The sequence below is a fragment of the Mesorhizobium sp. M1307 genome, assembly GCF_040318155.1.
In the GTDB taxonomy this organism is placed as follows: domain Bacteria; phylum Pseudomonadota; class Alphaproteobacteria; order Rhizobiales; family Rhizobiaceae; genus Mesorhizobium.
Map to the genome: position 1 here is coordinate 1 of NZ_JAMYLR010000050.1, position 41242 is coordinate 41242.

Consider the following 41242-nt stretch of genomic DNA (forward strand, 5'->3'; position numbering starts at 1 on the left):
CCTCGTCGAGAGATAGCATGGAGCACTGTTCGCGATGTCCTCGCACACCTGTTCGCGATGTCTCCGGTCCAAACAGGGGGGAGATCTGCCACGTCACGGCACCAGATCGATTTCCTCGGTCTCGCCGCCACTGCAGGTGTAGCAGCAATCGTCGCACTTTTCCGTATTGCCGGGGCCGACGCCCCAATAGGTATTCTCGTCGCCATCGACCCAGGCGCCGTAGCAGATCGATTCGCCGTCACTGCAGGACAGCGGGATTGCCTTGGTCTCGCCGTCGTTGAGATAGTAATCCTGATTGTTGCCCGGCCAGACATGATCGCGGTCCTGGCTGTAGAGCTCGACGCGCATGGCGTTCGGATGGCTGTTCTTGATCTCGAAGGTGACATCGCCGGCATGCGCGACGGGCGCAAACAGCGTGACAATGAACAGCGACGCGGCAGCGCGGCGCACGAAAGCGTAGGACGACATGATGATTTCCCCCCGGAACGACACGGCCTGTCTGGCGCGCGGGAGAGCATGGCATGGCGGCGGGATGGGTGGAAGGGGGTGCGCCATTTGCACATCGCGAAAGGCGCAGCGTTGCCAAGGAAGACCCCTCTCCGGTTTGCTTCGCAAACCACCTCTCCCCACTTCGTGGGGCGAGGAAATGCCAATCGCCGAAGCCTCACAAGACCTGGGTTCCTCGCCCCCACAAAGTGGGGGAGCCGCGAAGCGGCCGGAGAGGGGGCGGTCCGACTCGCCTCACCGGCCAGGCTTCAGCAGTGACCAGATCCAGCCGATGAATGTAAGCACCAGGAAGGGATATCCGGCAGCGGGCAGCGGCGCCGAGGTCGGCAGCAAAGGCGCACCCCACAGGATCAGGCCGGCCGACACGACGAACAGCACAGCCGCCACGACAGCGGTAAGCCGCATCCACACCGCGAAGGTTTTCGGCGCGCTGACCATGACCAGCGCCGCCGCCCAAAGCGAGATACCGCCGACATAGGAGGCTACGCTGGCCTCAAGCCCGGCCGCATTGCCGGCGAGCAGCAGGCTCTCGCCGGCGAGAAAGGTCAGAAATCCGGCGGCCACGCAGTCATTGCCCAGCCGCTGATACTTCATCGTCAGCAGCGCCGTCGCCACCACGAGCGCCACGCCGTCGATCGTCCAGAGCGTTTCGCGAAGGGGCGCGCTCTCGGCGAAGGTGCCGGCGAGGCCAAAGGCGCCGCCGATGGCGAGGCCTATCGCGGCGACGGTGTCCAAAGTGGAACGCATTTGAGATTTCTCCCTTGGCCGAAGATAGCTCGGCGCGGGATGAGCGCAAAGCGTGAGCGTGCCGTGCCCGAATGACTTTATTTGGGCATTACTCAACGATTAAATATCAGCTAATTGAAGAATCTCGCAAACTGCGCTTAGCTGGATTGATTCGTGGCAACCTTTGACAATTCTCCGATGGCGCGCAAGTCAGACCTGCTTGACTGGGTTATAGAAGCTCTAACGGGCCTCGGCGGCAGCAGTAAGATTGTGCCTATTTGCCGGTTTATCTGGGAACATCACGGCTCCGAATTAAGAGATTCGGGCGATCTCTTTTTTGTATGGCAATACGAAATGAGGTGGGCGGCCACAGTCTTGAGACGAGATGGAAAACTTGCGCCCGTCTCAAAATGCCCAAGAGGCATATGGCAGCTAGCCAAGCAAAGAGAGGAATGATCGTGGCGGAGGCATCGTTTGAAATCAGTCGCTTCTCCAACCGCAAGAGCACAATGGGCCAGTATGAGAGGCAACTGCAGCGCCTGCGGGCAGCAGGTAAGGAGGTGCTTGCCGTTGAGTCAGCGGTGAGGGATGCGCTTCGCAACCTCCAGAAACTGCAGGGGCGTTCTTTTGTAATCTACGGAGAGCCTCAGAGCGGAAAGACAGAAATGATGATCTGCCTTACTGCTAAGCTTCTCGATGAAAGGTTCGATTTCATAGTCCATCTTTTGAACGACAGCGTCGATCTCCTGGGCCAAAACCTGGGACGCTTTAAGGCCTCGGGGCTTGCACCAGCCGCTCGAAATTTCAGCGAAATCGTTGATCCGGCCGTGGTGCTAAAGGGTCAAAGTCATGTGATATTTTGCAAGAAAAACGGAGCCGACCTTCGCAAACTCCTGGAAAAGATTGGGAAGGTCAAAGGGATTGTCGTAATTGACGATGAAGCGGACTTTGCCTCTCCAAACGCAAAGATAAATAAGGGCGAGAAAACAAAGATAAATAAACTAATTAGCGATCTGATCGGTTCAGATGGTTACTACATAGGCGTGACTGCTACTCCAGCTCGACTGGATCTTAATAATACATTCGACAACGATAGCAACCTCTGGGTGGATTTTCCTCCACATAGAAAATATACTGGACAAGATATTTTCTTTCCGTTAGACGGTGGGGTTAGGTACTTCCAAACTCTGCTGCCTGATTCAGGGAGCGACCCGCGTCATGCCCGGAAAGCATTGTTCGGTTTTCTGGTAAACGTGGCATATCTTAACTTATATGTTAATGCTCCACTTGAAAAAAATTACTCAATACTTATTCACACGAGCGGGAAAAAGGCTGACCACAAAACGGACTGGGCCAATGCTCATGGCGCCCTAACAGCGCTGATCCAGCGCTCATCGGCCGATTTTGAAAAGTATACCAGACAAATCTGGACCCTTAGCAGAGATCGCTTTCCTGATGCAGATAGTGACATCATCACAAGTTATGTGTTGGAAAACATAACCAGGCACTCTATAGTTGTTCTCAATAGCGAGCGAGATTGGAAGGATAATTCATCTGCGGCGACAAGCCCAACTAGCCTGTTTACGATAATAATAGGTGGAAACATTGTCTCGCGCGGAGTGACCCTTGACAATCTGCTTTCAATGTATTTTACGAGAGACGTCCAGCACAAGATTCAGCAAGACACCTATATCCAGCGCGCCCGGATGTTCGGGAGCCGTGGAGAATATCTGAATTTCTTCGAGTTGACTATTCCCCAAGGATTGTACCTCGACTGGCACCGATGTTTTGTTTTTCACAGATTGGCGCTAGCAGCGATCAAGGAAGGCTTAGGCTCACTCGTCTGGTTGGGTGACACGCGTATTCAGGCTGTGTCGAGCGCCAGCATCGATCGCTCCACGGTCGATCTCGATCGTGGCGAGATGTCGTTCAGCTTGTTTCCCTTTTCTGACCAGATCGCTCAGGTAATTAATGGAAGCGGCTCGGTATTCGAGCTAATCGAACAGCTGGCAGCGGCACTGGGCCCGACCGCATTTCCGGAGTATCTCCTCCGGTACATCCGTGGGACGTCGTCGGGAATGAAGACTGCAATTGCGATTCACGACCCGATTCCGATCGCCGGGTATTCCGACGGCTCAGATATCGACAAGGATCAGATCCTTCGTAAGCGGGGATTTATCGGCAAGTCACAAATTGGAAAGGCTACTTCAGCGGTTCACCACCTCTTTGTACTCTACAATGGAAAAGGAAATGCCCGCCTAGTTTACAAGTTTATCGGCTCAATTCAATTCATAAAGAACAATGCTTCCCATGATACCGGAATATAAGTTTTATCATGGAGCCGTTTTGGCTGAAATAGTGCACCAATGCACAGTTCCGATCCAGATTGATGAACTCCACGAGGAAGGCCGTCTGTCGTCTTACATTTTGGAGTCTCGAATTGGAATGCAGATAAAGCATTCAACCCAACGACTACACCCTTGGAGCTTCACCTTTACGAAACGCAACGTCCAAGAATTAGTCGACCTGCGTGCAATTTTTTCGAAGGTGTATGTGGTTCTGGTTTGCCGCACAGACGGTATGCTTTGTATCGATTTGCCTGAATTTATTCAATTACTCGCGGTGGGAGACAGCGAGCAAGCCTGGCTTAGGGTCGATCGCCGGAAGGGAAAGTGGTACGAGGTCAATGGCAGCAAAACACAGGGACCGCGCAAGTACCCGAAGGGCATCGATGCCTTAATGGACGCCCTTGGATTTCAGGGCGCTGTCGAACGACCAGCTAAGGCATTGCAAACGTGAGAACTGTCTCGGTTCGCATTCGCTTTGCCAGCTGCTCGCTGGTCATGGGCAGATAACGGCTTTGATTTGGTAGCGGTCTCTCTGACCGAGCAACCAGTTTCAACCCGGCTTGGCTAGCCGCTGAAACAACGGCTTCTGAGTTTCTGACGAAAACCCCTCGTAGGCACGAATCTCCGACCACAAAGATTGCGCGCCCTCCTGCTCTGAGAACACGAGCAATCTCTTCGACTACGCCAAGGATGTCTACCACGTAACGATCTACCATGCTCAGGAACCTTTTGGGCAAACTGGCTAGATCACCCATACTCTCCTTAACTGCCAAGTGGCGATTCAAGTATAAATCGGTCCCCAGCTGCCGTTCGGTGCCAATACTATCCGACCTAATTGTTCGGAGGTCCGCAAGTTTATGGCCCAGCCAAACGAGCGACAATCTATGCCCTCGCATATAATCTATAGCATTGAGGTACGGCGGTGATGTTAGAACGGCGTCTATGCTACCGTCAGCGATCGATTCCATTGATCGCGCATCGCCAAGTGTTACAACAGCCCCACCAATTGGTGGTGATTGAGCGAGACGCTTTCTAAGGATTCCCATCGAACGCTCAAAGGCTTGCCGAACGTCAAAATCATTTGTCTGCGCCACCTTGTGGGGCCGACTATGCGAAACATCTCTCGCCAAGGAAGCTCCCCGCTCCTTGGTGATGATGATTCGACTGAGAGCAAGTCGCGCCAAATCTAGCGCCGGCAGCTGGTCCGGATGAGCAGCCGCTGCATATTGACTTAGCGCATAAGAAATTCGCCGAAGGCCACCCTGCTGCGGTTCTGCGAACCAGAAGTCAACAAACGCCGATGTCTCCTTGTCACTGTCGATCCATGGTATCGATGCAGTTTCTGCAGGGAGCGCATCAATGCCCTCCAGCAACTCAGAGGACGTGCGTTTGACAATTTCGTCGTCTATTGGATTTGTCCAGACACGCCCCATAAGAACTGCCAGCGGATCCAGATCAAACCCAATAGCATGATGGCCCAGGGTGGTTGCCTGCCGAAGCACGGTTCCCGAACCCGACATTGGGTCGAGTACAACGCTTTTGGACGCAAGTTCGGCCAATTTTTCTAGGGCAAACTCAGGCGACATACGAGCTGGAAACGGATGTATCGTCAGCATGCAGAGCGCCTATTTATGAGGAATCAGTAATTATACTATCTAAGAAACAAATGAGAAAGTCACCGCGAGGGACTTTCTAATGACGCGGACTGCTTACGAACAAGGGGGCAGCCTCCCTCAATCGCCCATCTTCAGCGCCTGGATAAACGCCTCCTGCGGGATATCCACCTTGCCGAACTGCCGCATCCGCTTCTTGCCCTCTTTCTGCTTGTCGAGCAGCTTGCGTTTGCGTGAGACGTCGCCGCCGTAGCATTTGGCGGTGACGTCCTTGCGCAGCGCCGAGATGGTCTCGCGGGCGATGACCTTGCCGCCGATCGCCGCCTGGATCGGGATCTTGAACAGATGATGCGGGATCAGTTCCTTCAGCTTCTCGCACATCTGGCGGCCGCGCTTTTCCGCCGCCGTGCGGTGGACCAGCATCGACAGCGCATCGACCGGCTCTTCGTTGACCAGGATCGACATCTTGACCAGGTCGCCTTCCTTGTAGTCGGTCAAATGATAGTCGAACGAGGCGTAGCCCTTGGAGATCGACTTCAGCCGGTCGTAGAAGTCGAAGACGACCTCGTTGAGCGGCAGATCGTAGATCAGCATGGCGCGTTTGCCGACATAGGAGAGGTCGGCCTGAATGCCGCGCCGGTCCTGGCAGAGCTTCAGGATGCCGCCGAGATAGTCGTCGGGGGTGAGGATGGTGGCGCGGATCCACGGCTCCTCGATGGCCGCAATCTTGACCACGTCGGGCATGTCGGCCGGGTTGTGCAGTTCCTTGACCGTGCCGTCGTTCAACAGCAGGCGGTAGACGACGCTGGGCGCGGTGGCGATGAGGTCGAGATTGAACTCGCGCTCCAGCCGCTCCTGGATGATTTCGAGATGCAGCAGGCCAAGGAAGCCGCAGCGATAGCCGAAGCCGAGTGCGGCGCTGGTTTCCATTTCAAAAGAGAAGGAGGCGTCGTTGAGGCGCAGCTTGCCGACAGCGGCGCGCAGATCCTCGAAATCGGCGGCGTCGACCGGGAACAGGCCGCAGAACACCACCGGCTGTGCCGGCTTGAAGCCGGGCAGGGCTTGCGCCGTCGGCCGCTTGTCCTCGGTGATGGTGTCGCCGACGCGAGTGTCGGCAACCTCCTTGATCGAGCCGGTGAAGAAACCGAACTCGCCGGGGCCGAGCTCGTCGACATTGATGCGGGCGGGCGTAAAGACGCCGGTGCGCTCGACCAGGTACCTGGCGCCGGTGCCCATCATGCGGATGGTCTGGCCCTTTTTCAAGACGCCGTCGATGATGCGGACCAGCACGATGACGCCGAGATAGGCGTCGTACCAGCTGTCGACCAGCATCGCCTTCAGCGGGGCCGTGACGTCGCCCTCGCGCGGTGGCGGCAGATCGTTGACGATCGCTTCCAGCACGTCGGGAATGCCGAGCCCGGTCTTGGCCGAGATCAGCACGGCGTTGGAGGCATCGATGCCGATCACCTCCTCGACCTGCTCGCGGATGCGCTCGGGCTCGGCGGCGGGCAGGTCGACCTTGTTCAGCACCACGACGATCTCGTGGTTGTTGTCGATGGCCTGGTAGACATTGGCCAGCGTCTGCGCCTCGACGCCCTGCGAGGCGTCGACGACCAGCAGCGAACCTTCGCAGGCGGCGAGCGAGCGCGACACTTCATAGGCGAAGTCGACATGGCCGGGCGTGTCGATCAGGTTGAGGATATAGTCCTGTCCATTGTTGGCGCGGTATTTCAGCCGCACCGTCTGCGCCTTGATGGTGATGCCGCGCTCGCGCTCGATGTCCATCGAGTCCAGCACCTGCTCCTTCATGTCGCGCAGCTCCAGCCCGCCGGTCGACTGGATCAGCCGGTCGGCAAGCGTGGATTTGCCATGGTCGATATGGGCAACGATGGAGAAGTTGCGGATGTTCTTGATCGGCGTGGTCATGCGGCGCGCTTTAGCAGGGGCACGGTACATCGGCAAGCGGCGGGACGCGGGTGCGGCGGCGGGGCGGCAAAGTCGTTAAACTTTGATCCATGAGATTAGAGCATAGTTTGCGCCCGGCGTGGTAGCCCACCGGTCTATCGCCGTTTCGGGGGGATCGGAATGCCGCCGTCAGCACGCAAATTTCTCAGATCGGTGAGCGGCTCGTTCGCGCCATTGCTCGCCATCTTGCTTATCCCGATGGTTGCCGCATTGGGTTTTTCCATCGACTATACCTCCGCGGTTTCAACCAGGGCATCGATGCAGAACGCCCTCGATGCAGCGTCGCTGTCGATCACGACGCTTGCGACGACCACGACGTTGGCGGACCGCCAGGTAAGCCTGCAGGACTCATATCTGGCCAATGGCGGGCAAGGCACGGCCAAGCTCGACAGCTTCGTCGTCGCCACCGACGGCGCCGCCAGCATCAAGGCTTCGGCCGGCTTTGCCATGCCGACGAATTTCATGCAGATCGCCAGGATCAACACGGTGCAGGTCGGCGTTGCGTCGGCAGTGACAAAGCGGCCGGCATTGGTGCAAGCCACGTTCAAGGTGACCAAGATCTCGGGCTGGTGGGGCAAGACAATGACGCTCTACGGCACCAAATTCGGGGACACGGTGGCCAACAAGCTGATGAAGATCACCTACACATACAACGGTTATGGCGATCCGAAAGGCTATGGCACGGCGACCGTCTCCACGATCAACGGAGCGACGATCACTATGGTCCAGCAGCAGGTGTGTACGACCACCACGGTGCTCAGCTTCTACGGCTTGCCTAGCACCACGATCGTACAGACCGACTCATACGGCAGGAAATACGCGACCACCTGTCTCAACACAATGTATCCCGCGACCGGTGCCGGCGCGGTGATCGACGTCAGCCAGATGGACCAGCTATATCTGCAGATGGATGTCCCGTCAGGCAATCCAACGGTGCTCAAGTCGAACGATCCGGCAACATCGAACCGCCTCTACGCGAACGGCGTCGAGATCGCCAGTGGCCAAACGGTCGATATCTTCACGCTGGTGCCGTGCGGCCAGACCAGCACACAAGCGTGGGAAGACGGGGGATCGTCGGTGCCGACATCTCCGACCATCACCGATTCCAACGCAGACTTTTTCTACACAGTAACCGGCAAATGCGCCTTCAATCAGCGGGCATCCGAAACGCTGTTGACACAATAGGCGGCCGCAGCTGAGTGCGAGGGCATATCGGCCCGCTTAGGCTGCAGTCCATCACACCGCCGCCCCGGTCACACCGGGTGGCGTGTTGGTTGCGAGCGACCGTCTTCCCTTCGCCCCCTGTGGGAGAGCTGCGAACGATCACGAAGCGGTGATGCTGTAACGAACCGTGTGTCGGCGGCGAAGTGTGGACATGGAACCGCACAGGAGAACAGCGATGACCGGATCGGAACGAAGCACAGCCCTGATGGGGCTCGCCGCGGCACTGTTTTCCGCGACTGTGCTGTCGGCAACCAGCGCGGCCGCCGGCCAGACGATGACCGTCGTCGAGCTGTTCACCAGCCAGGGCTGCTCGTCCTGTCCGCCGGCCAACGCCAATCTGATCAAGGTCAAGGACCGGCCCGGCGTGCTGGCGCTGTCCTTCAACGTCACCTACTGGGACTATCTCGGCTGGAAGGACACATTCGGCAAAGAAGAATTCACGCAGCGCCAGGTCCGCTATGAACCGTCGCTCGGCCGTTCCGGCCCGTTCACGCCGCAAGTGGTGGTCAACGGCAGGGCCGATGCCGTCGGCGCCAGGCCGGGCGAGATCGAGCAGCTGATTTCGAGCGGCGGCCACGATGACGGACCTTCGTTGTCGCTCGCCGGCGGGAAGGTCAGCATCGGCGCCGGTCCGGTGCCCGGCGGCAGGGCCGACGTCTGGCTGGTGCGTTATGGCAAGGGCGTCGTCGAGGTGCCGGTGGCGCGCGGCGAAAACACCGGCCGCACGCTGCCGCACGCCAATGTCGTGCATTCGCTGACCAGGCTGGGCAGTTGGACCGGCGACGCCACCGCACTGCCGCTGCCGGCGGCGACGGGCGGCCTCAGCACAGCGGTGCTGGTGCAGGTGCCGGGCGGCGGGCCGATCCTTGCTGCCGCTACGAACTAGAAACCCTGCCGAAATTTTCACAACGCGCAGCGGCGTCGCCGCATGCAGTCAACCTGCCAAACCCAAGGAGATCATCATGACCAATCGTTTGACCAATCGCCCGACCCTGGCGGCACTCGCCTTCGCACTTTGCTCGACGGCGCTGTTCGCAGGAGGCACGGCGCGGGCCGAAGATGCGATGAAGCCGGCGATGGCGACAAACGTCATGAAGCCGGCAACGGATGCCATGAAGCCGGCCGGCGCCATGGCGGCTGACGCGATGGCCACGACTGCGATGAGGGCGGGCGATCCGATGAAGGCCGACTGCATGAACAAGGCCGATGCCGAGACGGACGCCATGAAGAAGGCAGAGGCGACCAAGGCCTGCGATGCCATGGCTCCGGCCAAATAGGCGATGCGCACAGCAATGTGAGAGCCCGGCGGACCTATCCGTCGTATAATCCACCACCATCATGGGAGATCAGACATGACCGGAGCCCTGAAACGATCGTCGATTTTCGCAAAGGCAGCGCTTGCCGCGCTCATCCTCACGGCCGCCGCGGCCGTGTTCTGGCAGACGCCGGCAGTCTCGGCCGAAGACGCGGTGGTGATCCCGCCGCCGGCAATGGACGAGAAGGCCACCGCCGGCACCGAAAAGGCGGTCTTTGCCGGCGGCTGCTTCTGGGGCGTGCAAGGCGTGTTCCAGCACGTCAAGGGCGTCACCAGCGCCGTTTCCGGCTATGCCGGCGGCGACAAGGACACGGCCGTCTATGAAATGGTCGGCACCAGCCGGACGGGCCATGCCGAATCCGTCGAGATCACCTACGAGCCGTCCGAGGTGACCTACGGCCAGCTGCTGCAGGTGTATTTCTCGGTGGCGCACAACCCGACGCAACTGAACTACCAGGGTCCGGACAGCGGCACCCAGTACCGTTCGACGATCTTTGCCGAAAACGACGCACAGAAAAAGATCGCCGAAAGCTACATCGCCCAGCTCGACAAGGCCAAGGTGTTTCCCAAGCCGATCGTGACGACGCTGGAGACCGGCAAGACCTTCTATCCGGCCGAGGACTATCACCAGGACTTTCTGACGCTCAACCCGACCTATCCCTATATCGTCTACAACGATCTGCCCAAGGTCGAGAACCTGAAGCGGCTGTTCCCCAACCTCTACCGCGAAAAGCCGGTACTGGTGCTGGCCGCCAGCAAGAGCTGAGTTTTGCGGCGGGGCTTGCTGATCTCCCCCCTTGAGGGGGAGATGGCCGGCAGGCCAGAGGGGGTCGGTTCGGTTGGCGCGACGCGGTCCGGCATATCGAGGAAGACGAAGCTGGCACTCCACGCGCGGCGACCCCCTCTGTCGCTTTCAGCGACATCTCCCCCTCAAGGGGGGAGATCAGCAGTTTCCGCGCTTCGCACTACTCCCCCTTTTTCCAGGGCAGGCTCCAGCGCACCTTCTCCAGCGTCGCCTTTGCCTCGGCCGAGTCCGGATCGGGCTCTGTCTCGCGATAATGCGCCGAGCCCTCAGGCGGGTAGGCAAGTGTGTTGTTGAGGGCGAATTTGTCGATCTGGCTGAAGTCGGGGAAAGGCAGGTTTTCCGTCTCGCGCCAAGCGCTGACCCTTTTCTCCGCGGCGATGCGTTTTTCGTCGTCGACCGGAAGGTCGGTGGCTCTGTATTCCAGTGACGAAGGGAAGGCGAACTGCGCGCCGGCATCATCCATGATGTTGATCATGGACAACAGGATGTCCTCGCGGATGGCTTGAAAATCGGCCACGTCGGCGGTTTTGATATAAGTGAACACGTCGATATCGAGCGAATAGGCGCCGAAGCCGGCAAAGCGCACGCGGCACGGCTCATCGATGACGCGCGGATGGGCAATCAGCAGCTTGCGCAGCTCGGCCAGGACGTAACGTAGCTGATCGGGCGTCGTTTCGTAGCGCAGCTGCAGCGTCGTCGCGAACCGGGTGCGGTCGCGATGCGCGTAGTTCTCGATCTGCATGCCGGCGAAATCCGAGTTCGGCACCGAGATGATCGTGCGGTCGAGCGACCGAATGCGGGTGGAGCGCATGCCGATATGCTCGATCGTGCCGGACTGGTCGCCGAACTTGCAGAAGTCGCCGACGCTGACCGGCCGATCGGCATAGAGCGTCAGGCCGGAGAGGAAGTTCTGCAGCGTCGGCTGCGCGGCCAGCGCCACCGCCAGACCGCCGATGCCGAGACCGGCAATGACGCCTTCGTAGGGGATGGCGAGCACTTCGGCCAGCAGCAGGAAGGCGACGACCAGCACGGCGACGCGCGCCACGCCGGTGGACAGCGAAATCAGCGTGTCGTGATAGCCGGGCACCTGCCACAGTCCACGGTAATGGTCGGCGACCTTGCCGATCAGGTGCCAGACCACCGGCACGGCGCCAATCACGACCAGGCTCCAGGCGATTGCCTTGACCGGGGCGGCGACCACTTGCGGCAGACCGAGCGGGCGCAGCGTCAACAGCAGGAAGAAGCCAAGCACGATCGAGCGCACCGCCCATTCGACAATGCGGAAGAAGGCCGGGCTGTCCGTCCTTCGCACAAACAAGGAAATCAGCGCATTGGCGATGAAGCCGAAGACGATGCCGGCCAGCGCGGCAAGGCCGAGCATCGACCATTGCCAGCGCTCCATCGGGCCGGCGCGGGTGAGCAGGCCGGGGCTGATCTCGCGGGCGAGGCCACGGGCGATGAAGAACGGGTCGGTGCTGGCGAAGGCGGCGAATTCCGGCGCCACCGGCACGTCTTCGACATCGGCGTAGAGCGCGCGGATGTGGGCGAGCGTCTCGGGCGTGAACTGCCAGATCTTGCCCTTCTCAGTCTCGACCGGGCCGATGACGATGTTGCCGGCGGGATGCTCGAAATAGACGAAGGCGGTGTTGCTCTTCGGATCGTCGGGAATCTCCTGCCAATAGACGTAGCCGATGCGGTCGATGACCTTTTTGAGATAGCGCTCGAGCAGGAACGCCTCGTCGCCACGCACCGCCTGACTGTAGTTGCGCAGGTCGAGCGCCGCCTGGGCCGGGTCGCCGGCTTCGGTGAGGCCGCTCAACAGTACCTTGAACGTGTCGCGCGGCGAGGCGAGCCTGCTCGGATCGTCGACCATGTCGACGGCTTCGCCACGCGCTTCCTGGAATTCGGCGAGCTTGGCCTGGAGCTGGGCAAGTGGCGGCCCGACGATGAACCAGTCGCCATTCTTGCGACGAAAATTGACGTCGAAGGAGATCCTGGTGCCGTATTGCGGCAGCGTCGCCGTCACCTCGTCTCCGGAAATCGCATCATGCGGCAGGCTCCACAGACGGAACGTCGCGTTGTCGATGACGGTGAACAGAAGCTTGGTGTAATCGGGCATGTTGAGGCCGCCGCGGTCGGCCTCGGTGACGTCGACGAGACCCGCTGCCAGACCGGCAAGACCCATGCCGCCGCCGGTGGCGCGCGGCACGTTGTCGGCGCCGCTCTCGTTCATCGTCTGCAGGAACGAGCGCATGGTGCTCATCGGGCTCGACTGGTCGACGCGGACGTCCTCGACGGCGCTGACGCGCACGCCTGTCCACCATTCGGCGGTGGCGGCATCGAAGCGGCCCATGAAGCTGCCGCCGTCGGGCGATTGGACGAAGGTGAAGGCGCCCTGGCGGTCGCCTTCGAACCAGTGGCCGACAAGCTTGTCGCCTTCGGCCTTGGCCTCGATACGGCCGTTATAAAGCGGGTACACGCCCTTTACATCACTGCCCGTCTGCTCGAACTTGATCTGGGCGCCGCCGCCGCGCCACTTCGTGTCCCACACGCCCGTCCAGTTGGCCGCGTCCTGGGCATGCGCCTGCGGCATGGCCGGCAGCAGGCCGGCAAGCGCGAGTGCGCCGATCAGCGCGACCGTCCGGATCAGCAAAAGCAGCAGCCGATCCTCTCCTGCCGCAGAAAAGGGGTTCATTCTATTGCCCTTCTTCTTGCCGGCGATTCTGCTGGGCCGGCCAGAGAAGGTTATTCCGCTTGAAGATGAATATTCTGTTTCAGGCTGCGACGGCGATGCCGGTCAGTCATAGGTCAGATCCGTCGCCTTGCCGGCGAACACCCGGTAGGCAAAGAACGAATAGAAGATGATGATCGGCAGCACGACGACCGTCCCGACCAGGATGACGGCCAGGCTTTCGGGTGCCGAAGCAGCCTGCCAGATGGTCAGCCGGTCGGGCACCACGAAGGGGTAGAACGACCAGGCGAGGCCGGCAAAGCCGAGCGTGAAGATCGCGGCCAATGTCAGGAACGGGAGCAGCGCGTGGCGGTCGCCGGGTTTCGGCAGATGGAAGGTCTGGCGCCACAGCCACAGGAACAGCACTGCCGACAGGATCGGCAGCGGCGACAAATAGAGCATGGCCGGCCAGACGAACCATTTGTCGAAGATGCGCGCGCTGGCAAAGGGCGTGGCCAGCGATACCGCGACCATGCCGAGCGCGGTCAGCACCAGCGCCGTCCGCAGCCACAGCACCGCCTTCTTCTGCAGATCGCCTTCGGTCTTATAGATGACCCAGGCCGCGCCCATCGCCGCGTAGGCCGCGGCAAGGCAGAGCGCCACCAGCGCGCCGAAAGCGACGCCGCCGGGGCCGACGTCGAGGCCGAGCACATAGACGCCGAGCATATAACCTTGCGCCAGCGACGCGACGACCGAGCCGAGGAAAAAGATGCGGTTCCAGCGGTGCTTCCTGCCGGCCGGCACCTTGGCGCGGAAATCGAAGGCGACGCCGCGCAGGATCAAGCCGACCAGCAGCACGAAGACCGGAATGTAGAGCGCCGTCAGAATGGTGCCATGCGCCAATGGGAAGGCGACCAGCAGCAGGCCGACCGCCAGCACCAGCCAGGTCTCGTTGGCGTCCCAGAACGGGCCGATGGCGGCGATCATCGTATCCTGCTCGGTGTCTTCGGCTGCGGCGAACAGGATGCCGATGCCGAGATCGAAGCCGTCGAGGATGACGTAGATCAGGATAGCGAGGCCCATCAGGCCGGCGAAGATCAGAGGCAGCAGGGTCGGCCAGTCGAAGCTCATGATGTTTCTCCCGGTTGCGCAACCGGCTGCGACAGCGGCCTGTTCATGACGCCCGGCAGCGGCGAGGTGTCACCATCCTTCGCCGCCTTCAATGCCAGATGCACCAACACGCCGAGATAGGCGATCAAGAGCAGCACATAGAGGATGAGATAGACCGCTAGCGACAGCGCGACATGGCTGCCGGCGACCGGCCCGACAGCATCGGCGGTACGCAGCACGCCGGTGACCAGCCAGGGCTGGCGGCCGATCTCGGTGGTGTACCAGCCGGCCAGCGTCGCCAGCCAGCCGGACAGCGCCATCGGCACCATGACAAGCGCCAGCGGCTTGGGCAGGCCGTGGCGGCGCTTGAGGAAGAAGGCCGCCGACCAGGAGACGGCGAGCATCAGGAGGCCGGTGCCGACCATGATGCGAAAGCCCCAGAACACCGGAAATACCGGGGGATGGTTGCCGGCATAATCGTTCAGCCCCGGTACGATGCCGCCGGCGCTGTGCCTGAGGATGAGGCTGGCGCCATCGGGAATGGTGAGCTCGAACCTGTTCTCCTTGGCCGCTTCATCGGGAAGCGCAAACAGCACCAGCGGCACGTTGGGACCGGTGTTCCAGTTGGCTTCCATGGCGGCGATCTTCTGCGGCTGGTGTTCCAGCGTGTTGAGGCCGTGCTGGTCGCCGGCAAAGATCTGGATGGGAATCAGGATAGCGGCGGTGAAGACGCCGGTGCGCAAGGCCTTCCACATCGATTCCGAGCGATCGCCGTAGAGATAGCGCAGCGCCGACAGGCCGGCGATCAGGAACGAGACGGTCAGCCCCGAAGCAAGCAGCATATGGACGAGCCGGTAGGGCATGGACGGATTGAAGACAACGGCCCACCAGTCGGTGGCATGCGCAACACCATCGCGCATCTCGAAACCGGCCGGTGTCTGCATCCACGAATTGAGCGCGATGATCCAGAAGGCGGACAAGGTGGTGCCGCCGGCCACCAGCACCGTCGCCAGTGTATGGACACGGTTCGAGACGCGGCGGAAGCCGAACAGCATGATGCCGAGGAACGCCGCCTCGAGGAAGAAGGCGGTCAGGATTTCGTAGGCCAGCAGCGGGCCGGCAATGTTGCCGACCGTCTCCATATAGCCCGGCCAGTTGGTGCCGAACTGAAAACTCATGGTGACGCCGGAAACTACGCCCATGGCGAAGGACAGCGCGAATACCTTAACCCAGGTGAAATAAGCGCGCATCCAGGCGGAATCGTTTGTCGCGTTGTAGCGGAGCTTGAAGAACAGCAGCACCCAGCCGAGCGCGATGGTGATCGCCGGGAACAGGATGTGGAACGAGATGTTCGCGCCGAACTGTATGCGCGACAGGATGAGCGGGTCCATGGCGGCTCCGGCTGCTGCTTGTTTGTTGAAGGATAGGCTTGATGCACCGGACGGTCAAAGCGGCGTCCCGCCGCGAGGCGGAACGCCGCAGTGCGGTTAATCTGCTGTTGCGTGGAATTTGGCTGGACGACCGGGCAGGTGTTGCCTATTCCGGCGAACCTCGATGTCCAGAACTGTCAGAAGCGCCATTGACATCCGGATTTGCGAACCGACATTCAGCGGATTAAACCAACAACTCTGTTTCAAGCAGTCGTTTTCAGCCATGCAGCCTATCATCTCGATTTCCGGGGTCTCCAAGACCTACGCCACCGGCTTCAAGGCGCTGAAGGAGATCAATCTCGACATCGTGCGCGGCGAGATCTTTGCGCTGCTCGGGCCGAATGGCGCCGGCAAGACAACGCTGATCTCGATCGTCTGCGGCATCGTCAACCGCTCGTCGGGTTCCGTCACCGTCGACGGCCATGACATCAACCGCGACTACCGCGCCGCGCGCAGTCTGATCGGGCTGGTGCCGCAGGAACTGACCATCGACGCCTTCGAGAGCGTGTGGGCGACGGTTAACTACAGCCGCGGCCTGTTCGGCAAGCCGGCCGACAGGGCGTTCGTCGAAAAGGTGCTGCGCGACCTGTCGCTCTGGGACAAGAAGGACGCCAAGGCGATCACGCTGTCCGGCGGCATGAAGCGCCGGCTGATGATTGCCAAGGCGCTGTCGCACGAGCCGCGCATCCTGTTCCTCGACGAACCGACGGCAGGCGTCGATGTCGAGCTGCGCCAGGACATGTGGGCGATGGTGCGCCGGCTGCGCGAAGACGGCGTCACCATCATCCTGACCACGCATTACATCGAAGAAGCCGAGGCGATGGCCGACCGCGTCGGCGTCATCAACCGCGGCGAGATCGTACTGGTGGAGGACAAGGCCGAGCTGATGCGCAAGCTTGGCCGCAAACGGCTTGTGCTGGAACTGCGCAGTCCCCTGGCCACCGTTCCCGATGCTTTTTCGCACTACGCGCTGGAGCTTTCGCCGGATGGCGGACAGCTGACCTATACTTATGACAACCAGAGCGAACGGCCGGGCGTCGCCTCGCTGATCCGCGAGCTCGAGGCGGCCGGCATCCAGTTCCGCGACATCGATACCGAAAACAGCTCGCTCGAGGAGATCTTCGTCAATCTGGTGAGGAAACCGGCATGAACCCGCGCGCGGCCATGAATCTTCATGCGGTATGGGCGATCTATCGGGTGGAGATGGCGCGCGCCCTTCGCACTGTGCTGCAGAGCATCGTTTCGCCGGTCATTTCGACGTCGCTCTATTTCGTCGTCTTCGGTTCGGCCATCGGTTCGCGCATCACCGAGATCGACGGCATCAGCTACGGCGCCTTCATCGTACCGGGGCTGATCATGCTGTCGCTGCTGACGCAATCGATCTCCAACGCCTCTTTCGCCATCTATTTTCCGAAATTCGTCGGCTCGATCTACGAATTGCTGTCCGCGCCGGTGTCCTATCTGGAGATCGTCATCGCCTATGTCGGGGGCGCGGCGACAAAGTCGATCGTGCTTGGCCTGATCATCCTGGCGACGGCCTCGCTGTTCGTGCCGCTGACGATCGAGCATCCGTTCTGGATGCTCGCCTTCCTGGTGCTGACGGCGGTGACCTTCAGCCTGTTCGGCTTTATCATCGGCATCTGGGCGAAGAGCTTCGAGCAGCTGCAGCTGGTGCCGCTGCTGATCATCACGCCGCTGACCTTCCTCGGCGGCAGCTTCTATTCGATCAACATGCTGCCCGGCATCTGGCGCACGGTGACGCTGTTCAACCCGGTGGTCTACCTGGTCAGTGGGTTCCGCTGGAGCTTCTACGGCAAGTCCGACGTTTCGGTCGGCGTCAGCCTCGGCATGACGGTGGTCTTCCTGCTCATCTGCATAGCGATCGTCGCCTGGATCTTCAGGACCGGCTACCGGCTGCGCAACTGATCGAACGGGCCTCGTCCAGGCGAAGCAGCCTTATCGATCGACCTTTCCTTGCCGAAGGCGATAGGCCTGCGCCCGATGCCTGGAACCCGCGCTTGAACGCCTCGATCTTGCTTTTCATGCATTGTTATATATCATGTTATCGATGTTCACGGGGATGAAAATTGACCTATGGAAGACGTCATACGATCGCTTGGCTTCCTGTGCCTGGGCAGCAGGCTGAAGCGTATAGGCGAGCAACTGCAAGCGGAGGCGCAGCGCCTGCTCGACAGGCTGGATGTCCCGGTTCAGGCGAGCCAATACCCGCTGCTGGCCGCGCTCGACAGGCTGGGTCCGCTGTCGGTCGGGGAACTGGCGCAATCCCTTGGCATCGCGCAGCCAGGCGTAACGCGAAGCGTCTCGCTTCTGGCCGAATTGGGACTGCTCGAAGTCAGTCCGTCGACCGATGACCAGCGGCGCAGGATCGTCTCGCTTACTCGGGACGGGCGGCGGCTGGTCGATGTCGCAAAGCGCGACGTCTGGCCTTGCATCGAGAACGTGGTCGCGGATTTGTGCGCGGGTTTTTCGGGGCCGCTTCTTGAGCAGCTGGCTGCCATTGAGGACGGCCTCGCCGCTACCCCTCTCGACCGTCGTGTAAATAAGCCTGAGGGTGCCGCGCAATGAGACATCTGCTCGACCGCCCTATCTGGAGCGCGCTTCAGACGCGACATCGGGCCTTCGCGGAGGGTGACAACCTCGCCATGCGATATCGGCCGTCGATCGTCCCTTTCGCCGCCACTGGCGCGGACGACCCGGAAAGCCTGCTGGCGCTCGAAAAGCTTGTCTCCCCGGGCGAGAGTGTGATCCTGCTTCAAGCGGACGCGATTGCTCTGCCCACGGGGCTTTCCGCGACTTCGACCGCAGCCGGGGTTCAGATGATCGCCGAGCAGTCATTGCAGATCGTCTCCGACCCGCGCGTGCATCGTCTGACCCGAGACGATGCTGCTGAGATGCTCGCCCTGACATTGCTCACCAAGCCTGGCCCATTCACGCTCGAAGCCTTGAGCCTGGGCGATTTTTGGGGTGTGAAGATCGAGGGCAGGCTTGCGGCAATGGCCGGCGAGCGCATGAAGCAACCTGGCTATACTGAACTCAGCGGGGTGTGCTCACATCCGGAATTTCGCGGCGGTGGCCTAGGAAAGCTGCTGTCCCTATTCGTGGCAAACCGGATAGTGGCGCGCGGCGAAGTTCCCTATCTCCACGCCTATGCCAGCAACGCCGCGGCCATAGCGTTATACGAGTCCATCGGCTTCAGGTTGCGAAGCACAATGAATGTGGCCGTGGTTCAGCGCACCGAATGATTAGTCGGCGCATGATGCGCAGCATGGATGCATCCGGTATCGGAAGGAAGGATTTCGTACCGCCGAAATCCTTCCTTGAGACTGCAAGACCTTGCTGCGTGTCAGACCGCGATCTTGCCGCCGCCTTGCCTGGTGATGGCAACGACCGCCGGGCGCACCGGCATGTCCGGTTTGAAGTCGGGCCAGCGCGTCGACAAATCCTCATAGTAGGACGGACGGCCGAAAGCCTCCCAGTCCTCGCCGCCGTCGCCCGGATGCTGGACGGCAACGAAGGCGGTCTGGTCGTCCGGCGCAAACAGGGGACCGCACATTTCGGCGCCGATCGGCACGCGGAAGAACAGCTTTGATGTCGCCCGTGCCGTCCCCTCCGTATCGACAGCCCACAGACCATCGGTGCGGCCGGTGGCTTTCGGGCCTTGGCCGTCGGTGGCGACCCAGAGGCGGCCAGCCGAATCTACCGTGCAATTGTCCGGCATGCCGAACCAGCCATTGGCGGTGGTTGCGGTCGAGAAGGTGGCGCCGACGTCGGCCACAGCGGGATCGCCGCATTTCAGCAGGATTTCCCACCTGCCCTTTGTCGCGGTGAAATCACCGCCGTCCTCGACGATCTCGATGATGTGGCCAAAGGCATTTTCGGCACGCGGGTTGGCAGCGTCGACCTGGTCGGCCTTGCGCTTCGAATTGTTGGTCAGCATGACATAGACCTTGCCGTTGGCGGCATTGGGCTGGATGTCTTCCGGGCGGTCCATCTTGGTGGCGCCGAGCAGGTCGGCGGCGCGGCGCGTCTCGATCAGCACGTCGGCCTGGCTGGCAAAGCCGTTCTCCGCCGTCAGCGGCCCTTGGCCGAAGACGATCGGCAGCCATTCGACCGAACCGTCCTCGGCGAACTTGGCTACATGCAAGGTGCCGTCGTCGAGCAAATCCATGTTGGCGGCGCGGTTGTCCGGATCGAACTTGCCTGTGGTGACGAACTTATAGACATAGTCGAAGCGCTCGTCGTCGCCGAGATAGAAGACGACACGGCCATCCTTGGCGACGATCGATTCGGCGCCCTCATGCTTGAAGCGCCCCATCGCGGTGCGCTTCCTCGGCGCCGAAGTCGGATCCTGGACGTCGACCTCGACGATCCAGCCGAAGCGGTTCGGCTCGTTCGGCTCCTTGCCGATGTCGAAACGGTCGTAATGCGCTGCCCATTCATAGGCACCTTCGGGAATGCCGAGGCGCTTGTAATTGGCGGCTTCCTTATGCCCCTGCGGCAGCTCGCCCGAGAAATAGCCGTGGATGTTCTCCTCGGCCATGACATAGGTGCCCCACGGCGTGACGCCGCCGGCGCAATTGTTGATGGTGCCGATGACCTTCGTGCCGGTCGGATCGGCGCTGGTCTTGACGCGGTCGTGGCCGGCGACCGGGCCGGAGAGCGCGATCTCGGTGTTGGAGGTGATGCGGCGGTTGAGCTTGCCGTCGCGAACGACCTGCCATTTGCCTGATACCTTGCGTATCTCGACGATAGTGCCGCCATGCGCGGCCATCTCGACATCGACTTGCTCCCTGCTGAGGGGCGCCTGCTTGGCTTTGCCATCGACGATGGTGACGAGACCCGGAAACATCAGGTGCGGATTGGTGTATTCGTGATTGACGACCAGCAGGCCGTGCTCGGCCGAGCCGTCGATCGGGATATAACCGACATAGTCGTTGTTGTAGCCGAATTGTCTGGCCTGGGCTTCCGCCGACTGTTTTGTCGGATCGAATCCCGGCGAATCGGCGAACAGCGGATCGCCCCAGCGCAGCAGCACGTCGGCGTCATAGCCAGGTGCGACGTGATGCTTGTCGTCGATGCCGGCCTCGAGCTCGTCGAAAGCGAAGGCGGAGCCTTCGGCGGCGCGGGCGTTGTCGGCGGTGATCAGCGCCAGCGGGCTGACGGTAGCGGCTATGGCCGAGACGGCAAGCGAACCCTTGAGGAAGCCGCGGCGCGAGAACCGCGCGGCGATGATCTCACCCATGGTGCGGTTGTCGGTGGGATTGGCTCCTGGCCCATCGTTTTCCTCGAGCAGGCTGGTGCGGAAATGGGCGTCAGGGGTGCGATGTTCGGTCATAGGGCCTGCCTCTGGCTGGATGGATTGCTGGAGCGTGTTGCCTTGCCAATCCGGTATTACCGGCAGGTCACAGTTTGATGACATGCCGGCTAAATTGCCACCTGCGATTTCGTCTCCAACATCGGCCCTGCTTGACCGCGACCGGCGCTTCGGAAACAAGAGCTGCGGCAGGCGGTAGGGACCGCATCGGGAGGAACAAAAGTGAGTTTCTGGGGACTTGGGCAGCTCTGCGTCTCGACGGTGATCTTCCTGCTGGCGGCGATGGCCGCAAAACAGTGGGGGCTGGCGCCGAGCCTCGGCAAGATCGTGCTGACGTTGGCGCTCTACTCGCTGGGCAATCTGATCATGCTGAGGCTGATCCGTGAATTCGGCATGTCGGTGTCGTTCAGCCTGTCGGCGGTGATCCAGCTGGTGTCGGTGAATGTGGTGGCGCTGGTCTTCTTCGGCGAGCGCGTCAATGCCTTGCAGGCAACCGGCATCGTGCTTGCCATCGCAGCTGTGGCGCTGATCACGCTCGGGCCCTATCTGCAAAGGCTGTAACTGCGATCGGGCCGATGAAGAAGATTGCAAGCAGACTGCCCAACTGGCTGGAGTTCCCGGTTCTGCTGGCCGGGCTGGTCATTGCCTGCGGGCTGTGGGGATTCGAGGAGCTGATGGAGCTGGCGCGGGCGACCACGCCGCATGCCTTCGACACCGAAATCCTGCTTGCCTTCCGCAAGGCCGGGCAGCCCGACAATCCGATCGGACCAGCGTGGCTGGAAGGGGCGATGCGCGACATCACCAGCCTCGGCAGCGCCAGCGTGCTGGGGCTGATCACGGCAGCAATGATCGTCTATCTGCTCCTTATCCGCAGGCCAGGCGCGGCGCTTCTCATGTTCGTCGCGGTAGCGGGCGGCCAGCTCCTGTCAATCGTGCTGAAATTCGACATCGACCGGCCGCGCCCCGATCTGGTCTCGCATCTCGCCGATGTGGCATCGCTTTCGTTTCCGAGCGGCCACGCCATGCTGTCGGCGGTGACATATTTGACGCTGGGCAGCATGGCGGCGCGGTTTTTGCCCGGGCGCACAACGAAGATCTATGTACTCGGGCTGGCGGTGCTGACGACAGTGGTGGTCGGCATCAGCCGCATCTATCTCGGCGTCCACTGGCCGTCCGACGTATTGGCCGGCTGGTGCGCCGGCTTTGCCTGGGCGATGCTGTGCTGGCTTGCGGCACGGTTCCTGCAGCGATGGCTTGGGCGGGCCGACGGCACCTGACTCAAATCAGCCTGTTGATCAGGCCATGACCGCAGCCTGCCAGCAGGAAAACCATCGACAGCAAGGCTGTCGAGGTCGCCAACGCTTTGAATATCTTCACCCGCTCATCCTTTTGAAGTCGTTCCTGTGAAATCGGGATCGCAGCGGATGTCCCGCCAAACGATGCCGAGGTTTGTAGCATGACACCGCATCGGCTGGCAAAGAGTGCTGCATGTTTGGAGGCAGATCATCAATCCTTGGTGCAGGAAGACGTCGCCGCCCGCGCCAGCGCAGGAACTTCATCCTCGACTGTTCGGCGGTGCCGTTCTTCGATTCGACGGCAGCCAATGTCATCGAGGGCGCGGCCCACAAGGCGAGCCGCGCCGGCGTTCGCTTCATTATATCAGGCGCTTCACCGCAGGATACGCCGCATGCTGATCACCCACGGCGTCAAGCGGCCGCTGGTGACTTACGCGCCTCGATCACGGATGCGCGGGCGCAGCTGAGGAGAGCCGCGCCCGCCGCTTGAGCTGGCAACGCCGGCTTAGTCGAGGCCCAACGCTGAGACCTCGCCCTCGTTCATCAGCGGCACGAAGATTGTCGACCTGCCGTCGGTGCCGATGTCGGCGCTGCCCGGCTTGAACGTCGCAACCGCTTGCGGCGTACCGCCGGTTTTGTAGCGGTAGAGCGTGCCGGTCATATAGGCAGTGGCGTAGATGCTGCCGCCGATGGCAACGACGCCATCGAGGTTGGCAAACTTTTCCGCGCCGGGCAGTGGCGAAACGGCCTTGGTAGCAAGATCGACCGAGAGCAGGCCGCCCGGCTCCGCGGTGCTGAAGTCGGGCTTGATGCCCTTGCCCCAGGAAGCGACGATCAGCCGGCCGCCATCGGCGAAGATGCCATTCGGCGAAGCAAGCGCCGCATCCCTGACGAACAGTTCGGGCCGGTCGCCGTCGATGCGATAGATCGTATCGGCAAGCATATCCGTGACGTAGATCTTGCCGGACGCGTCGGCGGTCATGTCGTTGAGAAAGACCGCGTTCGGCACGTCGATCGTCGATGTTAGCTTGCCGCTTGCGAGATCGACAACGCGCACATGGGTGAGGTCGGCGACGTAGAGTTTGCCGCCGACAATCGCCATGCCCTTGGGCGCGTCCATGCCGTCGGTCCAGTGTTGCGTGACGAGCTTGCCGTCCATCGACAGGATCGACAGATAGCCGTTGCCGTCGGCTTCGCCGGGATTGCCGACGATGTTCGAGACGATAACGCGCTGGCCGGCGGCGTCGAACAGCGCCGATTCAGGCTGATCGAGGCCGCCGGTGCGCCAGAGTTCAGCGGCTTGAACTGCCGGCGCGGCCGCGATGCCGACCAGGGCGAGAAGTATCGAGGTGAAGAGGCTCTTCATGGCTGGTCTCCTGTAATGGACTGGCGGAGAGCTAGGCCTTTCGATACTTTTCGGGAAGAGCTATCAGGACTAGTACCGAAGGCTGATACCAAATCGTGCAAAAGAGGTGCATCCCATGAACGGCCTGATCTTCGAAGCGCTGAAGCGGACGCTTAAGGCAAAGGGCATCACCTATCGCGTCCTTGCCGAGCGGATGGGTGTTTCCGAGCCGACGGTGAAGCGCATCTTCCACGAGCGCAACTGCAAGCTCGACCGGCTGATGGAGATCTGCACTGCCGCCGGCGTAGAGTTGGAGAACGTGCTCGGCTCTATGAACAGAGGACCAGGACCCGCCAACCAGATCGCGCCGGAGATCGAGCGCAAGCTCGCCGGGCGGCCGGCACTACTGTTCGTCTTTGTCATGCTTTCCGAGAAATTCACGCCCGAAGGCATCATGCGCTCACAAGGGCTGAGCGAGGCTTCGATGTTCCTCTATCTGCGCGAGCTCGAGGAACTCGGCCTGGTCGCGCTCGGTCGCGGCCTGTCGGCAAGGCTGCTGATCGAGGCGCCGATCCAGTGGAATTTCGAGGGGCCATTGCGGCCGCTGTTCGAGACGACCAACAAGAATTTCATCGGCTGGGCCATCACCCATCTCGAGCGCGAGTCGACGTTCGTCAGCTTCTCCAGGCGGATGCGGCCGGAAACGGCGGAAATGGTCAGGCGCGAGGCGGAGGAATTGGCGGAGCGCGCCAAATTGCTTGCTCATCACGACCAGCACACGACGCCTGAAGACCGACTGGTCGGCTACAAATGGACGTTTGCGTTCGGCGCAACGCCGTTCCCGGTGATCATGCCGATCGGGCCGCATCCGCGCGACGCAGGCGCACGGACGGACGATCGAGTTGCGGCTGCCGCAAACGGACGACGTCTGCCGGCCTAGGTCAAAATGCAGAACAACCGAGTCCGGGCTGTTGGCGGCAGCCAGTCTGACTGAGCTTCTTACCCCTGAGTATCGGCCGCAAACCGGTTCTCAGAAGGTCCCCTGCTCAAACACAAGATCGAGCGGCTATTCGGCGGTCTTGTTCGCCACCTTGTCATCCCAGACCATCTGCCGGTAGTCGAAGCCGTATTCCAGCGTCGGCTTGACAATACGGAAATAGGGCGACAGGTCGAAATCACGCGGCGTGTAGAGCGAGTGATGGCGGATGTGCAGGATTTCCCTGCGCGAAAAGCTCGACTGGGCCGAGGCACGGCCAGGCGCCCGGGTAATCTCCGGCAGGATCGGGTAGCGGATCAGGCCATACGCCTCGGCGATCAGCGACGAGCAGATGGCGCGCGTCGGGTCGCCGGAACCGAAAGCCAGCATGCGGCGGCGCCAGCGCACCGGCACCGGCGGCGTCGGCAAGAAGTAGCGCAGCATGTCGAATATGTTCCTGAGATCGTATCTGAGACCGAGCCTGCCGATCATGAACGCGACGACCGCTTCGCGATCGTCCGGAGCCAGGCCACTCGCCCGGCAGATGCGGGTGTTGTAGCTGCGATAGCGCGACAGCGGCACGGCGATGCAGCCATCGCCGAGCGTGACCTCGATCAGGCGCCGCCGCTCCGATCCGTCCTCCGGCTCCGGCAATGCATCGCCGATATAGAAGGCGGCATGCGACCAGGTCGACTGGGTGAGGTATTTGATCGCCGCCGAGATCTTCTGGTTGCCTTCGATGAGCAGGATGTCGCCGGGCTCGAGCGTGCGGCGCAACGTTTCGGCGTCCGACGGCGTGTAAGGCTCGTAGCCGGACGATTCCTCCTGCAGCCGGCCGGCAAGCCAGCGGCCAAGTCGGTCCAGAAGCGTGTCGCCGGGCTCGGTCATGCCAGACGGCGATTACCACAGGGCGGCAAGTTAGACCATGATCAGCCCACGCCAGGCGTGCCGGCGTCTTCGTGCGCAACTGTGAGATCTTCGCGCGCCTTACGGGCGAACTTCCTCGTCGAGCGCTTCGGGCTGTCGCCGAAAAGCTCGGCCGCCTCGGCGAGGCAGGTCTTTTTCAGGCTCTTTTCCGAACGCTTCAGCAGCTTGGCAAGCAACCGCGTCTCTTCAGCAGGACCGAGTGGCTGGTCCTCGGCATCGAGAAGCGCGCGCATGACGAACACATCGTGCAGCTCGCCGAGCCGCTCGCCCAATTCGTCGACGGCCTTGCGCCGCGTTTTGATCGGCGTCGGCCACAGCCGGCCGAGCAGCGACAGGTGCATGCCATGCGTCTTGGCCGCCTTGCGCAGGTCGTGAAAGTCATCGGCTTCGCCGCGCGAAGCCGCCCTGTCCAGCGCTTTCCTGGCGCGGCGCAAAGTGGTGCGCGCGCCTTCGGCGAGCACGTCGGCAGCCTGCTCCGGCTGGTCGGGCAGAGCGAGCTTGTCGATCCGGGCGACACCTTCCTCGCAAGCGGAAATCGCCGCGCCTATCGCAGCATCGAGGCCTGCTCCGCCATGCAGTTCATGCTGGCGCGCGACGAGCCTGTCACGCACGGCACCGAGGCCATCGGCGGCACTTTGCTCGGGAAAGCTTGCCGCCAGCCGGTCGATTGTTTCGACCAGCGCGGTCGCCTCGCGCGGGCCGGCAAGCAGGGCCGCCACCTGGCGGTAGCACCGATTCTCCGTCACGCAGAATGTTTCGTCTCCGGAACGGACAAGGCGCAGCAAGGCGCGGACGTTCTTCAGCCGTTTGCGGCATTTGTGCAGCCCCGGTTCGGGCCTGTCACGCGCCGCGTTCAGATGGTCGATCACCTTGCCGATCTCCTCGGCGAGGATGCGCCTGACCTCTCCGGTCAGCGACATGCGCGGATCGATACGAAAGCTCATGCGACGATCTCCGGAATCCCCCCAAGGGCGAGCGACGCGTTGTAAAATCTCGGCTCGCCGGTGACTTCACGGCCGAGCCAATGTGGCAGCATTTCGTCCTGTATATCATCCGGCGTCTCGAGCTCGGCGATCACCAACCCCGCAAGCGTCCCGCCGAAGACATCGACTTCGTAGCGATAGCCGCGATGTTTAACATGGTGGCGTGTCTTCTCGATGACATGTCCGATGGCAAAGGCCTGCATCTCCTGCGCCTCCGCCAAAGGTACCGGATATTCGAATTCATCGCGCTCGCGTGCCTGGCTGCCGAACTTGAGCGTCAGCTTGGCGGCCGCATCGTTGCTGATGCGAACACGAACCGTACGGCTGGGTTCGGCGACAAGATAGAATTGACGGATATGAATGTCCGCCTCGACCATTGCCCGCCATTCCTCACCTGAGACCAGGAATTTACGCTCGATTTCCTTGCCCATGGCCAGGCACTAAAGCGCGCACGGCCAGAGTTGGCAAGCCGCTTGACCGCACTTGACTTTAATCATTCGATTGATTAAATTGTTGGCCATGATCAAATCGCCCAGCGCCAGCGGCCTTCCTCATGAGGCGCCCAAGACCGCCGCCGATATGACGCGGGCGGCACTTGTCCGCGCGGCGTTGAAACTGTTCGGACGGCAAGGTTTCGACGGCACCTCGACGCGCCAGATCGCGGCGGAGGCCAAGGCCAATATCGGCTCGATCGCCTATCATTTCGGCGGCAAGGAAGGGCTCCGCAACGCGGCGGCCGACTACATCGTCGACACCATCCAGACCGTTGCCGGCCAGGCGATCGGCAATCTGCAGGCGCCGGTCGCGGCATTGGCGGACACCGAGGCCGCGCGGGCACATTTAGCCGTCGCACTGGAGCGGATGGTCGCCTTCATCGCGGCAAGGCCGGAAGCCGGCGAGATTGTACAGTTCGTCCTGCGCGAGCTGTCGCATCCTACCGCGGCGCTCGACCGTATCTATGACGGCGTGTTCGAACCGGCGCATAACCGGCTCTGCCTGATCTGGGAACAGGCGACGGGCGAGCCGGCCGAGAGCGAGCGCACAAAACTCACCGTGTTCACGCTGATTGGCCAGGTCGTCTATTTCCGCATCGGCCGCCAGGCGGTTATGCGCCGCATGGGCTGGCGCGAGATCGGCAATGACGAGGCCGGAAAGATCGCGGCGGTGGTGACGGATAATCTCAGCGCGATTTTGGCTCGGCGCGATTTGGCTGCCCGAAAGGATCGTGGATCATGAGCCTGCTCTGTTCTTTGCCGCTTGCCGCCCAGCTTTTCAGCGCCTGCGCGCCGGGAGCACCGCTCGCCGTCGGCTACGTCGAGGGCGACTACGTCCTGCTCGCGCCGATCGAGGTGGCGCAGGTCGAGACGATTGCGGTCAAGCGCGGCGACCGCGTCGCGCCCGGCACGCCGGTGGTGACGCTGGAAAACGCCGACGCCAAGATCGCCATCGCACAAGCCGAGGCGGCCCTTGCGCAGGCCCAGGCGCAACTTGCCGACCTGCAGGTCGGCAAGCGGCCTGAAGAGATTGCGGTGCTCAAGGCGCAGCTCGACATGGCCAAGGCGCAAGCCGCCGACGCCAAACGCCGTTACATCCGCGCCAGCGATCTGTTCAAACGCGGCACCGGCACACAGGCCGACTACGACACGGCTTCCGCGACGCTGGAGACGGCCAACGCGCAGGTCGGCCAGGCGGAGGCCAATCTCGCCGTCGGCGGCCTGCCGGCACGGCCGGAGACGATCAAGGCCGCCGACAATCAGGTCAGGCAGGCGCAGTCGGCGCTGGAGCAAGCGCAATGGCGGCTGTCGAAGCGCGTGCTGACGGCGCCCTCGCCCGGCCGCGTCAACGATGTCATCCGCTATCCCGGCGACACGGCCGGGCCGACCGCGCCGGTCATCTCGATACTGCCGGATGGCGCGGTGAAGCTCAGCGTCTATGTGCCGGAAAGCGCGTTCTCCTCGGTCGATGTCGGCACGCTGCTCAACGTCCATTGCGACGGTTGCGGATCGGGCGTGAAGGCTCGCGTCAGCTACGTGTCGCCGGATCCGGAATTCACGCCGCCGGTGATCTACTCGCTCGAGACCCGGCAAAAGCTGGTCTATCTGGTCGAAGCGCGGCCGGAGAGCGACGCCAGCGCATTGCAGCCCGGGCAGATCGTCGACGTCGATCTGGCGGACATCGGAAAATGAACGTCATCGACGTGCACGGCCTGGTCAAGCGCTTCGGCGACAAGACCGTCGTCGACCATGTGACTATGGCTGTGGCCAAGGGCGAGATCGTCGGCTTCCTCGGGCCGAACGGCTCGGGCAAGACGACGACCATCCGCATCATGTGCGGCTTGCTGACGCCGGATGAGGGCAAAGGCACGGTTCTGGGCTTCGACATCCGCACCGACAGCCTGCGGATCAAACGCGAAGTCGGCTACATGACGCAGAGATTCTCGTTCTACGAAGATCTGACGATCGGCGAGAATCTCGAATTCGTGGCACGGCTGTACCGGCTGAAGCCGCTCGACGAGCACGTGGCTAAGACGCTTGAGGAGCTCGGCCTGACATCGCGCAGGGACCAGTTGGCCGGTACCCTGTCCGGCGGCTGGAAGCAGCGGCTGGCGCTGGCCGCCTGCATCATGCACAAGCCGAAACTGCTGCTGCTCGATGAACCGACGGCGGGCGTCGACCCGAAAGCGCGACGCGAATTCTGGGACGAGATCCACCGGCTGGCGAGCGGCGGCCTGACCGTGCTGGTCTCCACCCATTACATGGATGAGGCCGAGCGCTGCCATCGCATCAGCTACATCTCCTACGGCAAGATGCTGGCCACCGGCACGGTCGAGGACGTGGTGAGGAATGCCGGGTTGACCACCTTCGTCCTGCAAGGGCCGCGGCTCGATCAGGTCGCTGCCGCACTTCATGGCCGCCCCGGCGTCGACCAGGTGGCGCCGTTCGGCGCGACGCTGCATGTCGTCGGCTCCGACAGGACGGCACTTCAGGCAGCGCTCGCCGATGTCAAGAAAGAGCACGAGGGCGTTACGGTGACGCCCGGCGAGACCAGCCTGGAGGATGTGTTCATCCAGTTCATGTCCGGTTCGAAGGACAACATGGGATGAAAAATGGGATAAACAGCATCTTTTCGTTCGCCAGGCTAGGCGCGCTGCTGATCAAGGAGTTCATCCAGATGCGGCGCGACCGCATCACCTTCGCCATGATGCTCGGCGTGCCGTTGATGCAGCTGGTGCTGTTCGGCTATGCCATCAACAACGATCCGAAGAGCCTGCCGGCAGCGCTGGTGGCGATGAGCAGCGATCCTTACACACGAGCCATGGTTTCGGCGCTGCAGACCACCGGCTACTACCGCTTCGACCATGTCGCGCAAAGTGCCGCTGAGGCGGAATTCCTGATGGCGCGCGGCGACGTCGCCTTCGTCGTCACCATTCCCGCCGATTTTGCCCGGCGGGTCGAGCGCGGCGACAGCCCGCAGATTCTGATCGAGGCGGATGCGACCGACCCGGCCGTCGCCAGCGGCGCCATCTCGACGCTCGGCACCGTCGCCAACCAGGCGCTGCTCAGGGCACGCGGCATGCAGGAAACGGCGGCCGAGGCTGCCCGGGGCCAGCTCCAGGTGGTGGTGCACCGGCGCTACAATCCGGAAGCCGTCTCGCAATACAACATCGTGCCCGGCCTGCTCGGCGTCATCCTGCAGATGACGATGGTGATGATGACCTCGATCGCGCTGACACGCGAGACCGAGCGCGGCACGATGGAGAACCTTCTGGCGATGCCGTCAAGCCCGCTCGAGATCATGCTGGGCAAGGTGCTGCCCTATCTGGCGGTAGGCGCCGTGCAGGTGCTGGTGGTGCTGGCAGCCTCGAAGCTTCTGTTTGCCATACCCTTCACCGGATCTATGTCGCTGCTGTTGACGGCGGTCCTGATCTTCGTCTTGGCGCTGGTGCTGCTCGGCTACACGATCTCGACGATCGCCCGCACGCAGATGCAGGCCCTGCAGCTCACCTTCTTCTTCTTCCTGCCGTCGATCATGCTGTCCGGCTTCATGTTCCCCTATCGCGGCATGCCGGACTGGGCGCAGGTTTTCGGCGAAGTGCTGCCGCTGACGCATTTCCTGCGCATTATCCGCGCGGTGATGCTGAAGGGCGCCGAACTGCCGGCGGTGGCAACGGAGATCGGCTGGCTGGTGGTGTTCGTGGCGCTGTTCGCCGGCATTGCGCTGGTGCGGTTCCGCCGGACGCTGGATTAGGGTCGAACTCGATCCGCTTGTGCAAAAGATCGAGATTCACACGGACTTGGCCTGGCCCGGGACCGGTGTCAATTCAGGCGCATTGAGCCCTTCGAAGGGATCGCGCCAGGCGTCGATTTCTTCGAGTTGAAGATACCAGCGACTGACAGAGGGATAGTCATCGAGCGGCAATCGGGCGACATCGTTGAAGGGCAGAAACGTCGCCATTCGAAAGTCGGCGTAGGAAACCGAATTGCCGACCAGCCAGTCGCGCTCAGAAAGCTCGGCATCAAGTATTGCAGCGGCGGTACTGAAGTCCCTCAGGCCCTCCTCAACCCGCGCCTGATCTATCGGGCCGAGCCCATAGCGCTGTTTGGTCCCGCGTTCGAAATGCACGACATCGCAGGCTCTTGCGAAGTTCTCTTTCCCCCAACTCAGCCATCGGATCATCTCGGGCTCGTCGTCGCCGGCGCGCCAGAAATCCGAATGCATATCGCGCGAAAGCCGACAGGCTATGGCGTCGGCCTCCCAGAGGCTTTTTCCCGAACCTATAAGGATGGGCAATGAAAGATTTGGATTGAGCGGCCGAAATCGCTCGGCCTGGCCCGGAGCGAAGGGAGAGGCGAATTCAAACTCGACCTTGGCGTTGAGATACCATGCCACCGCGACCGCGAGGCGAGGATTGGGATTGCGGCTGAAGAACAGTTTCATTGATCTCAGTCTTTGAAGCGTACCGGTTCGACCGGGTACAACGGACGCTTGAGCACCTCGAATCGGCACATGAGCTGGAACTGGTTGCTATCCTAGCCGGCAGCAATGATCTCGGCATAGGTGCTGAGATCGACATTGCCGCCGGAGAGCACCACGGCAATGGATTTCCCGGCAAGGTCGATCTCGCCTGACGACAGCGCGGCCAAGCCGACGCAACCGCCAGGTTCGACGACCAGCTTCAAGCAAGCCATCGCATCGCGCATCGCCTGTGCCACCGCCTTGTCGGAAACGGCGATGGCGCCCGCGAGATTCTTGCGGTTGATCTCGAAAGTGATCGCACCCGGCTCGGCGACGAGAAGGGCATCGCAGATCGAGGTGGGGCCGGGCGCGTTCGACACCCTGGCGCCTTTGATCAGCGAACGGCGTGTGTCGTCGAAATGCTCGGGTTCCACGGCCCAGACGGCGGTGCCCGGCGAGGCGTCCTTGACCGCGATCGAAATGCCGCTGCTCAACCCGCCGCCGCCGCAGGGAACCACTACCGCATCGAGGCTGACGCCAAGCGCTCTTGCTTGGCGCATCAATTCGAGGCCGATCGTGCCCTGGCCGGCGATGATAGCCGGATCGTCGTAGGGCGGCACCAGGACCATGCCGTTTTCCACGTAAGAACGGACGACGGCAGTGCGATCGTCGCGGACCCGGTCGAAGGTGATCACTTCGGCGCCCATCTTCCTGACATTGCCGACCTTCATCGCCGGCGCGTCGGTAGGCATGGCGATTACGGCCTTGACGCCGAACATCGCCGCCGCGGCGGCGACGCCTTGCGCGTGATTACCCGACGAGAAGGCGACGACGCCGCGGGCGCGTTCTTCCGCCGAGAGCGAGGAGAGCTTGTTGTATGCACCGCGGAACTTGAACGAGCCGGTGCGCTGCAACGTCTCGGGCTTGAACAGGATCCTGGCGCCGAAGCGCTTGTTCAACTCCGGCGATTCGATCAGCGGCGTTTCGACGATCAGTCCGGACAATCGCGCTGCTGCGCTGTGAATATCGGCGATGCCGGGAGGGGTGGTCATGGCTAGGGTCCTGCAAGAGATGAGACCGCCTATGCTGCATGGAAAGGGAGGCGGCGCACCAATGAAAAAATGTGACCGTTACAATTCGTCCTTGGAGGCAGGAGAGTGGGGCGTGACTGTCCCCACCGCCTCCTCGGCCCTCTGCCATGCATTCGTCGCTTCAGTCGACAAATCGTTGTCGATTGACCGGCATAGCCTGCCGCTCCTCACCCCAACAGCGTCTTTTGCCGTTTGGGGCCGCCCATCTTGCGCCAGGTGTTGAAGCGGTGGGTGGCGGCGGCGAAGGAGATCTTCATCTGTTGGGCGACCGAATAGCGCGACTTGCCCTCGTCGAACAGCCGATAGCAGCACTCGACGCCCTCCTCGGTCAACTTGCCGTCGGGAGCCTTGTTGTGCGGATTGGCGGGATCAAATTTTTCGACCTGCTGCTCGACTAGGCCTTTCAGGCGCTGCAGATCCGCCACAATATTAGCGATAAGGTCGAGAACCGGTTTGGGATCAAACAGCTGCTGTTTTTCCGGCATCTGCGGCGTTCCTTTTTCTTGGTTGAGATTCGGTTATATAAGTGAACGTTTGCCGATAGCAACGGCGATGTGTTCGGAATTTTGAAGCCTGTACCTTTTGAGCATGAGTGGAGCGCACACGATTGACCGGCGACGTGCGAGGTCATAGTTTAGAACTATTCTAAACTAGGGTGAATTTCTCATGCTTTCCCGCGTTTTCGGCTTCGGCCGCCGTCCCTTTGAATCGCTCTCGGAACAGGAGATCCTGGCGCTCGCCATCTCCTCCGAGGAGGATGACGGGCGCATCTATCGCGCCTATGCCGACGGGCTGGCGGAGAGCTTTCCGCAATCGGCCAAGGTGTTCGAGGAGATGGCGGAGGAGGAGGACGGCCATCGCGATTCGCTGATCGAGCTTTACCGCAAGCGTTTCGGCGAGCGCATACCGCTGATCCGGCGCGAACATGTGAAGGGCTATTACGAACGCAAGCCGGACTGGCTGGTGAGGCCGCTCGGCATCGATCATGTGCGCAGCCAAGCCGAGGCCATGGAGCGGCAGGCCTACCTGTTCTATATCGAGGCGGCCAAACGCACAGGCGATGCGTCGACGCGAAAGCTGCTCGACGATCTGGCGATCGCAGAACAGGGCCACGAGACACTGGCGCAGCGGCTGGAGCAAAAGCATGTGCCGGGCGCGGTCAAGGACGAAGAAACAGCAGCCGAGCAGCGCCAGTTCATCCTGACCTATGTCCAACCGGGGCTGGCCGGGCTGATGGATGGCTCGGTGTCGACGCTGGCGCCGATCTTTGCCGCCGCCTTTGCCACGCATGATACGTTCCAGACCTTTCTGGTCGGGCTTGCCGCCTCGATCGGCGCTGGCATCTCGATGGGTTTCACCGAGGTGGCTTCCGACGACGGCAAATTATCGGGCCGCGGCTCGCCGGCAAAACGCGGGCTGACCGTCGGCGTCATGACGACGCTGGGCGGGCTCGGCCATGCGCTGCCCTATCTAATCCCGCTTTTTTGGACGGCGACCATTGTCGCCGCCGTGGTGGTTTTCTTCGAGCTGTGGGCGATCGCCTTCGTGCAGAACCGCTACATGCAGACGCCATTCTGGCGCGCCGCCTTCCAGGTGGTGCTGGGTGGCGCGCTGGTGTTTGCGGCAGGGGTGCTGATCGGGAATGCCTAACAGTCCTTAACCATTTACCGCCTGGCTGTCCTGAGGCGCCTCTGCGCGTTCGGTCAGGCCGTAATCGCGCACGACATGGGCGATGCGCAAACGATAGTCCGCAAAGATACCGCCGCGCCCGGCCTTCTGCGCCTGCCGATGTTCCTGCGTGTTGCGCCAGGTCTTCACCGCGTCCTCGTCGCGCCAGAAGGACAGCGACAGGATGCGGTTCGGATCGGCAAGGCTCTGGAAGCGCTCGATCGACAGGAAACCGTCGATGCCGTCGAGCAGTGGGCGTAGGTCGGCGGCGATGCCGAGATAGGCATCGCGCTTGCCCGCCGCCGGCTCGACCTCGAAGATGACGGCGATCATGGCTTCACCAAAGGAGCATGCGGCCCGGAGGCCAGCTTGAGGAAGATGCGGTCCTCCTTCAGAATGAATTTTTCCCGTCGGGCGAACTCGTAGTTCGCCTTGCCGGCGGGATCGGCGGCGAGCCGGGCGCGGTAGGCTTCGTAGGCCGCAAGACTGTCGATGTTGTAGGCGGCATAAGCCGTGGTGGCCGAGCCTTCGTGCGGCGCGAAATAGCCGACCAGATCGGCGCCGCAGCGCGGGATCGCCTGCCCCCAATTGCGTGCATATTCCTCGAATGCCGCCTTGCCGAACGGATCGATCTCGTAGCGGATGAAGCAGGTGATGGTCATTTTCGCCTCCTTGGCGGTGGATGTTTTCTTGCGGTCACAGTTCGAGCCGGATCGAAACGTTCCGAAGATCGATATGCTAGGCAAATCCCTCGCTGATCATGCCTGCCAGAACGATTTCGCGCATTCGCGGCGGACGTCTTCAGGTGTCAGGCCAAGGTCACGCAGCAGATGATCGTCGATCTCGGCGAGGTCGAGACGCTGCAAATGACGGTCGTACCACTGCTTCAGGAGCCGCAGCCGCAAGCGGCGCAAGACAATGAACGGGAACGGCCGGCGAGCAGGCGCGGCGCTGAGAATGGTCCTTGCAGGCATCGTTGTCTCCTTGATTTGCATCGAGACTAATGCTTTATCTGACGAGGATGCTTCGATGAGGAACGAACTATGCGCGAAGGACCTGACATAGCCCGCATTGCCAGCCTGGTGGGCGATCCGGCGCGGGCAAACATGCTGTCCGTATTGATGGGCGGCACGGCACTGACGGCGAGCGAACTGGCACTCGAAGCCGGGGTGTCGCTTCCGACAGCGAGCTCGCATCTGTCGAAGCTGATGGAAGGCGGGCTGCTGACACTGGCGAGCCAGGGGCGGCACCGCTATTACGGCCTCGCCGGCCCGCAGGTGGCGGGAATGATCGAAGCCATCACCGGCGTTGCCGCTGCGGTCGGACCGCAGAGGGTGCGACCCGGCCCTCGCGACGCGGCCATGCGCGTGGCGCGGGTCTGCTACGATCACCTCGCCGGCGAGCGGGCGGTGGCGATGCTGGACCGTCTTGTGGCTCGACAAGTGCTCCTGCGCGACGACAAGGTGATCCAGCTTGGGCCGTCGGCCGCCTCGCATTTCGCCGCGATCGGCATCGACATCCATACCAAAGCGCGGCGACCGGTGTGCCGCGCCTGCCTCGACTGGAGCGTGCGGCGTTCGCACCTCGCCGGCACGCTGGGCGCCGCCATTCTCGACAAGATCCTCGCCGAGAAATGGGCGCGGCGCGAGAAGGACAGCCGTGCCGTGATCTTTTCACCGGTAGGCAAGCAGGCCTTCGAGACGACGTTTCTCGCCTGACGGCTCGCTTCAATGCGCTAGAACGGTTCGTCGTTTCACGGAAACGCCGAACCGCTGTATCTTTTTGTTTTGAAGCATGTCGTTGTCGCAAACCGCTGCACATTTTTGCGCGGCATGCATTAGCCGCGCTTGAGCGGCTTAGCCTGCTTGAAAAAATCCGCCCAGGGATCGGCTTGCCCGAGCCGCTTCAGCGTCGTCTTGTCGCCGATCGGAAAGGCGTTCGGCGGCAATCCGGCCTCGATTTCCGCCCAGGTCACTGGCATCGATATCGTGGCGCCTTTTTTGGCGCGCGACGAATAAGGCGCAACCGTGGTGGCGCCGCGGCCGTTGCGCAGATAATCGACGAAAATCTTGCCGGTGCGCGCCCTCTTCGACAGCGTCGCCGTGTAGCGGTCGGGCGCGGCCTGTTCGAGCGCTCGGGCGAACTCATGGGCGAAGCCTTTGACCTCGTCCCAATCCGCCGACGGCTTCAGCGGCACGACGACATGATAGCCCTTGCCACCTGACGTCTTGACGAAATTCGGCAGGGACAGTTCGTCGAGCCGGCCGCGGATATCGAGCGCCGCCGCGCGCACCGCCTTCACGTCGACGCCCTCGTCCGGATCAAGATCGAAGATGATCTGGTCGGGTTTTTCCAGATCGTTGGTGGTCGAGCCCCAGATGTGGATCTCGACGACGCCCAGTTGCACCAGCGCCGCGACGCCGTCGAAATCGCGGACGAACAGGATTTCCTCGCCGTCCGTCGGATCCTTCATCACGGCTATTTTTTCACTCATGCCCGCTGAGGCATGCTTCTGGAAAAACCGTGGGCCGCCAACGCCGTCCGGCGCCCGCACGAGGCTGAGCGGCCGGTTGATGATGAATTGCTTCATGCGCGGCCAGACCAGTGCGTAATGGTCGACTAGATCCTGCTTTGACACCTCCTCCTGCGGCCACAGAAGCTTGTCCGGGCGAGACAGCGTAACCGACGTTTTCGCCGTCCCGGCGGGTTTGGCGGGCTTTGCCTTGGGCTGCTCTGCCGGAGCTGAGCGTGCTTTCGGTTTCTCCTGCACGACTTCCTCCGCCGGCTTGTCCTCGCGCAATCCCTGGAACGACGCGTGGCGTATTATACGGTCCGACGTCCAACTGCGAAACTCCACTTCGCCGACAAGTTCGGGCTTGACCCAGACCAGCCCCTTGCCCCTTGGCACCGCCCTGTCGAAGGGCGAGGACGTCGTCTTTAGCGCATCAAGCCTCTTCTTCAACTCGTTGGTGCTTTTGGCCGTGAAGCCGGTGCCGACGCGGCCGGCATAGCGCAGCTTGCCGCCCTCGTGATAGCCGACCAGCAGCGAGCGCAGGCCGCGCCCGGTCTTGTCCGACGGCATATAGCCGCCGATGACGAATTCCTGGCGCGCCGTGCATTTCGACTTCACCCACGAGGGAACACGACCGCTGCGGTAGGGCGCATCGGCACGCTTGGAGACGACGCCTTCGAGCCCCAGCCGGCAAGCATGCTCCAGCATGATCTTGCCGGGCTCGGCAAAGTGGTCGCTGAAGCGCACAGCCTGATCCTCGGCCTGTCCGGCGAGCAAAGTGCGCAGCCTTTCCTTGCGCTCGACCAGCGGCTCGGAACGGATATCCTCACCGTTGAGACGCAACAGGTCGAAAACGTAGTAGATGAAACGATCCGTGCGGCCCGCCGACAGATCTTGCTGCAGCAGCGAGAATGACGACACGCCATTATCCGCCAGCACGACGATTTCGCCGTCGATGATGGCGTCGGTGCATTTCAGGCCGCCAAGTGCGGCGACAATCGCGCCACCGAATTTGTCGGTCCAGTCGAGGCCGGTGCGCGTCAAAAGCCGCACCTCGGTACCGGCAAGCTGCGCCTGCATGCGATAGCCGTCGAACTTCACCTCATGCAGCCAGTCCTTGCCGGGCGGCGCGTCCCGCTCCAGCGTTGCGAGCGCCGGTTCGATGAATTCGAGCCGCCTTGCCGCGACTGCCTTCTTGCCGGTAGCCGGCCTGTCGGACTGCCAGACGCTTGGCTTCTTGCCGTCGGCGGTCTTGCCTTGGCCGACCTCCTCGATGGTCAGGCCGGATTTCACCGATTGCGGCGCCTCCTGCAAAATGTCCTCGCCCGGACGCGCGGCGGCATCGTCGGATTTGATCAGCAACCAGTTGTCACGCTTTTCGCCCGGACGCGGCTTCAGCCGCACCAGATGCCATGCGCCATGCAATTTGTGGCCATGCAGTTCGAAACTGATATGGCCTTTCTTCATCGCCTTTGCCGGGTCGCCATCGGGGACCCAAGTTCCCTCATCCCAGACAATGACCGAGCCGCCGCCATATTGGTCCTTCGGGATGGTGCCTTCAAACGGCGCATAGTCGATCGGGTGGTCCTCGACATGCACGGCGAGCCGCTTTTCGTGCGGGTCGAGGCTCGGGCCTCGCGTCACCGCCCAGCTCCACAGCACGCCGCCGTGCTCGAGACGAAGGTCGTAGTGAAGCCTGGTGGCGGCATGCTTGTGGATGACGAAGATGCCACCCGGCACGGCTTTCTTGCCGCGCGAAACCTTGCCGGCTGGTTCGGCCGTCTTCTTGAAATTGCGCTTGGCGTGATACTGCTCGAGGCCGGCCATGGGCGGATCCTAAGCAGATTTGCGCCGGGCGGCTTTGGACTTGGCGCCTTTTGCCGGGCGTCCGGTCTTTGCCGGCGCACCGGCTTCCGACGAAAGGCTCTTCTTCAGCGCATCGAAGAGGTTGACGACGTTGGAGGGCCGTGGTTCCGCCTTGGTCTTCGGTGCCTTCTTGCCGGCCTTCTTGGCGCGGACCAGCTCCATCAGGGCGCTTTCGTATTTGTCCTCGAATTCGGAAGGATCGAACTTCGCCTGTTTCTCATCGACGATGTGTTCGGCCAGCCTGATCATCTCGGCGTCGGTCTTCACCGGCTTGATGTCGCCGAACACCATCTCGGGCCTGCGAACCGTATCGCCATAGCGCAGGGTCGTCAGCAGCAGACCCTTGCCCAACGGCTCGATGACCACCGGACGTTCGCGGCGATAGAGCACAATGCGGGCTAGCCCCGCCGTCTTCTTGGCGGCCATGGCGTCGCGGATGACGGCGAAGGCCTCTTCCGAGACCTCGTCCGCAGGCGTCACATAATAGGGCGCATCGAGATAGATCTGCTGGATCGAGGATTTTTCGATGAAACCATCGAGGCTCATCGTATGCGAGGATTCGATCTGCACGGCTTCGATCTCCTCCTCCTCGATTTGGACGAAGTCGCCGTCGCCGATCTCGTAGCCCTTGATCTCGTCGCCTTCATCGAGCGGCTTGCCGCTTGCCGAATCGACATAGACGCGCTTGACGGTATTGCCGGTCTTGCGGTTGAGCACGCGGAACGAGACTTTCTCGGCCTGGGTGACGACATTGGTCAGTTCGACGGCGCAAGTGACCAGCGAAAGCTTGAGATACCCTCTCCAGGCGGGTCGCGGCGCCATGACAAACTCCCTGCGCGACAATGTTCAACCGATAACGGCGTTCAACCGAGAACGGCCAAAGTCCGTTCCGGTTCCGGCGGCGCAAAAGGCAAGTCCGAGCTTTCAACCCAGCCTTGCCTTGTTCTCGCTCGCTGCCCTACTCGGCGGCTTGCAGGTTGACCTTGCTTTCCGCTATTTCGGTAAGCTTGCGGTCGGTTGCCTGCTCCTCCTTGAGGTTGTTGGCCAACACATTGGCGCAGTCGCTGCGGCCCAGTTGCTTGGCCCAAGCAATCAGGGTGCCGTAACGGGTCATCTCATAATGCTCGACCGCCTGGGCGGAGGCGATCAGCGCAGCGTCGAGGACCTCCTTGTCGGCGATGTCGCCGCTGACGTCGTCGGCTTCTTCGAGAATGCCGTCGATGGCCGGGCAGTCGACCTGCTTGGCCTTCACGCCGTGCAGTTCGAACACCTGCTCGACACGCTGGATATGACCCTTGGTCTGAGCGAGATGTTTCTCAAAGCCGGCTTTCAGCTGCGCATCACTCGCCTTGTCGATCATCTTCGGCAGCGATTTCTCGATCTGTTTTTCAGCGTAATAGATGTCGCGCAGCGTGTGCACGAAGAGGTCGTCGAGGGTTTTGATATCCTTCGAAAAGAAACCCATGGCCTTTGCCTTTCCATTGCTCTTGCAGTTTCGGATTTTTTTGGCTGCGGCCCACCCGAGCACCACAGCCTGCGGCGCCGGTTCGTCCCGGCACTGGGAATCAACGTGCGGCTGACGGGCCGGTTCCTGGTTTTCCGGCCGCGTGCACGGAAATTTCGCGGTCCGGCAAAACCTGAAACAAAACCGCGCCTCTGCGACATTCAGGCGAAACATATGTGATGCAAAAGTCACACTGGACGAAATGCCGCCGGACTGCATGGAAACACCGCGAATCAGCCGCATTCCAGCCATGAACAAAGGCATTTTCGACCAGAGATTAACATCGCGTTCACCGACTATTCACGCCTGGACGCTATGATCCCCGCAATTCGGAAGGGACATCCGAAACGGGACAGGGACCGAGTAAAATGAGCTTCTGGAATCAAATCGCCGGCTATGCCGCCGCCATCCGCGAATTCGTCGCGCCGACCTATCGGCCTGAGCGCTATTATATGCGCGGCCCAGGCCCCGCCTGCGCGCGCCGTGGCAACACGCTTGGGATCAGCGTGCGCTGATGATGAGCATGGAGAGCCGTCACGACAGCCGAATCTGCCGGCCCGACGCCGACAATCGGTCAACGACCTATCGCGCCGAGCGGCCTGCGCTGACCGACAGACGGCGTGCGACAACGCCAAGCCTCTAGCATTCCGGGCTAGTTGTGTGCGTCAAGTTCTGCAAAATGGCGTGGCATTGCGGTGACGTCGGCGTGTCCGCCGCGCAGCCCCCGTGTTTAGCGGAGCGGCGGACACATGACGGTGCTCAGGCGGCCAAGGCCCTCAGGCTCTCCTTCTTGTGCTCGCGCAGATGATCCATGTTGAGGTAGCGGGTCGCCTCGAGCCAGTTCTCGTGGATCTCCACCGCCAATGCCCGAACCAGCCGCAGACAGCTCCGCGGGTTGGGGAAGATGCGAACGACCAGGGTGCGCCGCTTGATCTCCTGGTTCAGCCGCTCCAGCATGTTCGTCGACTTCATGTGCTTGTGGTGGGCTAGCGGCAGCCGATAGAAGCTCAGCGTCTCCTCGATGTTATCTTCCACCCAGTTGACCAGCTTCGGGTATTTGGCCTGCCATT

At 61.7% G+C, this 41242-nt stretch carries 42 protein-coding genes and 1 pseudogene; 21 read left to right on the forward strand and 22 right to left on the reverse strand.

Going from position 1 to position 41242, the window contains the following annotated elements; genetic code table 11:
• Window positions 1–93 precede the first annotated feature (93 nt).
• Both NKH16_RS30590 and NKH16_RS30595 read right to left on the reverse strand, forming a co-directional pair.
• Window positions 94–468, reverse strand: a complete 375-nt coding sequence (locus tag NKH16_RS30590; protein WP_352771431.1) for a hypothetical protein — start codon at window positions 466–468, stop codon at window positions 94–96.
• Between the two features lie 273 nt (window positions 469–741).
• Window positions 742–1254 carry a hypothetical protein gene (locus NKH16_RS30595; protein ID WP_352903317.1) on the reverse strand — a complete coding sequence of 171 codons (513 nt, stop codon included), beginning with the start codon at window positions 1252–1254 and terminating at the stop codon, window positions 742–744.
• Window positions 1255–1685: 431 nt separating this feature from the next.
• On the opposite strand from NKH16_RS30595, the gene NKH16_RS30600 reads away from it, so the two are divergent.
• Both NKH16_RS30600 and NKH16_RS30605 read left to right on the forward strand, forming a co-directional pair.
• Window positions 1686–3560, forward strand: coding sequence for a Z1 domain-containing protein (locus NKH16_RS30600; protein WP_352903319.1), 1875 nt, complete (start codon window positions 1686–1688; stop codon window positions 3558–3560).
• A gap of 19 nt (window positions 3561–3579) precedes the next feature.
• A complete protein-coding gene (locus NKH16_RS30605) occupies window positions 3580–4032 on the forward strand; it encodes a hypothetical protein (RefSeq protein ID WP_352846705.1) in 453 nt (150 codons plus the stop codon).
• On the opposite strand, the gene NKH16_RS30610 is transcribed toward NKH16_RS30605, so the two are convergent.
• On the reverse strand, window positions 4013–5197 hold the full coding sequence (locus NKH16_RS30610) for a hypothetical protein (protein ID WP_352903321.1): 1185 nt from the start codon (window positions 5195–5197) through the stop codon (window positions 4013–4015). The two genes, NKH16_RS30605 and NKH16_RS30610, sit on opposite strands and share 20 nt — an antisense overlap.
• Window positions 5198–5314: 117 nt before the next feature.
• Window positions 5315–7120, reverse strand: a complete 1806-nt coding sequence (gene lepA / locus NKH16_RS30615; protein ID WP_352903323.1) for a translation elongation factor 4 — start codon at window positions 7118–7120, stop codon at window positions 5315–5317.
• A gap of 159 nt (window positions 7121–7279) precedes the next feature.
• On the opposite strand from lepA, the gene NKH16_RS30620 reads away from it, so the two are divergent.
• The 4 genes from NKH16_RS30620 to msrA all read left to right on the forward strand — a co-directional run bounded on the left by NKH16_RS30620 (window position 7280) and on the right by msrA (window position 10464).
• Window positions 7280–8344, forward strand: coding sequence for a TadE/TadG family type IV pilus assembly protein (locus NKH16_RS30620; RefSeq protein ID WP_352903325.1), 1065 nt, complete (start codon window positions 7280–7282; stop codon window positions 8342–8344).
• A 214-nt stretch (window positions 8345–8558) separates the two neighbouring features.
• Window positions 8559–9269, forward strand: coding sequence for a DUF1223 domain-containing protein (locus NKH16_RS30625; RefSeq protein ID WP_352745613.1), 711 nt, complete (start codon window positions 8559–8561; stop codon window positions 9267–9269).
• Between the two features lie 76 nt (window positions 9270–9345).
• On the forward strand, window positions 9346–9660 hold the full coding sequence (locus tag NKH16_RS30630) for a hypothetical protein (RefSeq protein ID WP_352745610.1): 315 nt from the start codon (window positions 9346–9348) through the stop codon (window positions 9658–9660).
• 75 nt (window positions 9661–9735) lie between these two features.
• The gene (gene msrA / locus NKH16_RS30635) at window positions 9736–10464 is read left to right on the forward strand and encodes a peptide-methionine (S)-S-oxide reductase MsrA (RefSeq protein ID WP_352745607.1); all 729 of its coding nucleotides are present in this window, start codon (window positions 9736–9738) and stop codon (window positions 10462–10464) included.
• 199 nt (window positions 10465–10663) lie between these two features.
• Here the strand turns inward: msrA and NKH16_RS30640 are convergent, their stop codons facing one another.
• The 3 genes from NKH16_RS30640 to NKH16_RS30650 all read right to left on the reverse strand — a co-directional run bounded on the left by NKH16_RS30640 (window position 10664) and on the right by NKH16_RS30650 (window position 15675).
• A complete protein-coding gene (locus NKH16_RS30640; RefSeq protein ID WP_352903327.1) occupies window positions 10664–13198 on the reverse strand; it encodes a mechanosensitive ion channel family protein in 2535 nt (844 codons plus the stop codon).
• Window positions 13199–13300: 102 nt separating this feature from the next.
• Complete coding sequence (locus NKH16_RS30645; RefSeq protein ID WP_352472840.1) at window positions 13301–14305, reverse strand: cytochrome d ubiquinol oxidase subunit II; 1005 nt, start codon at window positions 14303–14305, stop codon at window positions 13301–13303.
• Window positions 14302–15675, reverse strand: coding sequence for a cytochrome ubiquinol oxidase subunit I (locus NKH16_RS30650; RefSeq protein ID WP_352903329.1), 1374 nt, complete (start codon window positions 15673–15675; stop codon window positions 14302–14304). The genes NKH16_RS30645 and NKH16_RS30650 overlap by 4 nt, the downstream gene beginning before the upstream one ends.
• A gap of 262 nt (window positions 15676–15937) precedes the next feature.
• Between NKH16_RS30650 and NKH16_RS30655 the strand changes: the two genes are divergently transcribed.
• The 4 genes from NKH16_RS30655 to NKH16_RS30670 all read left to right on the forward strand — a co-directional run bounded on the left by NKH16_RS30655 (window position 15938) and on the right by NKH16_RS30670 (window position 18977).
• Window positions 15938–16864 (forward strand): ABC transporter ATP-binding protein, encoded by a 927-nt coding sequence (locus NKH16_RS30655; RefSeq protein WP_352903331.1) that lies wholly within the window; start codon window positions 15938–15940, stop codon window positions 16862–16864.
• A 14-nt stretch (window positions 16865–16878) separates the two neighbouring features.
• Window positions 16879–17640 (forward strand): ABC transporter permease, encoded by a 762-nt coding sequence (locus NKH16_RS30660; RefSeq protein WP_352451914.1) that lies wholly within the window; start codon window positions 16879–16881, stop codon window positions 17638–17640.
• Window positions 17641–17808: 168 nt separating this feature from the next.
• Window positions 17809–18300, forward strand: coding sequence for a MarR family winged helix-turn-helix transcriptional regulator (locus NKH16_RS30665; RefSeq protein ID WP_352903333.1), 492 nt, complete (start codon window positions 17809–17811; stop codon window positions 18298–18300).
• Window positions 18297–18977 (forward strand): GNAT family N-acetyltransferase, encoded by a 681-nt coding sequence (locus NKH16_RS30670; protein WP_352903335.1) that lies wholly within the window; start codon window positions 18297–18299, stop codon window positions 18975–18977. The genes NKH16_RS30665 and NKH16_RS30670 overlap by 4 nt, the downstream gene beginning before the upstream one ends.
• Before the next feature lie 101 nt (window positions 18978–19078).
• Here NKH16_RS30670 and NKH16_RS30675 read toward each other — a convergent pair whose 3' ends face one another.
• Entirely contained in the window at window positions 19079–21070 is a 1992-nt protein-coding gene (locus tag NKH16_RS30675; RefSeq protein WP_352903337.1) for a PhoX family protein, read from the reverse strand.
• Between the two features lie 201 nt (window positions 21071–21271).
• On the opposite strand from NKH16_RS30675, the gene NKH16_RS30680 reads away from it, so the two are divergent.
• The 3 genes and pseudogenes from NKH16_RS30680 to NKH16_RS30690 all read left to right on the forward strand — a co-directional run.
• A complete protein-coding gene (locus NKH16_RS30680; protein ID WP_023679017.1) occupies window positions 21272–21610 on the forward strand; it encodes a hypothetical protein in 339 nt (112 codons plus the stop codon).
• Between the two features lie 14 nt (window positions 21611–21624).
• On the forward strand, window positions 21625–22326 hold the full coding sequence (locus NKH16_RS30685; RefSeq protein WP_352903339.1) for a phosphatase PAP2 family protein: 702 nt from the start codon (window positions 21625–21627) through the stop codon (window positions 22324–22326).
• A gap of 259 nt (window positions 22327–22585) precedes the next feature.
• A pseudogene (locus NKH16_RS30690) lies at window positions 22586–22834 on the forward strand (sodium-independent anion transporter); the annotation flags it as partial.
• A gap of 15 nt (window positions 22835–22849) precedes the next feature.
• Here NKH16_RS30690 and NKH16_RS30695 read toward each other — a convergent pair.
• On the reverse strand, window positions 22850–23710 hold the full coding sequence (locus tag NKH16_RS30695) for an SMP-30/gluconolactonase/LRE family protein (RefSeq protein ID WP_352903341.1): 861 nt from the start codon (window positions 23708–23710) through the stop codon (window positions 22850–22852).
• A 115-nt stretch (window positions 23711–23825) separates the two neighbouring features.
• Between NKH16_RS30695 and NKH16_RS30700 the strand changes: the two genes are divergently transcribed.
• On the forward strand, window positions 23826–24629 hold the full coding sequence (locus NKH16_RS30700) for a helix-turn-helix domain-containing protein (protein WP_352451850.1): 804 nt from the start codon (window positions 23826–23828) through the stop codon (window positions 24627–24629).
• A gap of 126 nt (window positions 24630–24755) precedes the next feature.
• On the opposite strand, the gene NKH16_RS30705 is transcribed toward NKH16_RS30700, so the two are convergent.
• From NKH16_RS30705 to NKH16_RS30715, 3 genes are read right to left on the reverse strand one after another with little or no spacing between them, the layout of a single operon-like run.
• Window positions 24756–25553 (reverse strand): C40 family peptidase, encoded by a 798-nt coding sequence (locus tag NKH16_RS30705; protein WP_352684032.1) that lies wholly within the window; start codon window positions 25551–25553, stop codon window positions 24756–24758.
• A gap of 41 nt (window positions 25554–25594) precedes the next feature.
• Window positions 25595–26536, reverse strand: a complete 942-nt coding sequence (locus NKH16_RS30710) for a CHAD domain-containing protein (RefSeq protein WP_352903343.1) — start codon at window positions 26534–26536, stop codon at window positions 25595–25597.
• A complete protein-coding gene (locus NKH16_RS30715) occupies window positions 26533–27006 on the reverse strand; it encodes a CYTH domain-containing protein (RefSeq protein WP_352473606.1) in 474 nt (157 codons plus the stop codon). The genes NKH16_RS30710 and NKH16_RS30715 overlap by 4 nt, the downstream gene beginning before the upstream one ends.
• A gap of 88 nt (window positions 27007–27094) precedes the next feature.
• On the opposite strand from NKH16_RS30715, the gene NKH16_RS30720 reads away from it, so the two are divergent.
• The 4 genes from NKH16_RS30720 to NKH16_RS30735 are packed head-to-tail and all read left to right on the forward strand — an operon-like array spanning window position 27095 to window position 30823.
• Window positions 27095–27811, forward strand: a complete 717-nt coding sequence (locus tag NKH16_RS30720) for a CerR family C-terminal domain-containing protein (RefSeq protein WP_352903345.1) — start codon at window positions 27095–27097, stop codon at window positions 27809–27811.
• The gene (locus tag NKH16_RS30725) at window positions 27808–28761 is read left to right on the forward strand and encodes an HlyD family secretion protein (RefSeq protein ID WP_352903346.1); all 954 of its coding nucleotides are present in this window, start codon (window positions 27808–27810) and stop codon (window positions 28759–28761) included. The genes NKH16_RS30720 and NKH16_RS30725 overlap by 4 nt, the downstream gene beginning before the upstream one ends.
• A complete protein-coding gene (locus tag NKH16_RS30730) occupies window positions 28758–29678 on the forward strand; it encodes an ABC transporter ATP-binding protein (RefSeq protein ID WP_352903348.1) in 921 nt (306 codons plus the stop codon). Before NKH16_RS30725 ends, NKH16_RS30730 begins: the two co-directional genes overlap by 4 nt.
• Window positions 29679–29686: 8 nt before the next feature.
• Window positions 29687–30823: an ABC transporter permease gene (locus NKH16_RS30735; RefSeq protein WP_023679006.1), complete on the forward strand. Its 1137-nt coding sequence runs from the start codon at window positions 29687–29689 to the stop codon at window positions 30821–30823.
• A 36-nt stretch (window positions 30824–30859) separates the two neighbouring features.
• On the opposite strand, the gene NKH16_RS30740 is transcribed toward NKH16_RS30735, so the two are convergent.
• From NKH16_RS30740 to NKH16_RS30750, 3 genes are all read right to left on the reverse strand, one after another.
• Entirely contained in the window at window positions 30860–31513 is a 654-nt protein-coding gene (locus tag NKH16_RS30740; protein ID WP_352903350.1) for a glutathione S-transferase family protein, read from the reverse strand.
• A 92-nt stretch (window positions 31514–31605) separates the two neighbouring features.
• A complete protein-coding gene (locus tag NKH16_RS30745) occupies window positions 31606–32583 on the reverse strand; it encodes a threonine/serine dehydratase family protein (protein WP_352747401.1) in 978 nt (325 codons plus the stop codon).
• A gap of 206 nt (window positions 32584–32789) precedes the next feature.
• Window positions 32790–33107: a hypothetical protein gene (locus NKH16_RS30750; RefSeq protein ID WP_352747398.1), complete on the reverse strand. Its 318-nt coding sequence runs from the start codon at window positions 33105–33107 to the stop codon at window positions 32790–32792.
• A 181-nt stretch (window positions 33108–33288) separates the two neighbouring features.
• Here NKH16_RS30750 and mbfA point away from each other — a divergent pair, with 181 nt between their 5' ends.
• Window positions 33289–34272, forward strand: a complete 984-nt coding sequence (mbfA, locus tag NKH16_RS30755) for an iron exporter MbfA (RefSeq protein WP_352451856.1) — start codon at window positions 33289–33291, stop codon at window positions 34270–34272.
• A 6-nt stretch (window positions 34273–34278) separates the two neighbouring features.
• Here the strand turns inward: mbfA and NKH16_RS30760 are convergent, their stop codons facing one another.
• The 3 genes from NKH16_RS30760 to NKH16_RS30770 form a co-directional block, all read right to left on the reverse strand.
• Window positions 34279–34623, reverse strand: coding sequence for an antibiotic biosynthesis monooxygenase family protein (locus tag NKH16_RS30760; RefSeq protein ID WP_023679001.1), 345 nt, complete (start codon window positions 34621–34623; stop codon window positions 34279–34281).
• A complete protein-coding gene (locus NKH16_RS30765) occupies window positions 34620–34952 on the reverse strand; it encodes an NIPSNAP family protein (RefSeq protein ID WP_352451858.1) in 333 nt (110 codons plus the stop codon). The genes NKH16_RS30760 and NKH16_RS30765 overlap by 4 nt, the downstream gene beginning before the upstream one ends.
• 96 nt (window positions 34953–35048) lie before the next feature.
• Window positions 35049–35264, reverse strand: a complete 216-nt coding sequence (locus NKH16_RS30770) for a DUF1127 domain-containing protein (protein WP_352451859.1) — start codon at window positions 35262–35264, stop codon at window positions 35049–35051.
• 69 nt (window positions 35265–35333) lie between these two features.
• Between NKH16_RS30770 and NKH16_RS30775 the strand changes: the two genes are divergently transcribed.
• Complete coding sequence (locus NKH16_RS30775; protein WP_352457887.1) at window positions 35334–36008, forward strand: ArsR/SmtB family transcription factor; 675 nt, start codon at window positions 35334–35336, stop codon at window positions 36006–36008.
• A gap of 119 nt (window positions 36009–36127) precedes the next feature.
• Here the strand turns inward: NKH16_RS30775 and ligD are convergent, their stop codons facing one another.
• The 3 genes from ligD to NKH16_RS30790 all read right to left on the reverse strand — a co-directional run bounded on the left by ligD (window position 36128) and on the right by NKH16_RS30790 (window position 40133).
• Window positions 36128–38629, reverse strand: coding sequence for a DNA ligase D (gene ligD / locus NKH16_RS30780; protein ID WP_352457888.1), 2502 nt, complete (start codon window positions 38627–38629; stop codon window positions 36128–36130).
• Window positions 38630–38638: 9 nt separating this feature from the next.
• Window positions 38639–39490 carry a non-homologous end joining protein Ku gene (gene ku / locus NKH16_RS30785; RefSeq protein WP_352451862.1) on the reverse strand — a complete coding sequence of 284 codons (852 nt, stop codon included), beginning with the start codon at window positions 39488–39490 and terminating at the stop codon, window positions 38639–38641.
• Window positions 39491–39626: 136 nt separating this feature from the next.
• Window positions 39627–40133: a YciE/YciF ferroxidase family protein gene (locus NKH16_RS30790; protein WP_352451918.1), complete on the reverse strand. Its 507-nt coding sequence runs from the start codon at window positions 40131–40133 to the stop codon at window positions 39627–39629.
• 407 nt (window positions 40134–40540) lie between these two features.
• Between NKH16_RS30790 and NKH16_RS30795 the strand changes: the two genes are divergently transcribed.
• The gene (locus tag NKH16_RS30795; protein ID WP_023678994.1) at window positions 40541–40687 is read left to right on the forward strand and encodes a hypothetical protein; all 147 of its coding nucleotides are present in this window, start codon (window positions 40541–40543) and stop codon (window positions 40685–40687) included.
• Between the two features lie 244 nt (window positions 40688–40931).
• Here the strand turns inward: NKH16_RS30795 and NKH16_RS30800 are convergent.
• The coding region (locus NKH16_RS30800) for a transposase (RefSeq protein WP_352826951.1) at window positions 40932–41242 on the reverse strand (311 nt) is incomplete at its 5' end.

Bases quoted from the DNA above. Each gene is read 5' to 3' on its own strand.
- NKH16_RS30590 (WP_352771431.1), bottom strand. From the start codon at position 468: ATGTCGTCCTACGCTTTCGTGCGCCGCGCTGCCGCGTCGCTGTTCATT.
- NKH16_RS30595 (WP_352903317.1), bottom strand. From the start codon at position 1,254: ATGCGTTCCACTTTGGACACCGTCGCCGCGATAGGCCTCGCCATCGGC.
- NKH16_RS30600 (WP_352903319.1), top strand. From the start codon at position 1,686: ATGATCGTGGCGGAGGCATCGTTTGAAATCAGTCGCTTCTCCAACCGC.
- NKH16_RS30610 (WP_352903321.1), bottom strand. From the start codon at position 5,197: ATGCTGACGATACATCCGTTTCCAGCTCGTATGTCGCCTGAGTTTGCC.
- lepA (WP_352903323.1), bottom strand. From the start codon at position 7,120: ATGACCACGCCGATCAAGAACATCCGCAACTTCTCCATCGTTGCCCAT.
- NKH16_RS30620 (WP_352903325.1), top strand. From the start codon at position 7,280: ATGCCGCCGTCAGCACGCAAATTTCTCAGATCGGTGAGCGGCTCGTTC.
- NKH16_RS30625 (WP_352745613.1), top strand. From the start codon at position 8,559: ATGACCGGATCGGAACGAAGCACAGCCCTGATGGGGCTCGCCGCGGCA.
- NKH16_RS30630 (WP_352745610.1), top strand. From the start codon at position 9,346: ATGACCAATCGTTTGACCAATCGCCCGACCCTGGCGGCACTCGCCTTC.
- msrA (WP_352745607.1), top strand. From the start codon at position 9,736: ATGACCGGAGCCCTGAAACGATCGTCGATTTTCGCAAAGGCAGCGCTT.
- NKH16_RS30640 (WP_352903327.1), bottom strand. From the start codon at position 13,198: ATGAACCCCTTTTCTGCGGCAGGAGAGGATCGGCTGCTGCTTTTGCTG.
- NKH16_RS30645 (WP_352472840.1), bottom strand. From the start codon at position 14,305: ATGAGCTTCGACTGGCCGACCCTGCTGCCTCTGATCTTCGCCGGCCTG.
- NKH16_RS30650 (WP_352903329.1), bottom strand. From the start codon at position 15,675: ATGGACCCGCTCATCCTGTCGCGCATACAGTTCGGCGCGAACATCTCG.
- NKH16_RS30655 (WP_352903331.1), top strand. From the start codon at position 15,938: ATGCAGCCTATCATCTCGATTTCCGGGGTCTCCAAGACCTACGCCACC.
- NKH16_RS30660 (WP_352451914.1), top strand. From the start codon at position 16,879: ATGAATCTTCATGCGGTATGGGCGATCTATCGGGTGGAGATGGCGCGC.
- NKH16_RS30665 (WP_352903333.1), top strand. From the start codon at position 17,809: ATGGAAGACGTCATACGATCGCTTGGCTTCCTGTGCCTGGGCAGCAGG.
- NKH16_RS30670 (WP_352903335.1), top strand. From the start codon at position 18,297: ATGAGACATCTGCTCGACCGCCCTATCTGGAGCGCGCTTCAGACGCGA.
- NKH16_RS30675 (WP_352903337.1), bottom strand. From the start codon at position 21,070: ATGACCGAACATCGCACCCCTGACGCCCATTTCCGCACCAGCCTGCTC.
- NKH16_RS30685 (WP_352903339.1), top strand. From the start codon at position 21,625: ATGAAGAAGATTGCAAGCAGACTGCCCAACTGGCTGGAGTTCCCGGTT.
- NKH16_RS30695 (WP_352903341.1), bottom strand. From the start codon at position 23,710: ATGAAGAGCCTCTTCACCTCGATACTTCTCGCCCTGGTCGGCATCGCG.
- NKH16_RS30700 (WP_352451850.1), top strand. From the start codon at position 23,826: ATGAACGGCCTGATCTTCGAAGCGCTGAAGCGGACGCTTAAGGCAAAG.
- NKH16_RS30705 (WP_352684032.1), bottom strand. From the start codon at position 25,553: ATGACCGAGCCCGGCGACACGCTTCTGGACCGACTTGGCCGCTGGCTT.
- NKH16_RS30710 (WP_352903343.1), bottom strand. From the start codon at position 26,536: ATGAGCTTTCGTATCGATCCGCGCATGTCGCTGACCGGAGAGGTCAGG.
- NKH16_RS30715 (WP_352473606.1), bottom strand. From the start codon at position 27,006: ATGGGCAAGGAAATCGAGCGTAAATTCCTGGTCTCAGGTGAGGAATGG.
- NKH16_RS30720 (WP_352903345.1), top strand. From the start codon at position 27,095: ATGATCAAATCGCCCAGCGCCAGCGGCCTTCCTCATGAGGCGCCCAAG.
- NKH16_RS30725 (WP_352903346.1), top strand. From the start codon at position 27,808: ATGAGCCTGCTCTGTTCTTTGCCGCTTGCCGCCCAGCTTTTCAGCGCC.
- NKH16_RS30730 (WP_352903348.1), top strand. From the start codon at position 28,758: ATGAACGTCATCGACGTGCACGGCCTGGTCAAGCGCTTCGGCGACAAG.
- NKH16_RS30740 (WP_352903350.1), bottom strand. From the start codon at position 31,513: ATGAAACTGTTCTTCAGCCGCAATCCCAATCCTCGCCTCGCGGTCGCG.
- NKH16_RS30745 (WP_352747401.1), bottom strand. From the start codon at position 32,583: ATGACCACCCCTCCCGGCATCGCCGATATTCACAGCGCAGCAGCGCGA.
- NKH16_RS30750 (WP_352747398.1), bottom strand. From the start codon at position 33,107: ATGCCGGAAAAACAGCAGCTGTTTGATCCCAAACCGGTTCTCGACCTT.
- mbfA (WP_352451856.1), top strand. From the start codon at position 33,289: ATGCTTTCCCGCGTTTTCGGCTTCGGCCGCCGTCCCTTTGAATCGCTC.
- NKH16_RS30760 (WP_023679001.1), bottom strand. From the start codon at position 34,623: ATGATCGCCGTCATCTTCGAGGTCGAGCCGGCGGCGGGCAAGCGCGAT.
- NKH16_RS30765 (WP_352451858.1), bottom strand. From the start codon at position 34,952: ATGACCATCACCTGCTTCATCCGCTACGAGATCGATCCGTTCGGCAAG.
- NKH16_RS30770 (WP_352451859.1), bottom strand. From the start codon at position 35,264: ATGCCTGCAAGGACCATTCTCAGCGCCGCGCCTGCTCGCCGGCCGTTC.
- NKH16_RS30775 (WP_352457887.1), top strand. From the start codon at position 35,334: ATGCGCGAAGGACCTGACATAGCCCGCATTGCCAGCCTGGTGGGCGAT.
- ligD (WP_352457888.1), bottom strand. From the start codon at position 38,629: ATGGCCGGCCTCGAGCAGTATCACGCCAAGCGCAATTTCAAGAAGACG.
- ku (WP_352451862.1), bottom strand. From the start codon at position 39,490: ATGGCGCCGCGACCCGCCTGGAGAGGGTATCTCAAGCTTTCGCTGGTC.
- NKH16_RS30790 (WP_352451918.1), bottom strand. From the start codon at position 40,133: ATGGGTTTCTTTTCGAAGGATATCAAAACCCTCGACGACCTCTTCGTG.
- NKH16_RS30795 (WP_023678994.1), top strand. From the start codon at position 40,541: ATGAGCTTCTGGAATCAAATCGCCGGCTATGCCGCCGCCATCCGCGAA.